The following is a 57671-nucleotide window of genomic DNA, read 5'->3' on the forward strand; positions in this document are numbered from 1 at the left end:
AGCTGTAGCTGCCATCCGGATTGACGGTAACCGTGCCATGCGACGGATCGCTGGCCTTGGTGTAGGTAACGGTGTCGCCATCCACATCACTCGCGGGTGGCAGATTGCCGGTCTTGACCGTGTCTTCTGCCGTGGTAATTGTGGTGCCGCTGCCGACTGGCGCATCGTTGACCGGATCGATCACGATATTGACCACATAGGTATTGCTGCCGCCCTTGCCGTCGCTCACCGTGTAGGTAAAGCTATCGGCGCCGTTATAGTCGGCAACCGGGGTGTAAGTGTAGCTGCCGTTGGCGTTGACCACGACTGTGCCATGCGCCGGATCGCTGGCTTTGGTGTACGTGACCGTATCGCCATCGACGTCAGTGGCCGCCGGCAAGGTACCTGTCTTGACCGTGTCTTCATCCAGGGTCACGCTGTCATTGCCAGCCACCGGCGCATCGTTGACCGGGCTGACCGTAATGGCTACCGTGTACGTGTTGCTGCCGCCGTTGCCATCGCTGACCGTATAGGTAAAGCTGTCGGCGCCGTTGTAGTTGGCCACCGGCGTATAGGTGTAAGTGCCGTTGGAATTGACCACCACCGTGCCGTGCGCAGGATCGCTGCCCTTGCTGTAGGTGACAGTGTCGCCATCGACGTCGCTGGCCACCGGCAGGTTGCCGGTCTTGGCCGTGTCTTCGGCGGTGGTAATGGCCGTGCCGGCAGCGGTTGGCGCATCGTTGACCGGGCTGACGGTGACGGCTACCGTATACGTATTGCTGCCGCCGTTGCCGTCGCTCACCGTATAGGTAAAGCTGTCGGCACCGTTGTAGTTGGCCACCGGCGTATAGGTGTAAGTGCCGTTGGAATTGACCACCACGGTGCCATGGGCCGGGTTGCTGCCCTTGCTGTAGGTAACGGTGTCGCCATCGACGTCGCTGGCCACCGGCAGATTGCCGGTCTTGGCCGTGTCTTCGGCGGTGCCAATGGCCGTACCGGAAGCGGTTGGCGCATCATTGACCGGGCTCACAGTTACCGCCACGGTGTAGGTATTGCTGCCGCCGTTGCCGTCGCTCACCGTGTAGGTAAAGCTGTCGGCGCCATTGTAGTTGGCTACCGGCGTATAGGTGTAAGTGCCGTTGGAATTGACCACCACCGTGCCATGGGCCGGATCGCTGCCCTTGCCGTAGGTGACAGTATCGCCATCGACGTCGCTGGCCACCGGCAGATTGCCGGTCTTGGCCGTGTCTTCGGCGGTGCCAATGGCCGTACCGGAAGCGGTTGGCGCATCGTTGACCGGGCTGACAGTGACCGCCACGGTGTAGGTATTGCTGCCGCCATTGCCATCGCTGACGGTATAGGTAAAGCTGTCGGCGCCATTGTAGTTGGCTACCGGCGTATAGGTGTAAGTGCCGTTGGAATTGACCACCACCGTGCCGTGCGCAGGATCGCTGCCCTTGCTGTAGGTGACAGTGTCGCCATCGACGTCGCTGGCCACCGGCAGGTTGCCGGTCTTGGCCGTGTCTTCGGCGGTGCCAATGGCCGTGCCGGAAGCGGTTGGCGCATCATTGACCGGGCTGACGGTGATGGCTACGGTATAGGTATTGCTGCCGCCATTGCCGTCGCTCACCGTATAGGTAAAGCTGTCGGCGCCGTTGTAGTTGGCCACGGGCGTATAGGTGTAAGTGCCGTTGGAATTGACCACCACCGTGCCATGGGCCGGGTCGCTGCCCTTGCTGTAGGTAACGGTATCGCCATCGACGTCGCTGGCCACCGGCAGGTTGCCCGACTTGGCCGTGTCTTCGGCGGTGCCAATGGCCGTGCCGGAAGCGGTTGGCGCGTCATTGACCGGGCTGACGGTGATGGCTACGGTATAGGTATTGCTGCCGCCATTGCCGTCGCTCACCGTATAGGTAAAGCTGTCGGCGCCGTTGTAATTGGCCACCGGCGTATAGGTATAAGTGCCGTTGGAATTGACCACCACGGTGCCATGGGCCGGGTTGCTGCCCTTGCTGTAGGTAACGGTGTCGCCATCGACGTCGGTGGCCGCTGGCAAGCTGCCCGACTTGGTCGTGTCTTCAGCGGTGCTAATGGCCGTGCCGGAGGCGGTTGGCGCATCGTTGACCGGGCTGACGGTGACGGCCACGGTATAGGTATTGCTGCCGCCATTGCCGTCGCTCACCGTATAGGTAAAGCTGTCGGCGCCGTTATAGTTGGCCACTGGCGTATAGGTGTAAGTGCCGTTGGAATTGACCACCACCGTGCCGTGCGCAGGATCACTGCCCTTGCTGTAGGTGACGGTATCGCCATCGACGTCGGTGGCCGCTGGCAGGCTGCCCGACTTCGTCGTGTCTTCAGCGGTGCTAATGGCCGTGCCGGAGGCGGTTGGCGCATCGTTGACCGGACTGACAGTGATGGCTACGGTGTAGGTATTGCTGGCACCCTTGGTATCGGTCACCTTGTAAGTAAAGCTGTCCGCGCCATTGTAGTTGGCCGTTGGGGTATAGAGGTAGGTGCCGTTGGCATTGACCACCACCGTGCCGTGCGCAGGGTCGCTGCCCTTGCTGTAGGTGATGCTGTCTCCATCGATATCGGTAGCGCTTGGCAGGCTGCCGGACTTGAGCGTGTCTTCAGCAATGGTAAAGGCGGTGCCGGACGCCGTCGGCGCATTATTGGCCGCCGGGTCGGCAAAGTCGACCACGATATCGGAGCGCGCGGCACCGGTAACGGCGCTGGCCAGCACGCCGCTGAAAGCGCCGTTGCCGAAGCTGACGCCAAAGTTGCTGATGTCATTGGCGTTGGCGTGCGCCGTGGCGTTGCCAGTGAATTTCAAGACGGCGGTGGTGGCGCTGGTGCGCGTCACTTCGGCCGTCAGGCCGGCTGGCGTATTGGAAAAAGTAACGCCGGACAACGCCGAACCATCGCTGCCGCTAAAAGTATTGCTGCCACCATTATTGAGTGTAATGGTCGATGTCATCGTAAAGGAGCCATCATTGGCGGTCGCCTCGACGAAGTTGGTAGTACTATAGCTGAGCTTGGCGGCTGGGGTATCAACGATATTGGTGGGACCAGCCCATTTGGGGCCGACGCTGAAATCAAGCGCGAAATACGCCGTGCCCGTGCCGCCATTCACACCCGATTTGACATTGATGGAACTAAGTGAATCGTAATAAACCTTGACCCGGAAACCATCGTCATAGATAAGGTCATTCGGCGCCGGGCTGTTGCTCGTGTAAAGAAAGATAACCGAGCCGTCTGCCTGCACAGTGGGCACTAGTTTGGTGGCGGTAGATAACTCATACCTGGCAAAGCCGCTGAACACCTGATACTGGCGATCCGTGCCACTGGTGCTCGATGTATCGATGTCATACGAGTTGATCGCCACATTTTGCAAGGTCACCGCCGTGCCGGTGCCCGCGCCAGTGTAGGTGCCTGCCTTGTAGAAAGCGATCGTGAAGGTGACGCCGCCGCCAGCCGTCGTCACGTTCATATTCGGCTGAAAAAACTTGGTTTCAGAAGACGGTTTTCCACTGGCGTCATCGTAGACGCTAAAGGTAGCCCGGTCCACCGTGGTAGTCACTATTGCGTCGATGGCCTGGCCGCTGAGGGTGATGACGTTGCTGAAGCGCATTACGTCGCCGGTCGATCTGCCACTGCCACTGCCGCTGACGCTGGTGGCACCATTGAAGTCCAGCGTCTGCCAGTTGGCGTTATACACCGTGTCCACCGCCAGCTCGCCCTGCCAGCCGGCGCGGTCCAGCGCCATGGCGGCCGTTTCGATGGCGCCGTGCTGCGTTTCCAGGGTCCAGTTGCCGTGGAAGGCAGCCGAACCGGTGACATCGGTCGAGGCAGCGACGTCGGCCTGGGTCAATGCCGCCAGACGATCGACAAAGGCCTGGCCGGCCGCGCCTTCGGCCACATCGCAGCCGTAGATCAGCAGGTCGCCATCGGCCGTCAACGACTGGCCCAATTGCGCGAACTGGTCGCGGTATTGCTCGATATTGGCGCCCGAAATGGTCGAACCCAGTTCGATCTGGCCGCTTGATCCATGCGTGACCAGATGGATTGCATCGACCGGTGCATGGCCCTGCAGGGCCGCCAGCATCTGCTGCAAACCGTCACGCGTATGGTCGAGCACCACGACTTCGACGCCTTCGCGCACGCCGGCTACCAGTTGCTGCAGGTTGACAACGTTATCTTCGATAAACACGATTTCCTGGCGCGCCGGCGCCACTGCCGGCGCCGCCACGGCAGCCGGGGTGGTGACCGCCTGCTTCTCGGCGGCGGCGCGTTCGGCTGTCGCGCCATCGGCGGCGGCGTGTTCGGCCGCTGCCCGGGCCGCGACTGCGGTATCGACTGCCGCACCGTCAAACATGATGCGCTGTTCTAGCACCAGCGGCGCCGGCGCGCGGCGCTTGAGAGCGCGGCGGGCAGGAGCGTTGGTCGTTGTGGAAGCTTGAATGACGGTGCGATCAGGATTTTTCATGGCGTATTTTTATCAGTGATTTTTGCAGGGGGTTATTTGCCAGCGGGCGGCGTCAGTGCGACCCGTCCGCTCATGCCAGCGATCAATTCAGGAAACTTTCCGTCGATGGCAGCCGACAACTTGACGGACTGGCTGACCGGGTCGACGCGTGCGCCGATGCGCTGCACCTTGGCCGGATAAGTCTTGCCGGTTTCATCAATGGCCACCTGGAACGAATGGCCGGGCTTGAGCCAGGCCAGCCAGCGCGACGGCACGATAAATTCCAGTTCCAGCGCGGAGTCGTCGATGATTTCCAGCAGCGCCTGGCCCGCCTGCACATATTGCTGCTCGCGCACCTTCTGCTCGGTGACGCGGCCCGAAAACGGCGCCGGTATGCTGCATTTGCCGATAACAGCAGCGCCGTAGGCCAGTTCGGCTTTCGCCTTGCCCACTTCAGCCTCCGACACCTCGAGTTCAACCTTGCCGATCGAACGCAGTTCTTCCAGGCGCTTGTTGGCGTTGTAGGTATGCTCGGCAGCAGAGAGCATGGCCTTGGCCTTTTCACGCTGCGCCTGCTGCAGCGAACAATCAAGCGAGATCAGTGTCTGGCCAGCGCGAAAACTGCCGCCTTCTGTGACGCTAATACGGCTGATGCGGGCGCCAACCTCGGCCGCGATGGTGGTAAAGCGGCGCGGCGACAACTGCGCGCGCACCTCCTGGCGCTCCATCGCCGCGCGCGGGGCGGCAGCGGCTGCAGGTGCGGCTGCACGCGGTGCCGGGGCTGCCGGCGCAGCAGCCGGTGCGGCAGCGGCCAGCACCGGTGCTGCCAGCGTGGCCAGCACGGCCCAGCGGCCAAGGCTGGCCTTCATCATTGGGCCACCACTGGCGCCTGCACGCCCTTGTTCCAGCCAGCCATGCCCTTGCCGACTTCACTGGTCAACTGCTCCAGCGACATCTCGGACACGCTGCCCAGCACCGGCTCCATGCCGATCGTGGCCTGTACCTTGCTGCCGGCCGCCTGCAGTTGCGCCAGCGACTGATAACGGCGCAGCAGACTGAGGATGGCGGTGGTGCTGTTGGCCACTTCTTCCAGCTTGCCCTGGGTTTCAGCCGTACCGCGGTTTTTCACATGCACGGCGATTTTTGCATCGGCCTGCCAGATTTCATCGGCGCGCAGATACTGCTTGTAAGCGATCTGGTATTGCAGGCGCGACAGATGCACCTGGGTCAGGATCGTCATTTGCGCCGTCATGCGACGCTGGTCGGCCAGCTTGACGCCGGCTTCGGCCATGCGCTTTTGCGCCGGACCGGACAGCAGATTGAACAGGTTGTACGACAGATGAACGCCGGCATCGTTCCAGCGGTTGTTGATCATGTAGCGATCACTGTCATAGCGCAGGTCGTAATTGAACGACAGATTCGGGAACATGCGCAGCATGACGCGGCGCGTTTCTTCGGTTGCAATGCGCGCGTTGTAGAACTGTTCGCGGATATCGGCGTTTTGCGTGACGGCCAGTTCTTCCATGCGTTCAACCGGCATGTCCAGCATCGAAGCATCGACTTCCGAGCCCGGATCGCGTACTTCGATCACCTGACCCAGCGGGGCATTGACCAGATTGGCCAGTTCGATACGGCCCGACGACAGTTCCTGCTCGATGCTTTCTAGCAAACGCAGGTTTTCCAGCAACTGGCGCTGATAACGCAGCGAATCGACTGGCGAACGCAGGCGCTCGGCTTCGGCCTTGCGCGCATCTTTCAGGGCGCTTTCGGCCAGGATGATCGTTTGCTCGACTTCGGCGCGCAGTTTTTGCGCGCTGGCGGTACGCCAGAATGCCGTGCGCACATCCTGGATCAGGGTGTGCATGGCCTTGCGGCGGCGCTCGCCGGCGATATTGACACGGTCAGCCGATTGCTTGGCGGTAATGTAGCTCATGCCGAAGTCCAGCGCATTCCAGGTCAGGCCCAGGTCGTACGCTGCATGGCTGCGCTCGGACGAAATATAGGGATTGGCCAGCGACGGCTTGCCGGTCACCGAATCGACACTGCGGGTAATCAACTCTTCGCTGCGGGTGGTATAGCCGGCATTGGCCATCAGGCGCGGCAGCATGTCCCAGTTGGCGCTGTCGAGCTGGTTCATGGCCAGCGCCTCTTCCATCACGCGCGTACGACGCTCGAGGTTGTATTTCAAGGCGCGCGCAATGGCTTCGTCCATGGTCAGCTGGCCCACTACCGGTGGCACGGCCTCCATCGCCGCCTGCCGGTCCAGCGTGGTCTGCGTGACCAGGTCATTGCTTGACAACGGTTGTACTTGAACGGTGCCACACGCCGTCAGCATGACGGTGACGCAAGCCGCTACGGCTCGGACGATAAGTTTTTTTTGCATGGAATGTAGGCGGAGATAGATTGGACAGCGAAAATTGTTGTTTTATTACACTCAATTTACTATTAAGCAATATTGATTTGCGCTGATTATATTTAACGCAGACCTTTCTGCCTAGATTCAAAGATGGCTTTACAACAAATTACGCTGCAAAAATGCAATTTATTTTTGTGGACATTTTTTAAAACACTGTTTTGATAATTACAATGAAATAGTTTCCACAAACAAAGTACATTTTCCCCGTCGAAGGCAAAAAAATACCCGGCCAACTGCACCGGGTATTGACAAATAGGAAAACCGCCAATTAACTTGATACGCTGTCGCTCTCTGCGGTTGTTTCGGCCAGCTGCGTTTCCGCCGCCGGATCGGCTGGCTCAACGGCCTCGCCGGGCGTTTCGCCACCCTGATCTTCCTCGTCCTGCTCACCGTCATGCTCACCGGCGGCGCCCTCGGGCGCGGCAGCGATCTCCAGCAGGCGCGCTTCGATGGTCAGGTCAACCTCATCCCAGCGCAGCAGGTCGAGCTTGACCTGGGCGCCGCGCGCCACCGACGGCATGCCCGGCAGCTTGATCACCAGCGGAATATCGACCAGGCGCAGGATTTCGTCCTTCAGCACCACTGCCTCGACCTGGCGTGCGTTTTCCTGGCTCAGCCAGCGCAGGCACCAGTAGCGTTCCATATTCGACTGGAAGTCGCCATAAGCGGCATACGCAGCATCGAAAGCCGAAACAATGGCAAACAGGTTGGCGTCGCGCGGCTTGAACGGCGCCACCAGCGGCGCCGTCACGCCATGCTCGGCGCAGGCAAGAATCTGCCACTGGTTGACCAGGTCGGTATAGCGGCGCAGCGGCGAGGTGCTCCATGCATACTGATCCACACCCAGTCCCTGGTGCGGCGCAGCGTGCGTGACCATGCGCACCGCCATCTTGGCGGCCCAGCCATTGCCATTGCCGCCGCCCTGGGCGCGATAGATGCCGGGCACGCCATGGTCGTGCAGCAGCTTGCCCCAGGTGCTGTTGGCAAAGATCATCAGCTCGGCCACGATCTTGTCGAGCGGCGCGCCACGCTTGCGGCGCAGCACCGTGACCACATCGTCTTCCACATAGAAGTTGAAATCGACGCGGTTGTTCTGCTCGGGCTTGAGGCCAAACGCCTCGCGCTTTTTCATGCGGCCCTGTTCCAGTTGCTGCGCCCATTGCCACAGCACGGCCAGGTCGGCCTTGTGCGGATACTCGCCTTCGCCGCTGGCCAGGGTTTCTTCGTTGACCAGGTCGTCGAGCTGGTTATGGCGCAAGTTGTTCGCAATTGGCACCAGTTCGGCGCGCGTTACGGTATCGACGACAGCCCAGTCGGCCTTCGGGTCAAGCGTGGCGTACAGCGACAGCGCCGGGCAGGTCGTGCCTTCGGCCAGCGTAAAGGCGTCAACGATTTCATCGGGCAGCATGGTGATCTTGTCGCCGGGCATATACACGGTCGACATGCGCTGGCGCGCCATCTTGTCGATCACGTCGTCGGGACGGATGCCCAGGCCGGGCGCGGCAATATGAATGCCGACCACCACCATGCCGTCTGGCAAAGTCTGTACCGAAAACGCATCATCGATTTCGGTGGTGGTCACGTCATCGATGGAAAACGCCGCTACCTCAGCCTGTGGCAGCTTGGCCGTCACGCCTGGCACCGGTACGGAAGGAAAGCCCGCGCCTTTGGGGAAGTTCTCGAACAGGAACTTCGACAAATGCAGGTCTTTCGGCGCGGCCACGCCGCCCACGGCCAGCATCAGGCGCTGCGGCGTGGTGTGCAGCTCATTGCAGGCCGCTTCGAGCGCCTTGTATTCGATAGTGTTCTTGTCGGGCTTGAACAGCAGTTGCAACACCAGTGGCTGCATTGATGCCGGCAAGATATTCTGCTTGAGTTCTTCCACATAGGCCGCCTGCACCAGCGCCTGCTGCTTTTTCTTTTCAATGCCGGTCAGCGCCGCCTTGAGCGACGCTTCCGGCGCTGCCTTGTAGCGGCCGCGGCCTTTCTTGTAGAAATACACGGGCGCCGAGTGCAGCGACAGGATCAGGCCGGCAGCCTCGGCGGCCAGCGGCGCATGGCCGAAATACTCAAGACCCAGCTCGGCAAAGCCGAACTCTTCTTCACCAGCGACTTCCCACAGGAAATCGAGGTCGACATCAGCGGCAACCGCCTTGGCCTGCTCGAGCAATTCGGCTGGCGACGGCTTTTCATATTGCAGCAGCACATCCTTGGTCTTGACCTTGGTGCGCTTGCCGCTGGCCATCTCGACCTGGTATGCCTCGCCTGCCTGCGACAGGACCGTGCCGACCTTGAAATCGCCGGATTCTTCAAAAAATAAATTCATCGTCATACTTTATTCAATAATGTATCGGTTGCTACGCTGCGCTTGCGTTCAAACTGAGTTCGAGCACCGCAGGCAGAAAAACTTCGGTTACCAGCAGCAAGCCCTGATGCCGCTGGTACAGGCAGCGCCTGGCGTAAAACAATGCCTGGTCGTCAATCACGCAGCCGTCTTGCGCCAGCGCCAGGCGCGCGCGCTGTACCAGCGGATGGCCGGCGCGCAGCCGCGCATAGCCCAGTTCGCCACGGCGCACCATGCGGTCGCCAAACAGGGTGGTGCCCAGCGAGCGCTCACCGAGTGCGGAAAACAGCGGCCAGTCGGTGGCGGTGGCCTGCATTGGCACCACCGTGTGGCCAAACACGGCCGGCCGGCCATCGCAGCGCAGCAGCACTTCGCGTTCCCAGACGCGCCCGGCGCGATGCAGGCCGATAATGGCGGCCTCGTCGCTCAGGCAGCGCGCCGTATGCTGGTGCAGGCACTGCACGCGAAAAGCCTGGCTATGGGCTTTCAGCTTGGCCGTCAGCGAACCGCCGCCGGTCAGCCAGTGGCGCAAGGCGGGCGGCGCATTGACGGCGTTGACATGCGCATGCCACTGCGCCTGGCGCAAGGAAGCCGGCCTCACTTGCCGGCTTTCAGGTCGATGCCGCAAAACGCCAGCACCTGCGGCAAATAATCGGCAAATTCGCTGATGCCATGGTCGCTGCCGTCGATCACGATCTGGCGCGCGCCCTGATAATGCGCCACCATGGTCCGATAGTCGAGCACTTCATCGCCGGTCGCAGCCAGCAACAGGTAACGCTGCGGCGCACTGATCTGCGGCACGGCAAACGCACGCAGCTCTTCTATATAGCTGCGCCTGAATTCAAACGGCTCATCGGAGTGAAACTGCGTGCTCACGCCCACATGCTGCTCCAGGTCGAGCAGCGGGACGATGGCCGGATTGAGCAGCACGGCGCGGCAGCCCAGCTGCTCGGCCAGCCAGGTAGCGTAATAGCCGCCCAGCGACGAGCCGATAATCACCAGTTCCTGCGCCGGCACGCCGGCCACCAGTGACTGCGCCAGTTCGATGGCCAATTTGGGCGACGCCGGCAACTGCGGACAGCGCCAGGCGTCCTGCAATCCCAGCGCCTGCATCTGCGCGGCCAGCAGGCGCGACTTCATCGACTGCGGCGAGGAGCGAAAGCCATGCAGATACAAGATCATCGGCCCAGCGCCTCCAGCAGCTTCTGGTGCACGCCGCCAAAGCCGCCATTGCTCATCACGATAATCTGATCACCGGGACGTGCCGCCTGCACGATGGCGGCAACCAGCGCATCGATCTGCTCGAAGGCGCTGGCGCGCTGTCCCAGCGGCGCCAGCGCCTGGCCCAGGCTCCAGCCCAGCGCCTGTTCGCTGCCAAAGCCGAATACCAGGTCGGCGTCCTGCAGGCTGCCCGGCAAGGCGTCTTTCATGGCGCCCAGCTTCATGGTGTTCGAGCGCGGTTCGAGCACGGCCAGGATGCGCCCGGAGTTGGCGGTGGCCGCGCCGATTTTCTGGCGCAGGCCGCCCACCGTGGTGGCAATCGCCGTCGGGTGGTGGGCAAAATCGTCATACACGGTAATACCGTTGACCTCGCCGCGCACTTCCATGCGCCGCTTGACACTCTCGAACGAGGCCAGCGAGGCGCAGGCCTGCGCAATCGGCACGCCCACATGGCGCGCAGCAGCGATCGCTGCCAGCGCGTTGCTGCGATTGTGCTTGCCGGTCAATTGCCACTCGACCCGGCCTTCGACCTGGCCCTTGAACATTACGTCAAAGCTGCCGTCAGGCAGCTCCTGCAATTGCCAGTCGGCGTCCTGGCCAAAACTTTCCTGCTCGCTCCAGCAACCGCGCGCCAGCACGCGTTGCAGCGACGCCTCGTCGCCATTGACAATCAGGCGGCCGATGCCCGGCACGGTGCGCACCAGGTGGTGGAACTGGGTCTCGATCGCATGCAGATCGGGGAAGATATCGGCATGATCATATTCGAGGTTGTTCATGACCGCCGTTTTGGCGTGGTAATGGACGAACTTGCTGCGCTTGTCGAAAAACGCCGTGTCGTATTCATCGGCTTCGATCACGAAGAAGTCCGATTCGGCGCTTTTACCGTCGATCTTGCCGCTCAGGCGCGCTGAAATGCCGAAATTGCGTGGCACGCCGCCGATCAGGAAGCCGGGCGCATAGCCGGCGTCTTCCAGTATCCACGCCAGCATGGCCGAGGTGGTGGTCTTGCCATGCGTGCCGGCCACGGCCAGCACCCAGCGGTCGCGCAGGATATGCTCGCCGATCCACTGCGGACCAGATACATAAGGCAGGCTGCGGTTGAGGATTTCTTCAACCAGCGGGTTGCCGCGCGAGACCACATTGCCGATCACATACAGATCCGGATTCAATTTTGTCTGCTCCGGATCAAAACCCTGGATCAGTTCTATCCCCTGCGCTTCGAGCTGGGTGCTCATCGGTGGATAAACGTTGGCATCGCAGCCGGTGACTTTATGGCCGGCCTCCTTGGCCAGGACGGCCAGGCCACCCATGAAGGTGCCGCAAATGCCGAGGATATGAATATGCATGTGATCTGGTTGAAAGGCGTGCAGTTGAGATAAAAGAAAAACACAAGTGTGAGATTTTACCCGACGCCATGAATTTCCCGCTTCTAGTATTATCTGGCTCATGATGAATGATGACCGCAGTGACAGCATTGATGACACTGGGCAATTGCGCCTGGAAATTGCGGCAGCCGCCGCCCGCCTCATTGCGCAGGACGGCGCCGACTACGCAAGCGCCAAGCGCAAGGCGGCGCGCCAGATTCTGGGCGATAATGTCGGTCGGACCAATGTCTTGCCCGATAACGAACTGATCGAAGATGAGGTCAAGCGCTACAACGCCCTGTTCCTGTCCGACACACAACCGGCCCGCCTGTTTCAGCTGCGCACGATTGCACTGCAACTGATGGAAGCGCTGCAACAGTTCCAGCCTTTGCTGAGCGGCCCTGTCCTGAACGGCACGGCTGGCGCGCATGACGAGATTTACCTGCAGCTGTTTGCTGAAAGCGCGAAAGATATCCATATTTTCCTGCTCAATAAAAATATGGTGCTCGACATGTCGGAAACGGCGCATTTCAAGGGCGCCCGCTACGATGCGGTAGAAACGGCCAGTTTTTTATGGAAGAACGAAGGCGTCCATGCGGCCATGTATGAACTCGATGACCGGCGCGGCGCATTGAAGGCGCGTGCCGACGGCAAGGCGCTGCGCACCGATATCGAAGGATTGCGCAAGTTGCTGTTTGACGATGCACTCACGGAAAAATAGTAAAGAAAGAATGACATGACAAGAAAAGGTTTTATCGGCTGCGCCATTGTTGCGCTGCTGTTTGGTGCCATGGGCGTGTATGTGGGCATGCATAAGAAGACCGAGCCGGCTGCGCCCGTCACCACTACCATCGCGCCGGGCGCAACCGGTCCCGTGACGGAACTGTACGCGCTGTCGCTGCCGGACGCGGCCGGCACTACGCAGGCTTTGTCGCAATGGAAAGGCAAGAATCTGCTGGTCAACTTCTGGGCGCCATGGTGTCCGCCCTGCGTGCAGGAAATGCCGGAGCTGTCGGAAGTGCAAGGCGAGTTCGCTGCCAAAAACCTGCAGATCATCGGCGTCGGCATCGATTCGGCCAGCAATATTGCCACCTTTGCCAACAAGGTCAAGATTGCCTACCCGGTCTATGTTTCCGGCATGAGCGGCACCGAACTATCGCGCCATTTCGGCAATGCCACTGGCGGCCTGCCCTTTACGGTGCTGATCGGCGCCGATGGCGAAGTCAAGAAGACCTATCTGGGACGCCTCAAATTTGATCAATTGCGCGCCGATCTGGCCAAATTGTAAATTACCAAAGCGTGCTTTTTTCTCTTGCCAATGCGTATCTTTGGCGGCAAAATGCGGAACTTTCGCTAAAACGGTCTTCCTTACATGGCAAAAAACCTGCTTCTCCTCAACGGCCCCAACCTGAATCTGCTGGGGACGCGGGAGCCTGAGGTCTACGGCGCCAGTACCCTGGCCGATATCGAACAGGCAGCAATGGCGCAAGCCATGGCGGCCGGCGCCGAACTGGTTTGCTTCCAAAGCAACCATGAGGGAGCGCTGATCGACCGCATCCATGCCGCACGCACGGAAGGCATCGACGCCATCGTGATCAATCCCGGTGGCCTGACGCATACCAGTGTTGCTTTGCGCGACGCGCTGGCTGGCGTAGCGATACCATTTGTGGAAGTACATATCTCGAATATTTATCAAAGAGAAACGTTTAGGCATCACTCATTTCTCAGCGCGATCGCGCAGGGGACGATCTGCGGGCTGGGTATCGACGGATATCGGTTTGCCATCGACTTTGCACTTAAAACACGTTAATCTACGCGATCTGCACGCATTTAGCGCGGCGACGGATTTTTCGACCTCACCGCATCACTCATAAAACAAACTACATTCCTAGGGGTTTTACATGGATCTACGAAAACTCAAGACCTTGATCGACCTGGTCGCCGAATCGGATATCGCAGAACTGGAAGTCACCGAAGGCGAAAGCAAGGTTCGCATCGTCAAATCGTCGGCCATGCCGCAAAACCAGATGGTCATGATGCAGCCGCAAGGCATGCAAGCCCAGTTCCAGCCAGCCGCCGCGCCAGCTGCTGCAGCCGCGCCTGCCGTGGTCGTGGCCGCCGAGCCAACCGGCTACGTGGTCAAGTCGCCGATGGTCGGCACCTTCTACCGCTCCTCCGCTCCGGGCAGCGCTGCCTTTGTTGAAGTGGGCTCGACAGTCAAGGAAGGCGACACCCTGTGCATTATCGAAGCGATGAAGCTGTTGAATGAAATCGACTCGGACAAAGCCGGTGTCGTGACCCAGATTCTGGTGGAAAACGGCCAACCGGTCGAATTCGGCCAACCGCTGTTCGTGATCGGTTAAGATCGCTCCAACACGGCCGGCAACGGCCGTGTCAGTTTTACGCCCCTCACACTTGTTGTTTCGCCGGCTAGCCGGCTCTCACAGACATACGAACCTACCATGTTTGAAAAAATCCTGATTGCCAACCGTGGTGAAATCGCCCTCCGTATTCAACGCGCCTGCCGCGAACTGGGCATCAAAACGGTTGTAGTCCATTCGGAAGCCGACAAGGACGCCAAATACGTCAAGCTGGCCGACGAATCCGTCTGCATCGGCCCTGCCCCATCGACCCTGAGCTATCTGAACATGCCGGCCATTATCAGCGCCGCTGAAGTGACCGATGCCCAGGCCATTCACCCTGGCTATGGTTTCCTGTCGGAAAACGCCGACTTCGCCGAGCGCGTGGAAAAATCGGGCTTTGTGTTTATCGGCCCGCGTTCCGAATCGATCCGCCTGATGGGCGACAAAGTATCGGCCAAGCAAACCATGATCAAGGCCGGCGTGCCTTGCGTGCCAGGCTCGGAAGGCGCATTGCCGGACGATCCGAAGATGATCGTGCAGATTGCCCGCAAAATTGGTTACCCGGTCATTATCAAGGCCGCTGGCGGCGGTGGCGGTCGCGGCATGCGCGTGGTGCATACTGAAGCGGCGCTGATCAATGCCGTGGCCATGACCAAGACCGAAGCCGGTACCGCTTTCGGCAATCCCGAAGTGTATATGGAGAAGTACCTGGAAAATCCGCGTCACGTGGAAATCCAGATTCTTGCCGACGAACACAAGAACGCCGTCTGGCTGGGCGAGCGCGACTGCTCGATGCAGCGCCGCCACCAGAAGGTAATCGAAGAGGCGCCAGCGCCAGGCATCCCGCGCAAGCTGATTGAAAAAATCGGCGACCGCTGCGCCGAAGCCTGCCGCAAGATCGGCTACCGCGGCGCCGGCACGTTCGAGTTCCTGTATGAAAACGGCGAGTTCTATTTCATTGAAATGAACACCCGCGTGCAGGTGGAGCATCCGGTCACCGAAATGATTACCGGCATCGACATCGTGCAGGAACAGATCCGCATCGCCGCCGGTGAAAAGCTGCGCTATCGCCAACGCGACGTGCTGCTGTCGGGCCATGCGGTCGAGTGCCGCATCAACGCCGAAGACCCGTTCAAATTCACGCCGTCGCCAGGCAAGATCGTTTCCTGGCACGTACCGGGCGGCCCAGGCATCCGCGTCGATTCGCACGCTTATGCCGGCTACTACGTCCCGCCGCACTACGACTCGATGATCGGCAAAGTGATCGCTTACGGCGCTACGCGCGAACAGGCGATCCGCCGCATGCAGATCGCCCTGTCGGAAATGGTGGTCGAGGGTATCAGCACCAATATCGCGCTGCACCGCGAACTGATGATCGATGCACGCTTTATCGAAGGCGGCACCAATATTCACTATCTGGAACAGAAGCTGGCCGATATGCCGGAGCTGGGCAAGAAATTGAATATTCCTAGCATCGGCGGCAAATCGGACGTCAAGGCTGACGCATGAGCTGGACCGAAATCGTTATTGAAATCGCGCGCGAGCATGCCGAAGCACTGTCCGACGCGCTGATGGAAGCTGGCGCGCTGTCGGTCTCGGTGGAAGACGCCGACGAAGGCACGGACGCCGAACAGCCGCTGTTCGGCGAGCCGGGCATGGAGCCGAAAGAAGCCGCATGGGAGCGCAGCCGCGTGGTCGCGCTGACCGACGTCGACGCCGACCAGGCCGCCATCGTGGCCGCTGCCGCGCAAGCGATCGGCCAGGCTGCTGCGCCAGCGTTTGTCACGCGCGATGTGGCAGAGCAGGACTGGGTGCGTCTGACCCAGTCGCAATTTGCACCCATTCATATCGGCAAGAATATCTGGGTGGTGCCAAGCTGGCACGAAGCACCAGACCCGGACGGTCTGATCCTGGAACTCGACCCGGGCCTGGCGTTCGGCACCGGCAGCCATCCGACCACGCGCCTGTGCATGGAATGGCTGGAAGCGCATCCGGCGCCCGGCAAGACCGTGCTCGACTACGGTTGCGGCTCCGGTATCCTGGCGATGGTGGCCAAGAAGCTGGGCGCGCAAACGGTGGCCGGTGTCGATATCGACCCGCAGGCCATCGAGTCGGCGCGCGACAATGCCGAGCGCAACCAGTGCGAGATCGAATATTTCCTGCCTGATACCTTTGCCACCTCGGCCCATGCGACCGAACGCTTCGATATCGTGGTAGCCAATATCCTGTCGAGCCCTTTGAAGCTGATGGCGCCGATGCTGTCGGGCCGCGTGGCCGAAGGCGGTGCGCTGATCCTGTCGGGCGTGCTGGCGCGCCAGGCTGAAGAAGTGGCAGCTGCCTACGCACCGTTTATTCAGCTGGGTGTCTGGGCCGAGCAAGATGGCTGGGTTGCCCTGCACGGCCGCCTGGGCGCAGCCAGCGCACCTGCGCCACGCGCTTAAGGTGCAATAGCACAGCAATGGCACTCGCCACCAAATGCCCCCATTGCAACACGATATTTCGGGTCGCTGCTGACCAGTTGAAGTTGCGTGGGGGCATAGTGCGCTGTGGCACTTGCAAAGAAGTATTCGACGGTAACGCTGCACTGCTCGATCCGGCCGCAGCCTTGCTGCCAGCGGCCGGACCAGTCGCCACGCCGCTGCAAACGGCGGCAAAACCTACCCCTGCACTGATCGATTTGCCGCCACCGCCACCGCCCAGCACCGAGGAGGCGGTCTATTCGCTTGATTTCGACACCTCATTCGATCCCTTCGGCATTCTGCCCGAAACCACGCAGGCACAGGCCGCACCGGCGGCAGTAGCGCCCGTGGCTGCTCCCGAGCCGGTACCGGTCCAGGCGGACGAACTGGCGCTCGATCTCGACCTTGATGCAGAAACCGCGCTGCCGCTGCTGCCAGCGCCGTTCAAACGCCGCCAGGTCGATGAGGTGCCCGCCTTTGCCACCTATCTGCGCGACAACCGGCACGAGCCTCGATTGAACGCTGCTGGCCCCGCACCTGCTATGACGCCTGAACCGGCGGCAGTGCCGAAAGTCAGCCTGGACAAGCGAGAACCGAGCTTTGATGCCGTCACGGTCACGCCGGAGCCGGTTCCGGCGGCGATTGCTGCGCGTCAGGAACCCAGCTGGGAGCCGCAGCAAGCCGTCGACAAGCCGACAACGGAAGCCACGCCTGAGCAAGACGCTCACGAGCCGGCGTTTGTCACCCAGGGCCGGCGCCGCGAACAAAGCGGCAAGGCGCTGCAGGTGGCGCTGGCCGCCGGTTCGGTTTTCCTGCTGCTGCTGGTGTTGCTTCAGATAATGACGACCTTTCGCAATCCGCTGGCGGCGCAGTTTCCTCAATTCAAACCGGCCTTGAGTGCGCTGTGCGGCCTGGCCGGCTGCAAGGTGGACTTGCCGGCGCAGATCGAAGCGCTGGCCATCGAGCAGGGAGAACTACAGACGCTGTCGCCACAGACCTTTTCGTATGTGTCGCTGCTGCGCAATCACAGCCGCAGCGTGCAGGCCTGGCCCAGCATCGAACTGACGCTCGACGACAGCGACGACAAGCCCGTGCTGCGTCGCGTGATCACGCCGCACGAATACCTGCCGGCAAAAATCGACGTGGCCAACGGCCTGGCGCCGCGCTCGGAACAGACCATCAAGGTCTATTTCAAAAGCGAACAAGCCAGGGCAGCGGGCTACCATATCGCCATCTTTTACCCTTGAAAACACATAAAATGAACAAAACATCGCTGATCTGCGGCTCACTGGCCACCGACTCCATCATGCATTTTCCTGGCCGCTTTGGCGATTTGCTGCTGGCCGACCAGCTGCACAAGGTGAACGTGTCGTTCCTGGTGCCCACCATGCGCACCGAATTTGGCGGCTGCTCGGGCAATATCGCCTACAGCCTGAAAATGCTGGGCGGCGACCCGCGCATCGTCGGCGTGATGGGCCAGGACAGCGCCGCCTACCTGGAGCGCCTGCAAAAGCTCGGCATCTCGACCGCCAATATCCTGATCAAGGCCGACAGCTACAACGCGCAGTGCTTTGTTACCGCCGACGCCGACAACAACCAGATCAACGCCTTCCATCCGGGCGCCATGTCGTTTGCCCATGAGAATCCGATTGCCAACGCCGGCCCGGCCCGCGTGGCCATCATTTCACCCGATGGCGACCAGGGCATGCTCAAGCACGCCGCCGACCTGGCCGAACTGGGCATTCCCTTCATGTTCGATCCTGGCCAGCAACTGCCGCGCTTTGACGGCGAGCAATTGATCGACTTCATCGACAAGGCAACGTATGTGTCGGCCAACGACTACGAAATGGAAATGCTGATGGAGCGCACCGGTTTGAGCCTGGAAGATATCGCCAGCCGCCTGGAAGCGCTGATCGTCACGCGCGGCGAAAAGGGTTCGGAAATCTACACCGGTGGCAAACGCATCGATATTCCGGTAGTCGAAGCGAAGGAAGTGCTGGACCCGACCGGCTGCGGCGACGCCTACCGTGCAGGCCTGCTGTTCGGCATCACCAACGACCTGGGCTGGGAAACCAGCGGCCGCCTGGCCAGCCTGCTGGGCGCCATCAAAATCGCCACCCAGGGTGCGCAAAACCACGTGTTTACGCCGGCAAGCATTGCCGACCAGTTCGAAGCGCAGTTCGGTTATCGTTATTGATCCCGATCTGCACCTGATCATATCCAGTTAAGGCAAGCCACGTAGGTCGGATTAGGCCGCAGGCCGTAATCCGACAACACCGGTAACGCCAACAATGTTGTCGGATTACGCGGGGCTTTGCCCCGCCTGCGCGGCCCGGCTAATCCGACCTACTATTCTGAAAGCTTAACCTGGCGGCATGACTCCGGATTTCTGCTGCACTATTACACTACAATCATCCTCACCAGCATCTGCGCGATCTGCAGCAGTATCAACGCCACCAGCAGCGACAAATCGAGGCTGCCGATCAACGGCACGACCTTGCGTATCGGACGCAGCAGCGGCTCGTTCAGGGCGCGCACAAATGGCGCCAGCGGCGCATGCGGGTTGACCCAGCTGAAAATGGCCTCAATGATCAGCAGCGCCATGAAACCATAGAGTATCCATTGCAGGAAGCGCTGCAGCGCTTTCAGCAGGACGACTTCGACCGACGCCCCGGCGATAAACCAGACACAGGTTGCCAGCAGCACGATCAGGAAAGCGCCAATCAGGCTGGCCCAGTCATAACCGCCCACGCCTGGCACCACGCGGCGCAGGGGACGTACCAGCCAGTCGGACAATTGAAAGGTGAATTGCGCCACTGACGAGGGCGGACGCACGCGAACAGCCTGCATCCAGAAACGCAGCAGCAGGACCGCGCCGAGCAGCGTGGCAACAGTATCAACAATCAATGTAAGAATAGGGATCAGCACAAAAAATCTCCGAAAAAAAACCGCTGTGTGATTGTGTCACACAGCGGCGTATTGCCTCAAGCAGACATTCGACCTGCAAATATTACGAAGGACGCGTGCTGGTCGGGAATGGCCAGGCTGCAGCTGGCGACAACACAGTTTTAGCTGCTGGTGCAACAGGTGCTGCCGGTTTGACGCCGTCAGCCTTCTTGACGACTGCCTTTTTCGGCGCTGCCTTCTTGGCTGCCGGCTTGGCAGCTGCTGGAGCGGCTGCCGCTGCTGCTACCGGTGCGGCTGCTGGCGCTTCAGCTGCGGCTGGCGTTGCGGCCGCTGGAGTGGCGGCCGGCTTGGCTGCTGCCGGCTTTGCTGCGGCTTTTGCTGCTGGTTTGGCGGCCGCTGGCTTGGCTGCAGCTTTTGCTGCTGGCTTGGCTGCGGCAGGCTTGGCGACAGCTTTTGCCGCCGGCTTGACGGCGGCAGGTTTGGCTGCTGCTTTCGCTGCCGGCTTGGCGGCTACTGGCTTGGCTGCAGCTTTCGCTGCTGGTTTGGCTGCTGCTGGTTTGACTGCCGCTTTAGCCGCTGGCTTGGCTGCTGCCGGTTTCGCGGCAGCTTTAGCCGCTGGCTTGGCGGCCGATTTCGCTGCAGGCTTGGCTGCTGCTTTTGCTGCCGGCTTTGCCGCTGCTGCCTTGGCTGCAGGCTTGGTGGTTGCCTTGGCTGCTTTGGCTGCTGGTTTCGCTGCTGCTTTAGCCGCTGGTTTCGCCGCCGCTTTGGCCGCTGGCTTGGCTGCCGCTTTGGCTGCAGGTTTCGCCGCTGCTTTGGCTGCAGGTTTCGCTGCCGCTTTGGCAGCTGGCTTCGCCGCTACTTTTGCTGCAGGCTTTGCTGCGGCTTTCGCTGCCGGTTTCGCCGCTGGCTTGGCTGCAGCTTTGGCTGCTGGCTTGGCCGCTGCCTTGGCAGGAGCTGCCTTGACTGCCGGTTTGGCCGCTGTCTTCGTCGCTGCTGCTTTTGCTGCCGGCTTGGCGGCGACCTTGACTGCTGGCTTTGCAGCCGATTTTGCAGCTGGCTTAGCGACAGCTTTGGCCGCTGGCTTGGCTGCTGCGGCTTTCGCTGCAGGTTTGGCGGCAGCCTTTGCTGCCGGTTTCGCTGCGGTCTTGGCTGCCGGTTTGGCCGCTACTGCTTTGGCTGCCGGCTTGGCGGCAGTTTTCGCTACAGCCGGCTTGGCAGCCGGCTTGGCAGCCGGTTTTGCAGCTGGCTTGGCGGCAGCTTTGGCAGCCGGTTTGGCCGCTACTGCTTTGGCGGCCGGCTTGACTGCAGCTTTAGCTGCTGCTGGTTTCGCGGCTGGTTTGGCTGCAGCTTTGACAGCCGGTTTGGCGGCAACCGTCTTGGCTGCAGCTGCTGGCGTCTTCGCAGCAGGAGCAGCTTTGGCGGCTGGTTTCTTTACTTCTGATTTTTTAGCGGCTGTTGCCATTTGTCTCTCCTTCATCTGAGATGAGAAATTTAAGCTACAAGATTTAAACCCGTCCGACCCACCACGGGGATAGGCCAGGCGAATTATTCATCGGCGCAAACGGTCGTTTGCGCTAATGAATTCGGCACCAGCTGAACTGCTGCAACTCCTCACGTTTGCAGCACTTCAGCCATCGTCGGTGCCACCGTGCTTGATCTCGCAGCTGGTGGCAAAGTCTGAATCCGGTTAGTTCGTTTTCGATGCCGTGCGTTTTAGGCGCCTCGCATCGCGCTCGCCATCACACGTCGCGTCAAATAAAAAACCGCCATGCCTGAAAAAATTCGAGCACGGCGGCAGACAGAAACGGTGTGGTTTTGTGCATATCCGTGTAAATCTGTATCCCTGTTTTGCGAGCCTTTGTGGCGTCGCGCTGGTTAAAAAAACCCCGCATACTACCACTCGCATTTTCAATCTCCTAAATTACACGAAAACCTTGATGCTACGCAACCGGCACGATAGCATTTCAAGCCCTTTTTTGCACGATAGGCGCGCCAGCGCACCATCAATGCGCAAAGCCTGTCGGCAAGCGCGCTGAAAGCCGCAAACGGCCTGCCGATATGCAGCCTGTTTTGCAGTATCGCACGCAGGCGAAAAAGACGAAAAAAAAGCGCCGTCAATGACGGCGCTTCCGATCAGGCTCGCGGAAAAAATCTGACGCGGCCTGGCTTATTCCCAGTTCAACGCACCACCGGTCTGGTACTCGGTCACGCGCGTTTCAAAGAAGTTGCGCTCCTTCTTCATGTCGATCATTTCGCTCATCCACGGGAATGGATTTTCCTCTTGCGCGAACAGTGGCTCGATGCCGATCTGCTGCGCGCGGCGATTGGCGATAAAGCGCAGGTAGCCCTTGAACATCGGTGCGTTCAGACCGAGCACGCCACGCGGCATGGTGTCTTCGGCGTACGCGTATTCCAGGTCTACCGCCTTCAGGAACAGGGCCTTGATTTCATCGCGGAAGGCAGGGGTCCACAGCTGCGGATTTTCCATCTTGATGGTGTTGATCAGATCGATGCCGAAGTTGCAGTGCATCGACTCGTCGCGCAGGATGTACTGATACTGTTCGGCCGCGCCCATCATCTTGTTCTGGCGGCCCAGCGCCAGGATCTGCGTAAAGCCGACGTAGAAGAACAGGCCTTCCATCAGGCAGGCAAACACGATCAGCGACTTGAGCAGCTTCTGGTCGTTTTCCACCGTGCCGGTGACGAAAGTCGGATCGGTCAGCATGTCGATGAACGGGATCAGGAATTCATCCTTGTCGCGGATCGATTTGACTTCGTTGTAGGCGTTGAAGATCTCGGCTTCGTCCAGGCCCAGGGATTCCACGATGTACTGATAGGCGTGCGTATGGATCGCTTCTTCGAACGCCTGGCGCAGCAGGTACTGGCGGCACTCGGGCGCGGTGATATGGCGGTAGGTGCCCAGCACGATATTGTTGGCAGCCAGCGAATCGGCCGTGACGAAAAAGCCCAGGTTACGCTTGACCAGACGGCGCTCGTCTTCGGTCAGGCCGTTCGGGTTTTTCCACAGCTCGATATCGCGCTGCATATTCACTTCCTGCGGCATCCAGTGGTTGGCGCAGCCGGCCAGGTATTTGTCCCACGCCCATTTGTACTTGAACGGCACCAGCTGGTTGACGTCGGTCTTGCCGTTGATAATGCGCTTGTCGTCAGCATTGACGCGCAAAGCCACCTGCTCGGCGTTCGCTTCGGACGGCTCGGCGCTGCCCGCAACGTTCAATTCGGTATTGCCCAGTGGCGCTTGCTGCGCCGGACGCGGTGCCGTTGCCGGCGTGGTTTCATCATCCCAGGATAAGGACATAATTATTCTCTCTCAAACAACCTTGACATTGAGGCCAGCCCGGCGTCTGGCCGGGCTGGCAACTGAATTACTGGCTTACTGACAGGCTTCGCACTCTTCGAAACCGTCGTCGCCGGGACGCAGGTAGCACGCTTCGCCATCGGCATCATCGGCTGCCGCAGCTACCACTGGCGCGACCGCCGGCGCCGCTGCCACCACGGCTGCTGCCGCCACTTGCGCGCTGGCCGACATGCCGCCGTCAACTGCCACGGCGTTCAGGGCGCCGGTACGCGAGGTCGATTTCTCCATGTGGGTGGCGGCGATGGTGCGCAGGTAATACGTGGTTTTCAGGCCGCGCAGCCATGCCAGCTTGTAGGTCTCGTCGAGCTTCTTGCCCGACGCGCCAGCCATGTAGATGTTCAGCGACTGTGCCTGGTCGATCCACTTCTGACGACGCGACGCTGCTTCCACCAGCCAGCTGGCCGGCACTTCAAAAGCGGTGGCGTAGATATCGCGCAGGTCTTGCGGAATGCGGTCGATCTTCACCAGCGAGCCGTCGAAGTATTTCAGGTCCGAGATCATCACTTCATCCCACAGGTCGCGCGCCTTCAGGTCACGCACCAGGTAGGCATTGATCTCGGTGAATTCGCCCGACAGGTTCGACTTCACGTACAGGTTCTGGAACGTCGGCTCGATACAGGCCGACACGCCGATAATGTTTGAAATCGTCGCCGTCGGTGCAATGGCCACGCAGTTCGAGTTACGCATGCCGAACTTGGCGATGCGCTCGCGCACTGGCGTCCAATCCATGGCCGACGAGGAATCGACTTCCAGGTAGCCGCCGCGTTCTTCGGCCAACAGCTTGACCGAGTCCTGCGGCAGGATGCCGCGGTCCCACAGCGAGCCGGCGTACGACTCATAGCGGCCGCGCTCTTCGGCCAGTTCGGTCGACGCCAGGTAGGCGTAGTAGCACACCGCTTCCATCGAGGTATCGGCAAACGACACCGCTTCGTTCGAAGCGAACGGCACGCGCATCATGTGCAGGCAGTCCTGGAAGCCCATGATGCCCATGCCGACCGGGCGGTGACGCATGTTCGAATTGCGCGCCTTTTGCACGGCGTAGTAGTTAATGTCGATCACGTTGTCGAGCATGCGCATGGCTGTGCGGACGGTTTTCGACAGCTTGGCGTGATCGAGCTTGCCTTCCTTCATGTGCGCCGGCAGGTTCACGGAACCGAGGTTGCAGACGGCGATTTCATCTGCGCTGGTGTTCAGGGTAATCTCGGTGCACAGGTTCGAGCTGTGAACCACGCCCACATGCGACTGTGGGCTGCGGATGTTGCACGGATCCTTGAAAGTGATCCATGGATGGCCGGTTTCAAACAGCATCGACAGCATCTTGCGCCACAGGTCCAGCGCCGCGATCTTCTTGAAGACGCGGATTTCGCCGGCGGCAGCCTTGGCTTCGTAGCCGACATAAGCCTGCTCGAAGGCCTTGCCGACCTTGTCGTGCAGGTCGGTCGTGTCCGATGGCGAGAACAGCGTCCAGTCGCCTTTTTCCATCACGCGCTTCATGAACAGGTCGGGAATCCAGTTGGCCGTGTTCATGTCGTGGGTGCGGCGGCGGTCGTCGCCGGTGTTCTTGCGCAGGTCGAGGAATTCCTCGATGTCCATGTGCCAGGTTTCCAGGTAGGCGCAGACGGCGCCCTTGCGCTTGCCGCCCTGATTCACGGCCACGGCCGTGTCGTTGACCACTTTCAGGAACGGTACCACGCCTTGCGACTTGCCGTTGGTGCCCTTGATATGGGCGCCCAGGGCGCGCACTGGCGTCCAGTCGTTACCGAGACCGCCGGCAAACTTGGCCAGCAGCGCATTGTCCTTGATGGCGTCGTAGATGCCTTCCAGATCGTCGGACACGGTGCTCAGGTAGCACGACGACAGTTGCGAGCGCAGCGTGCCCGAGTTGAACAGGGTCGGCGTCGAGCTCATGAAGTCGAACGAGGACAGCAAATTGTAGAACTCGATGGCGCGGCCTTCGCGGTCCGCCTCGTTCAGCGACAGGCCCATCGCCACGCGCATGTAGAAAGCCTGCGGCATTTCAATGCGCACATCGCGCACGTGCAGGAAGTAGCGGTCGTACAGGGTTTGCAGGCCGATATAGCCAAATTGCAGGTCGCGGTCGGCAACGATGGCCTTGGCCAGGCGCGCCAGGTCGAACTCGGCCAGTTTCGGATCCAGCAGTTCGGCAGTGATGCCCTTGGCGATATAGGCCGGGAAATAGGTCAGGTATTCGGTAGCGGCGGCCGCTTGCGGCACGTCCTTGCCGAACACTTCCTTGCGCACCGTGTGCAGCAGGATGCGGGCCGTCACTTGCGAGTAGGCCGGATCTTTTTCCATCAGCGCGCGCGCTGCCAGGATGGCCGACTTGTGCAGCTCTTCGACCGGCACGCCGTCGTACAGGTTCTTGACCGTTTCAGCCAGGATGGCGTCGGCATCGACGTGCTTTTCCAGGCCGGCGCAGGCGGCGTTGATCAGGTCGCGCACTTCCTGCATGTCGAGCAGGCGGCGTACGCCGTTGTCGAGCACGTGCAGTTGCGGTGCGGCCACCTGGGCCGAGGCGCCTTGCGCTTCCTTCTGCAGGCGGCGCTCTTCCATATGCTTGGCGCGGTACAGCACGTAGGCGCGCGCCACATCATGTTCACCCGAACGCATCAACGACAATTCCACCTGATCCTGCACATCTTCGATATGGAAGGTGCCGCCGCCCGGCTGGCGGCGCACCAGTGCGGCCACCACACCTTGCGTCAGCTGCTCGACCAGCTCGCGGATGCGCGCCGAAGCGGCGCCCTGGCCGCCGTTGACAGCCAGGAAAGCCTTGGTCATGGCGATGGCGATCTTCGACGGCTCAAATGCCACCACCGCGCCGTTGCGGCGGATGATGCGATAGTCGCCCATGGCAGCGCTGGTGCCGGCCACGCTATGCGCCGCGCCTGGCGCTGGCGGTACTGGCGTTGGATGGTTGGAAATATCTTGTGGTGATTGCATTAAAGCTCCCGTTCTCAGCTAAAGTCAGCCTGCAGTTTTGCTGCCGGTGTTGGTTGAAAGGAACGCCCGCTAGTGGGCTTCTTCAGATCAATGTTATAAAAAAGTCTTTTCGACATCACATGAAACAGAACGAAAGCAGCCCGCCCTGCCGTCTGGCTGGCGTGCAACGCTATCTAAAAAGGTAATAAACCGCCAGTTCCAAATTGCTGTTTCAGCAAGCAGGTTAGCTTTAGAGAATCATTCTGAATACTTCTGTGATGGTGCTGCTGATGCTACTAGATATAGTCCCTGTACCGAATTTCTGCACTAATTGTAGTACCCCTCGCAGACAGGCGCAATAGCATGCTGGCATTGGTTCAGCGAATATTTTTGCCTTTTCATATGTGAATTCGATTGACTTTTTACAGTGTCGATCACAGGCCCGGCATCCGCATAGTAAGCACTAACGCAGTAGCTTGAGCCAAATCAAAAGCAATATTGCTTGGGGTAAAATCTCTGTAAAATCGCCGCGCCATGGCGCTGGCAGCATTCCGGCCTGGCCATCAAATGGCCAACGGAGCGGCATTATAATCTACCTGGCGCATCGGCATCGGCCCGGCCAAGCCAGGCCTGACACTGCCGCAGGGCGTTGCCGGCGCTTCAGGAGGGCATGTCCTGTATCTGCAGCTTGTGCATTTTGTAGCGCAACTGGCGCACACTGATACCCAGCAACTGCGCTGCCCGGGCGCGCTGGTAGCGGCTATCGAGCAGCGCCTGCACGATCATGTCGCGCTCGGTCTGGCGCAGCACTTGCTCCAGAGGCAAGGCCGGTGCCGGGAGCTGCGCCATGCCGGGCAGGCTCAGTTGCCGCTCCTGCCCTGGCGCCGGTCGCAAGGGCACAATCGCGGCGCTGGCCGGACTGGCCGGCAGGCCCAGCCCGGCCACCGTCAGCAGGCCGTCTTCGGCAAACGCCAGCGCGCGTTCCAGCAGGTTTTCCAGCTCGCGCACATTGCCGGGAAAACCATGGCGTCCCAGCGCGGCCAGCACGGCGGCCGGCATGACCTGGCGCTGCGGCGACAAGCGCGCCAGTATGGCCTCGCACAGAGCGGGCAAGTCGCCTGGCCGCTCGCGCAGCGGCGGCACATGGAGTTCGATGACATTGAGGCGGTAATACAGATCCTGGCGAAACGTGCCGGCCGCCACGCCGCGTGCCAGCCCCTGCTGGCTGGCGCACAGAATACGCACCTCGACCGCCTCGTCAGCGGTGCCGCCAAGTTTGCGCACGCGCCGCTCCTGCAGCACGCGCAGCAGCTTGACCTGCATGGCCAGCGGCAATTCATCGACCTCATCGAGCAGCAGGCTGCCGCCATCGGCCGCCTGAAACAGGCCGGCGCGCTCCTGCTGTGCGCCGGTATAGGCGCCGGCGCGGCAGCCGAAAAATTCGGCTTCCACCAGCGCATCGGGAATCGCTCCGCAATTGACGGCAATAAACGGCGCGCTGCTGCGCTTGCCTTGTGCATGAATGGCCCGCGCAACCAGCTCCTTGCCGCTACCCGACTCGCCGCAGATGGCCACCGGCGCGCTGCTGTGCGCAAGGCGCGCCACTTGCGCGCGCAAGCCCTGCATGGCGGGCGAATGGCCGATCAATCGTGGCGGAGCCAAAGCGGTAGCTGATGAGGCAGCCAATGAGCGCGGACGGGACATGCTTGGCCTCCTGCAAAAAATGCAGTAACGAAAATCTCATGATCGAGACAATCGGACGACGCAAACATCCATGCTACGCCCAGCAGGCAGCACGCGATTTACAATACGGATGAGCAATGGCGGGCCGAGCCTGACGGGCCGGGCCGGCCGGGCTGGCGCGCGTTACAGCGTAGCGTGTGCGTGGCTGCAGTAATCGTGGCCCTTGGCCGCCACGTTTTCAGAGGCGGGGTAGTAGACGCCGCAATGGGCGCAGCACAGCATCAGCTCGGCGTCAGGCAATTCCTGCACGCGGCTGGCGCGCGCCTGAGGCTGTTGTGCCTGTTGCTGGGCGCGGGCGCGCTGCTGCATGCCGCGCAGCTTGCTGCGGATGGCAAACACCACCAGAAACACCAGCGCCAGCCAGAATAAAACACGTGTCATGCAAATCCTCGGTGTAATACAACCTCAAGTACAAAACGGCTGCCGACATAGCCCAGCAGCAAGGTGGCAAAGCCGGCCAGCGTAAAGGTCAGCGCCGTCTTGCCGCGCCAGCCGCGCCAATGACGTCCGGCCAGCAACACCGCAAACAGCAGCCAGGACAGCATGGTAAACACCGACTTGTGATCCCAGGTCAGTACCTTGCCCAACAATTTCTCAGAAAACACGATGCCGGACAGTACCGTCAGGCTCAGCAACACAAAGCCCAGGCCGATCATGCGAAACAGCAGCTTTTCCATCGTCAGCAGCGCCGGCAACTGGTCGAGCGCGCTGGCCAGGAAACCACGGCTTTCGCTGCGCGTATGCAGGCGCGACTCCTGCAGCGCCATCAGCACGGCGTGAAAGGCGGCGATCGTCAGCGTGCTGTAGGCCAGCACCGCTACCGTGATATGCCAGCCAAATACGGCAGACTTGCCTTCCAGTATCACCTGGTTGCCAGGAAACGCCCAGGCCAGGCCGATCGCCAGCACCGCGCACGGCATGACCATGCGGCGCAGGCCATCGAGGCTGAAATTGCGGTTTTCAATCCAGTAAGCGCCGACCGACACCCACAAGGCGGCCGACAGCATGGCGGAAAAGCCGAAGCGCAAGGTGCCGGGCGCCATCAGGTCCAGCCACAGCGTGGCGGCATGCGACAGCCACGCCACGCCGGTCAGGCCGGCAATCAGCTTGTCTTGTTTGGCAGGAAGAACGGCGCACACTGCATAGGACAGCGCAGCAACCAGGAAGAAATATGTCTGCATGTTTTAAGTTTACACCATAGCCGGCAAGCGCGATTCGCGCGGAGGCGGGACGACGCGATGAGGCCGGGCGTCAGCGCCAGCCCGCCATGATAACGCGCTTGCGTGCGTAGCGGTGGCGGCAGCGGAAGATTTCAGCAAACTTTACAGTGCGGCAGGCAAGATCATGGCGGGACAGGCAAGGGGCTGTCCCGCCAGCGCTTCAGCCTGTTATTTGACGTTCAGGCTTTTCTTGGCCTGTTCCAGCAGATCGGTCTTGACCCAGTCCTTCGCTACCGGCGGCTTGCTCATGCGCCCGACGCCGGTTTTCACCATCACATCGGTGGTGATCTGGATATGTTCGGGCGTAATGTCGTAGGAATATGGCGAATTGCTGATGGCATCGTCAAAGTCATCCTTGGTGATCTGGTTGCGAAACACCACCTCGCGCACATATTTTTCCGCCGTTGGCTTGCTGTCGATAAAGGTCTTGGTGGCCTCGACAAAGCAGCGCATGAATTTCTCGGCCACCGGACGGCGCTCCTTGTAGAATTTTTCCGTCATCACCATGGTGCGCACCGGCTCGCCGATCGGCGTGTCGTAGGGTTTGATCACTTCGGTGCCAAAGCCCTTGTTGATGGCCTGCGACGATTGCGGCTCGGATTGCATCATGGCGTCGATATTCTTGCCCATCAGCGCCTGGTTCAGGTCGGCATACGCCAGAAACACCAGCTGCACATCCTTGCCCTTGGTTTCCGAATACGTCAGGCCCGCCTGCGACAATTCAGCCAGCAGCAATACTTCCTGGATGCCGCCGCGCGTGACGCCGACGCGCTTGCCCTTGAGATCTTTTACGCTGGCAACGTTCTGCCCTGCCCCCGCCACCAGCCGCGCGCCGCCCCTGGCAAAGCCGGCCACCACATAAATCGGCGCACCGCCGGCCCGCCCGGAAATGGCCGCCTCGGAGGCCGTGGCCCCGACGTCAAGTTCGCCGGCAATAATCGCCTGCATCACGTCCAGGCCCTTGGCAAACACATGCTCTTCGACCTTGATGCCGCACTTGGGTGCAATCTCCTTGATATACGAGACTGCGCCGTAGTGGGCAAACTTCAGATTGCCGAGCCGGACCACTTCCTGGGCCTGGGCAGCGCCCAGGCCGGTACTGCTGATCACGGCGGCGGCAATCAAAGACTTCAACGAAAGGACCTGGTGCATCTGCGTCTCCTGATTCACGTTGGCGGGGCCTGGCCTGCAGGCAGGAAATATTGTATTTATCAGGCAATATTACCGCGAGTGTATTCAGAAGCAACAACTATTTTCAGGCCCGAAGCGCGTCGCGCCAAATCGGCGCTGCCGCGCAGCGCCATCACTGCCCCGCCAGCGCCACCACCGGATCGAGTCCTGACGCCTTGCGCGCCGGCATAAAGCCGAAAACCAGCCCCGTGATGACGGCGCAGGCAAAGGCGCCGCCGATGGCGCTCAGTGAAAAAATCACCGGCACATCCCACACCAGCAGCAAACCGGCAAAGCTGACGCCAACCACGATGCCGGCCACGCCGCCCACGACTGACACCAGCACCGCCTCGGTCAGGAACTGGCGCAGGATATCGCGCCGGCGCGCGCCGGTGGCCATGCGGATGCCGATCTCGCGCGTGCGCTCGCGCACCGTCATCAGCATCACGTTCATTACGCCGATGCCGCCAACGACCAGCGAGACGGCGGCGATCAGGCTCAGCATCATGGTCATGTTGTCCTGCGTTTTCGCTTCGGCTGCAATCGAGGCGGCCGCATTGCTGATGCCGTAGTCGCGGATGCGGTGTCGCTCGAACAGCACGGCGTCCACCGCCGCCTCGACCTCGGTCACGCGCTTGACGTCGCTGGCCGCCAGCACCGTGTAGGTCGGCTCGCGCTGGCCGAACACGCGGATGCCGGCGGTGGAAAACGGCAGCAGCAGCACGTCGTCCTCGTCCTTCTCGCCCGTCAGCGCGCCCTTGGCGCTCATCACGCCGATCACCTGGAACGGCACATTGCCGATCAAAATGGTCTGGCCAACCGGATTGGCCACGTCGGGCATCAGCTTGTCGGCCAGGCGCGCGCCCAGCACGGCCACGGTGGCCATCTCGCGGTCATCCTGCTCGGTAAAAAAGCCACCCTTGCCCACCGGCCAGGTCTGGATCTGCGGCAGCGCCGCGCCGGTGCCGCGCACATAGGTCTGCACATCGAGGTTGCCATGGCGGATCACCTTGTTGCCGGTCACATTGGGCAACACATGCGACACGCCCGGCACGTCCTTGAGCGCCTCCAGGTCGCCCAAGGTAATGCTGCGTCCCGGTATGCGCGAGCTCTCGCCGCGCGACGACATATATAAGAGGTTCGAGCCGAACGCCCCCAGCTGCGCCATCACCTGCTGGCGCGTACCGAGGCCGATGGCCAGCATCACGATCACCGAGGCGACACCGATCACAATGCCCAGCAGCGTCAGGCCGGTGCGAAAGCGGTTGATCCACATTACGCGCCAGGCCGCGCGCGCCGCATCGAGCAGTTCGGTGCCCAAGGAAGCGCCGGTGTCATGCGCAGCGCCGGCCATGTCGAGCGGCGGCAAGGCAGCCGCGGGCGGCCCACTGGCCGCGCCCGAGTCCTCGATAATCTGGCCGTCGCGGATCTCGATCACGCGCCGCGCCTGCGCCGCCACCTTGCGGTCGTGGGTAATGAGGATAATGGTGTGGCCGGCGTCGGCCAGCTCGCCGAGCAGCGCCATCACCTCGGCGCCGCTGCTGCTGTCGAGCGCACCGGTCGGCTCGTCGGCCAGGATAATGCGCCCGCCATTCATCAGCGCGCGTGCAATCGACACGCGCTGCTGCTGCCCACCCGACAACTGGCCGGGCCGGTAATCAAGCCGCTCGCCCAGCCCCAGGCGCGCCAGCAGCGCCGACGAGCGCGCGTGGCGCTCGGCCGCCGGCATGCCGGCATACAGCGCCGGCACTTCCACGTTCTCGCGCGCCGATTCGGTGGCGATCAGATGGTAGCCCTGGAATACGAAGCCGAACGCCTCGCGGCGCAGCCAGGCCAGTTCATCGGCGCTCAAGCCTGATACGTCATGGCCGGCAAAACGGTAGCTGCCCTCGCTGGGACGATCCAGGCAGCCCAGCAAGTGCATCAGGGTCGACTTGCCGGAACCGGACGCGCCAACGATGGCGACAAACTCGCCGGCGCCGATGGCCAGACTCACGCCGCGCAGCACTTCGACCGCCGGCGCGCCATCGTGGCCGCCATAGCGCTTGCGCAATCCCGCAAGTTCGATCAATGGCGCAGCCGTGTCAGCCGCGCTCATAGCTGGAACCTGCTCGGGCCACTGCCGGCCGGCTGCTCGCCGGTCACCAGCAGTTCGCCTTCGCGCAAGCCCTGCAGCACCTCGGCACTCAGGCGGTTGCGTACGCCCACCATCACCTCGCGCGTATCGACCTTGCCGTCGGCGCCCAGTACGCGCGCGGTAAACTGGCCGGCTTTTGCGCCTTCGGCCTGCGACGGCGCCAGTGCCGGCAGTGGCACGGCCAGCACATTGCTGGCCGCTGCAGTGACGAACACCACCTGCGCCGTCATCTGCGGCATCAGTTCGCCATCGGCGTTGTCGACGTCGAACAGCACCGTATACAGAATCACCTTGCTGGTCGACGGCGCCAGCGCCGTACCTGCACTGGTGCCGCCCGGTACCGGTGGCGCCGGCAGCACCTGGCGCACCTTGCCGCTCCAGCGGCGCTGGTCGCCACCGAGGGTGGTGAAATAGACGGCCATGTCCGGGCGCACGCGGCGCACATCGGCTTCCGACACTTCGGTCCATACCGTCATGGCAGACAGGTCGGCTATGCGCAAAATGTTCGGCGTCTGGTAGGTGGCGTTGAGCGTCTGACCTTCCTTCGCTTCCACGCCCACCACGCTGCCGGCCATCGGCGCATAAATGCGGGTATAGCCCAGACGCGCCTCGTCGGCCTTCAGGGTGGCCTGGGTCTGGTCGATCTGCGCTTTCAGGTGATTGATCCTGGCGGCGGCCGAGGCCAGCGTGGCTTCGGCCGTTTCCAGTTCGGCCAGCGGGGTCGAATCGAACTTGGCCATCTGTTGCTGGCGCACATGCTGCTGGCCGGCCAGCTTGTGCTGCGCCTGCTGGTCGGCCAGTTGCGCGCGCAGGCCCGCCAGTGCGGCGCGGCCGGCGTCCACGGTGGCCTGCTGCACGCTGGGGTCGATCTCGGCCAGCAACTGGCCTTTTTCCACCGCGCTGCCGGGCTGCACATGCAAACGCGTGATCTGGCCCGATACCTGCGCGCCCACGTCAACATAGGTATGCGGCTGCAGCGTGCCGATGGCCGTTACGCTGGCCTCGATATTGCCGCGCTTGACTGCGGCGGTCTCAAAGACGGTTTTCGGGCCGCGCGTGACCCAGACGGCGCTGGCGCCCAGCAGCGCCAGCAGCACCGCGCCGCCGATAATGCGCGCGCGGCGGGAAGGAGAAGGCAGGCGGGCCGCCATCAGAAAGCCGCCTTTGAAGCTGTCGCCAAACGTGATAAGTGCATCAGTCTATCCTGGTAAAGTGCGGTGGACTCACCGCAGCAAGGTCACAAGCCCTGCCAGCGCGGCGACGGCTGCCAGCAGGGAACTACGAAACATCAAACGGGGCGCATACGGCAGCAGCAGAGCCACCAGCAGCGCACCACATGACACGAAACCGATCCAGGCCACCACGCCCACGCTGGCGCTCCAGCCGGCCACGCAGGGCCAGACGGCCAGAGCCAGCAGGACGCTGCCTGCCAGCTGCAGCGCCCGGCGCATACGGGGCGCGGCGTCGCGCCCCCACACCTGGCCGTGATGGCGGTCCATCGCCAGCGACAGGCTGGCCATGCCCGCATACGACAGGCCCAGCGCGCATAAAATGGTCGGGATCATGATTGTCCTTTGGCGGTGGCGTGCAGGGTCGCTGCGGCTGCCGTGGTATTTTCAGGGGTGGCTTTTCTGGCCGGTTTGTCCTGGCGTGTGGGTGTGCGCCAAGTGCGCCAGGCGCCCCAGGCGCCCAGCAGGCCAAACACGATGGCGGTCAGTTCGACGCCGGCGCTTTCCCAGTCGCCGCGCGCGATCTGCGCGACCATGCTGTCGCCGGTGCTAAGCACGTTCAATACCGGCAGCAGCAGGCACAGGGCGGCAAACAGCGCCAGTTGCTCGACCCAGGCGCGTTTTTCCGCGCGCAGGCAGGCATGGGCCAGCATCAGGAACCAGACGCCGAAAAAGGCCCGCACTTCCCAGTCCGGCCGATGCCCGATGCCGACCGGGATCAGGCGGTTGGCCCACAAAAAGCCGATACAGGCCACGGCCAGGCCGGCAATGGCGGCCACGTTCAGGCAGGCGATCAGGCGGTACACCTGCGGCGTGATGCGACCGAACTCACCGCCGGCGCGCTGGCGACGCTTGACCATGAACAGGATGGCGCCGGTGCCCATCATGGCCGTGCCGGCCAGGCCGCACAGGAAATACAGCCAGCGCATCGGCATGCCGCCGAAGCCGGCCATATGCAGGTTCGACATCACCATGCGCGTCAGCGCCGCACCGCCGGCGTCGGCCTGGCCCGGCAGGCGCACGTTGATCTGCTCGCCGCTGGCCAGCGCATAGCAGGCCATGCCGGTGGTGGCGCTGATGCGCTGTTTGAGTTCGGCGTCCTCGTTCCAGCCATACATGCACACGCGCATGGCTTCGTCGCCCGGATGGTCGAGCACCACCGCACGGATTTCCTGGCCGATGGCCTGCTCGGCGCGCAGCGCGTACGGCTCCAGCGCTGGCACGGCCATGGCGCGCCCGCTGGCAGCCGGTTTACCCAGGTCGTTCCACTCGTCGAGGAAGGCTTTCTTGATATTGGGCGCACCGGCGTACTGCACCGCCACCGGCGCAGGCACGTAGTCGTCGCTGAAAAACACCAGGCCGGTGTAAGCGATCATGAACTGGAATGGCAGGCTCAGTACCGCCACCGCATTGTGCGCATCGAGCCAGGAGCGCTGGCCCTTGGCCGGCCGGAAGGTAAAAAAGTCCTTGAAAATGCGCTTGTGGGTAATCACGCCGCTGACCAGCGCCACCAGCATGATCATGGTGGTAATGCCGACGATCCATTCGCCGATGCGCGCCGCATGCAGCTGGTAGTGGAAATCGACAAAATGGTGACCGCCCACGGTCTGGCGCTGGGTAGCCTTGGGCACGTGTTTGATCTCGGCGCCGGTGTCCGGATCAAGATCGGCCGAACCGTAGCCGCCGCCGGGCTGGAACCAGTAGGCCGACAAGCCCTGCTCGGGTCGCTGCACGGGCCAGATTTCCCACATGTCGGCTTTGGGATGCTCTTTTGCCATATAAGCCAGCGCCAGCTCGATGCGCCGGCCGCGGTCCTCGACCTTGGGCAACGGCGCCTCGCTGGCGTGCGCTGCTTCTTCGAGCGCATGCTCGGGCTGCATCCAGTGACCGATCGGATCGTCGAAAACGGCCAGCGTGCCGGTCAGGAAAATGGCAAACAGCAGCCATGATATCCACAGGCCGCTCCAGGTATGCAGCCACGCCATGGCCTGGCGCAAGCCGCCGGCCTGCGGCGACTTGACGGCTTTTTCAACGCCGGTGCTCATGCGCCACCCCGCGCCAGCAGCATTCCCAAACCGCCGCACAAGATGGCGGGCAGCAGCATGCCGAGCCAGGCGCGGCGCACATCGTGCACCGAAAACACCCAGATCGCGGCGCAGGTATAGGTAACAAACGCAGTCATGACGGCCGTTTGCACCGCCTCGCCGCGCGACAGCGGCAGCACCGACGACAGCAGCACGGCCACGCCGGAGGTCAGCGCGTAGCCGCCGAAAATGGCCGCCAGCACGCGCGACAATAACATCATCTTTGCCGATTTCATGGGCGCCCTGCTCCCTGCTGCGCCGTCATGCGCCATGCGTTATTCAAGCACTGCATTGTGTATCCCTCGCCTTTTATTGTGGTTAACACGACCCTCTCCCTACAGGTGCCGCGAGAACGCAAAACGGGCAGGCCAACTGCAAAAATATTTTCAGCCCGGCTCGGCGGCCGGTTCCACCGTGACCCACCAGCGCGTGCGGCTGCGCACCTGCACTGGCAGCGAATTGGGCAGCATGTGCAAGATACGGTCGGTATCGGCCAGCGGAAACACGCCCGACAGGCGCAAGTGCGCCACCGCCGGCATGCAGTCGATCACGCCGGGGCGGTAGCGCGCCAGTTCGGCCAGGAATTGGCCCAGCGTCACATCGTCGACAATCAGCTGGCCGCGCGCCCAGGCGTCGGCATGGCCGCCAAGCCGCTGCGGTGCGCCGTGGCTGCGACGCGAAAACGTCGCACTGTGGCCGGCCGCCAGGTACAGCACGCCCCCTTCGCCCTGCTGCGGACGGATCTCGACCGCGCTTTCAAAGACCGACACCACGCTGCTGCCGTCCTGCTGGCGCACGGCAAAGCGCGTGCCCAGCGCCCGCACCACACCTTGATGCGTGGCCACCAGCAAGGGCGCGCTGCTGCCGGCGCCATGGCCGCTGCTGACCATGATTTCACCGGCCAGCAGTTCGAGCAGGCGCTGGCCGCCGTCAAAGCGCACATTGACGGCCGACGCGGTATTGAGACTGACCCGGCTGCCGTCCGACAAGGCCAGCTCGCGCCGTTCGCCGGTAGCGGTGCGGTAGTCAGCCAGCACGGCGCGCGCGCCGTCCCACGGCGTGAGACCGGCATGCGCGGCAAGCAGGCCGGCGCCGCCGGTCACGCCAAGCCACAGCAGCAACTGGCGCCGGCGGCCGCCGGCCGGCTTGTCAGATCGATCAAGCTGCTTGAGCGCCTGCGTGGCGGCGCCGCCATGCAGGCCGCCAAAGCGGCGCGACATCGCCTCGATATGCTGCCAGGCGCGCTCGTGTTCGGCGTCGGCGGCGCGCCAGCGCAGCCAGTCAGCGCGCTGCGCCTCGCTGGCCTCGTCCGACATCAGCACCGTCAGCCAGTCGGCCGCCTGCTGCGCTACCGCTACACTGACCGCCACCGGCGGCGCTCGCATGGTGCTCATGGCGCTAGGCCGGCAACGCAAAAAAGACGTGGCGGTTGGCGCGCGTCAGGTACTGCTTGACCGAACTGCTGGAAACCTGCAGCCGTTCGGCAATCTCGGCATAGCTGAGGCCCTCGAGCTGCGCCAGCAGGAAAGCCGTGCGTACCGGCGCCGGCAGGCCTGCCAGCGCCGCATCGATTTCCTGCAGCGCCTCGATTGCCAGCAGGCGCTCCTCCGGCGCGGGCGCAAGCTCTGCCGGCAGGCAGGCCAGCGCCGCCAGATAAGCGTCTTCCAGCTGCTGGCGGCGGTAGCGGTGCGCCACCAGGCGACGCGCAATGGTGGCGAGAAAAGGGCGCGCTTCGCGGATTTGCGGCGCATGGCCGCCCGTCAGCACACTGATAAAGGTATCTTGCGCCAGATCGGCCGCCTCACTGGCATTGCCCAGCTTATGGCGCAACCAGCCCGCCAGCCAGCCGTGATGACTGGCGTACAGGGACTGCAACTGCTGGTGTTGGGCAAGGTCGGCAGCCGGCATGGCGTCTTTTGGTATCGTAAATAAGAATTATTCTCATTTTACTCTTGAAATGCACCACGATGCAATCATGGCATTGCCATCCGATGCGGTAAAATGACGGCCATCGTCCGGCTTTGCGCCGCCCCTTCCAAGCTTTTCATTGCAGGTTCATCATGTTAGATAATCTCACCCAACGGCTAGCCAAAGTCGTCAAGACCATGCGCGGCGAGGCGCGCCTGACCGAGTCCAATACCGCCGAAATGCTGCGCGAAGTGCGCCTGGCGCTGCTCGAGGCCGACGTGGCCCTGCCCGCCGTGCGCGAATTCATCTCCCGCGTCAAGGAAAAAGCCATGGGCGAGGAAGTCATTTCCTCGCTCTCGCCAGGCCAGGCGCTGGTCGGCGTGGTGCAGCGCGAGCTGGCCGCCATCATGGGCGGCGACCTGGGGCCGGAAGCGTCGCAGCTGAGCTTTGCGCAGCAGCCGCCGGCCATTATCCTGATGGCCGGCCTGCAGGGTGTCGGTAAAACCACCACCGTCGGCAAGCTGGCCAAGTACCTGAAGGAAGAAAAGAAGAAAAAAGTGCTGACCGTCTCGGCCGACGTGTATCGTCCGGCCGCGATCGCCCAGCTGCAATCGGTCACCGGCCAGGTTGGCGCCGACTTCTTCCCCTCGTCCTCCACCGACAAGCCGGTCGATATCGCCCTGGCTGCACTGGACTGGGCCAAGAAGCACTACCACGATGTGCTGATTATCGATACGGCCGGCCGTCTTGGTATCGACGAAGAGATGATGCGCGAGATCTCCGCCGTGCACGGCGCGGTGAAACCGATTGAAACCCTGTTCGTGGTCGACGCGATGCTGGGCCAGGACGCCATCAATACCGCCAAGGCCTTCAACGACGCGCTGCCGCTGACCGGCATCGTGCTGACCAAGCTCGATGGCGATGCACGCGGCGGTGCGGCCCTGTCGGTGCGCCATATCACGGGCAAGCCGATCAAGTTTGCCGGCGTATCGGAAAAACTGGACGGCCTCGAAGCGTTCGATCCGACCCGCATGGCCAACCGCATCCTGGGCATGGGCGACATCCTGGCGCTGGTGGAAGAAGCACGCAAGGGCGTCGACAGCAAGGCGGCGGCCGATCTGGCGCAGAAAATCAAGGTTGGCGGCAAGTTCGACATGAACGACTTCAAGGCGCAGCTGGGCCAGATGAAGAAAATGGGCGGCATGGCCAACCTGATGGACAAGCTGCCGGCCCAGTTCCAGCAGGCTGCCGGCGGCAAGAACATGGACCAGGCCGACAAGCAGGTGCGCCGCATGTGCGGCATTATCGACTCGATGACGCCGCAGGAACGCGCCAAGCCCGAACTGATCAAGGCCACCCGCAAGCGCCGCATCGCCGCCGGCGCCGGCGTGCAGGTACAGGAAGTGAACCGCATGCTCAATCAGTTCGAACAGATGCAGACCATGATGAAAAAGCTGTCGGGCGGCGGCATGATGAAAATGATGCGGTCCATGAAAGGCATGATGCCTGGCCTGAAATAAGGCCTTCCGTCTTTCATCGTGGCCGCCACGGTGCTGCGCAGACCTTGCTGCAGTACCTGGCGGCCACAGTCATTATTGGCCTTCCAGCTGCCTGAAACGATGATGCAAGGCATTTCCATGCCTGCGGCACGCTGCCTCCCCGCATACCCTGCAACCATGCCGTTTTCAGGCAAAAACACCCTTCTTTGCCCTCTGGCGCCGTGCCCGGGCGACCGCAGCGCGATTTCCCTGCTTTTTCCTCGTGAAAAACGTGAAAATCGCTTGCATACTGTTTAAATCCCCACCAATATTAGCCGTGCGATTCAATGCGCAATTTCCCATGTGTTTGTTAAGGAGGCTCGAAGATGGCAACAGCCAAAAAAACCCCAGTAGCAGCGCCAGCCAAAGCAACAGCAGCCAAGCCTGCCGCAGCAAAGAAAGCAGCACCAGCAGCCAAGGCAGCACCGGCTGCCAAGCCAGCCGCCAAACCTGCAGCAGCGAAGAAAGCAGCAGCACCGGCAACACCACGCAAGCCAAACGCAGCCTTCATGAAAGAGATGACGCCGTCGAAAGACCTGGCGGCCGTCGTGGGCGCAGCACCGCTGCCGCGTACGGAAGTGACCAAGAAGGTGTGGGATTACATCAAAAAACTCGATCTGCAAGATCCGGCCAACCGCCGCATGATCAATGCGGACGACAAGCTGAAAGCTGTTTTCGGCGGCAAAGCCCAGGTGTCCATGTTTGAAATGACCAAGCTGATTTCTGACCACCTGAAATAAGCTGACCATGCTGGCGCCCTGCCATGCATTGGCCGGGGTCAGACGGGGTCGCCAAGACCCGCCGTTCTGACCCCAGCCTTACCCTGCTGCGTTCGTGGCAGAAAATCCCGGAATTACGCAGTCCCCGTCAAGTTAGCGCGCAGGCTCCGCAAGAACGCCAGCAAACCACCAAAGTACATTAAAACTTAAGACATCCACACAGGCATGCCGGGCCAAGCCGGCCTGAAAAATACGGAGGGCAAGGAGCTGCAACGCCACCATCGGCATTTTCTCGGGCCCGCGTCTCGGGCCCGGTTAGCGCCCAGGCTCCGCAAGGACGCCAGCAAACCACAAAAGTACATTAAAACTCAAGACGTCCGCACAGGCATACCGGGCCAAGCGGGCCCGAAAAATGTCGAGGGCAAGGCGCAGCGACGCAGACAGTACGCAAGTACGGCAAGGAGCTGCAACGCCGCCATCGGCATTTTCTCGGGCCCGCGTCTCCGGCCCGCCGTTCTCACTGGGCCAAGCAAACCCGAAAAATGTCGAGGGCAAGGCGCAGCGACGGTATTCTGATCACTGCTTGAACTCCCACTGCTTCCAGGCGGCCCGCACCGCATTCGGATAATCGGCTCGTCCCCGGCTGCCGTTATAGCGCCCCAGCGCCAAGAACAGATCGCCTTTTTCCATATCGAGATACATGCGCAGGATCGCGCAGCCGTAGCGCAAATTGGTCTGCATATGAAACAGCTTGCTGCGGTCATGGTCGCCAATGACGCCTGTCCAGAACGGCATCACCTGCATATAGCCGCGCGCGCCGGCCAGCGACACGGCGTACTTGCGGTAGGCTGACTCAACCTGTATCAGGCCCAGCACCAGCGCTGGCTCCAGGCCGGCGCGGCGTGACTCATACCAGATCGTTTCCAGCAATTCCGTGCGCGACTGCGCATCGGGCACCTTGCGCTGCAGTCGCTGCGACATCTGCGCCAGCCACTGCTGGTATTGCTGCTGCTGTGGCTGGGAGCTGAAACGGGGCTGGGGCGGACGTTCGTCGCGGATTGCACGCGACAGCGCCAGCCGCACCGAGTCGGCCAGCGCTTCTTCCTTCTGGTTGCCGGCCTGCGCGGGAGCGCAAGCCAGTGCAGCCAGGCAGGCGGCCAGCGCGAGCGCGCCAGCCGCACGGCTTGCGTGCTGCAATATCACTGCGCCATCTGGCCCTGGATAAAGGCCACAATATCGGCTGGCGCCACGCCGGTCGCTTCGGTATCGCGGCGGCCCTGGTATTCCAGCTTGCCTTCTTTCAGGCCACGCTCACCGATCACCACACGGTGCGGCACGCCGATCAGCTCCCAGTCGGCAAACATGGCGCCGGGACGCTGGCCACGGTCGTCGAGGATCACGTCCACGCCAGCCGCTTGCAGGGCTGCATACAGCTTCTCGGTCTCTTCCTTGACCAGTTCGCTGCGATCCATGCCCATCGGGCACAGCACCACCTCGAACGGCGCAATCGCCGCTGGCCAGATAATGCCCTTGTCATCGAAGTTCTGCTCGATGGCTGCGCCCAGGATGCGCGTCACGCCGATGCCGTAGCAGCCCATCTGCAGCGGCGCCGGCTTGCCATTTTCGTCGAGGAAGGTCGCCTTCATGCTTTCCGAGTAGGCCGTGCCCAACTGGAACACATGGCCCACTTCGATACCGCGCTCGATCGCCAGCACGCCCTGGCCGTCCGGCGAGGCATCGCCTGCCACCACGTTGCGCAGGTCGGCCACGATGTGCGGCTCGGGCAGGTCGCGGCCCCAGTTGGCGCCTGTGTAGTGGAAATCGGCAGCATTGGCGCCGCAGACAAAGTCGCTCATGTTGGCCACCGTGCGGTCAGCCACCACGGTGACCGGCTGCAAGGTGCCGATCGGGCCCAGGAAGCCCGGGATCGAACCGTACACTTCGAGCAGCTCGGCTTCGGTGGTGAAACGGTGATTGGCCAGGCCTGGCACCTTGCCGACCTTGATCTCGTTGAGTTCATGGTCGCCGCGCAGCAGCAGCATGAAATACGCTTTGCTGACCTTGCCATCTTTTTCAGTTTCCACCGTCAGGGCGATGGTTTTCACGGTTTGCGACAGCTCCAGGCCCAGCAGCGCGGCCACGGTTTCGCACTTGACGGTGCCAGGGGTCGGGGTTTTCACCAGTTCCTGGGCTGGCGCTGCGCGCTCGCCGGTCTGCAGTGCTTCGGCCGCTTCCATATTGGCTGCGTAGTCGGAGGTCGGGCAGTACACCAGCGCGTCTTCGCCGGTATGGGCGATCACGTGGAACTCGTGCGAACCGGAGCCGCCGATGGCGCCGTTGTCGGCCGCTACCGCACGGAATTTCAGGCCGAAGCGCGTGAAGATGCGCGTGTAGGCGTCAAACATGATTTTATAGGAAGCCTGCATGCCGGCCAGGTCGCGGTCGAACGAGTAGGCGTCCTTCATGGTGAATTCACGGCCGCGCATCAGGCCGAAGCGCGGACGGCGCTCGTCGCGGAACTTGGTCTGGATATGGTAGAAGTTCAGCGGCAGCTGGCGGTACGACTTGATTTCGGAGCGTACCACGTCGGTAATGACTTCTTCCGAGGTCGGCTGGATCGCGTATTCGCGGCCATGGCGGTCTTTCACGCGCATCAGTTCGTCGCCCATCTTGGTCCAGCGGCCCGTTTCCTGCCACAGTTCGGCCGGCTGCACCAGAGGCATCAGCAGCTCGATGGCGCTCGATTTGTTCATCTCGTCACGGATGATTGCTTCCACCTTGCGGATCACGCGCAGGCCCATCGGCATATAGGTATAAATGCCGGAACCGAGGCGTTTGATCATGCCTGCACGCATCATCAATTGGTGGCTGACGATTTCCGCGTCAGAAGGAGCATCTTTGAGTGTAGAGATAAAAAAACGGGAGGCGCGCATAACGGTGAATTCTTTTTAAAAAGAGAGGGTTATAATCAACCTAATTTTAAAGGATTAGCTGGCTGATGCGTCCATACTTTATACAAATGCGCTCAATTGAGGCGATTCCGGCCCTCTTCGTACCCCGAAAAGGCTGTCGGCATGCGCAGTTGTGGGTAAATATGTAAGGAAAAGACGCGCTGCCGCAGAAAGTTTGAGGTGTTTTATGCTCGACCGTGAAGGGTTTCGGCCCAACGTCGGCATCATCCTGCTAAACGCCCAGAACGAGGTGTGGTGGGGCAAGCGGGTGCGCGAGCACTCATGGCAATTTCCGCAAGGCGGCATCAAATATGGCGAAACACCGGAACAAGCCATGTTTCGCGAACTGGAAGAGGAGATCGGACTTAGACAGGAACACGTCAAAATTGTCGGCCGTACCCGCGACTGGCTGCGCTATGAAGTGCCGGATCACTTCATTAAACGCGAGATTCGCGGCCATTATCGTGGCCAGAAGCAAATTTGGTTTCTGCTGAGAATGTGCGCGCGCGATAACGACGTCAACCTGCGCCTGACCGACCACCCCGAGTTCGACGCCTGGCGCTGGCATGAGTACTGGGTTCCGCTCGATGTCGTGATTGAATTCAAGCGCGATGTGTACCAGCGCGCCTTGCAGGAGCTGTCGCGCTTCCTGACCTGGCCCGCGCATGGCAATACGCAGCAGCGCCATACGTCGCGCTACCTGCGCCAGCCGCACGCACCGCGTGTACAGGATGGCAATGCCGGCAAAACCGTCGTCAGCGCCAGCGCAGACGCCGACAAGCCTGCCGAAGGCTGTATCCCGGAACTGATCTTGCCGGGCAAGCCGTAGCAGCAAGCCATCAAAACAGGGCAGCCCCGGGAAACCGGGCGCTGCCCTGCGCCAGCATCGGCCATGGCTTGGGAGTACAATATGCGCCTCCCCTGCTTTTACCGCCCGACATGTTCAATCCCTCCTCCAACGATGTGCGCCGCTTCTTTTGCGACACGCTGCGCAAGCACCGCGCACATGAAATCCTCACGCCCATGGAAGCCATTGCGCTCGACTGGATACTGGAGCATCCCGAGTATGAAGAGGCATTAAACGATGTCGAGCAGGCACTGGCGCGCGATTATTCGGTCGAAGGCGGCCAGGCCAACCCGTTTCTGCATCTGTCGATGCACCTGTCGATTACCGAACAGGTGCAGGTCGACCAGCCGCGCGGCATCCGCCCGGCCGTGCAGCAGCTCACGCAGCGGCTCGACTCGGCCCACGCCGCCCACCATGAAGTGATGGAATGCCTGGGCCAGATGATCTGGGCGTCGCAGCGCTCGGGCCTGCCGCCCGACACGGAGGCGTATATCGACGCCGTACGCCGCCGCTAGAGCATCGTCAGGCCGGCTGCAGTTGCGCGCCAGCCTTGCGCTGCGCTGGCGCACGCAGTCCCAGCACCACCTGCCAGGCCATGGCCAATGCGCCGACAATGAATACCAGGTCGCCAAAGGTGCGCACCCAGCGCAGCGTCTGCAGCACCGGCTGCTGCATGAACTCCTCGCTGCGCGCATACCACAGCCCTTCGGTCACGCTGGCGTGGAACTGGATAATGCCGATTGGCAACAGGCTGGTAAAGATCATCAGCGCCAGCCCGAAGTTCAGGCCCCAGAACGCGGTTTTCATCAGCGCAGGGCTGAACTGGTAGTGCGGGCGCAGATAGCGCAGCACCAATAGCGTGAAGCCCAGCGCCAGGAAGCCATATACGCCAAACAGCGCGGCATGGGCATGCACCGGCGTGGTGTTGAGACCCTGGATGTAATACAGCGAGATCGGAGGATTGATCATGAAGCCCAGCACGCCGGCGCCCAGCATGTTCCAGAAGGCCACGGCCACAAAGCACATCAACGGCCAGCGCAGGTTTTCCATCCATGGCGCGCGGTCCTTCAGGCGCCAGTTTTCCCAGGCTTCATGCCCCAGCACGATCAGCGGCATGACTTCCAGTGCGCTGAAGCTGGCGCCAATGGCCATTACCGGCGTGGTGGTGCCTGCAAAGTACAGATGGTGGAAGGTGCCCGGTATGCCGCCCAGCATGAACAGCGACGCCGACGCCAGGCTGGCGGTGGTGGCCATGCGCGCCGACACCAGCCCCAGGGTGGAGAAGATAAAGGCCAGCGCGGTGGTGGCAAACACTTCAAAGAAGCCCTCGACCCACAGATGCACGACCCACCAGCGCCAGTACTCCATCACCGACAGATGCGTGCGTTCGCCGTAGAACAGGCCGGCGCCATAGAACAGGCCGATTGCGCCCACCGAGGCGGTCAGCAGCGCCAGCAGGTTCTTGTCACCGCCTTTTTGCCGCAGCGCCGGCACAACGCCACGCAGCATCAGTGCCAGCCACAGCAAAATGCCCACGTATTTGCCGATCTGCCAGAGGCGGCCCAGATCGACATATTCATAGCCCTGATGACCGAGCCAGAAGTTCCACTCGGGCGGCATCACCTGCGCAATGGCCAGATAATTGCCGACAAACGAGCCGACCACCACAACCACCAGCGCCCAGAACAGCACATCGACGCCCAAGCGCTGCCATGCCGGGTCCTTGCCGCCATTGATCAAGGGCGCCAGGAACAGGCCGGCGGCCAGGAAACCGGTGGCAATCCAGAACAGCGCGGCCTGGATATGCCAGGTGCGCGTGAGCGCATACGGGAACCAGCGCGACACGTCGATGCCGTAGAACTGCTGGCCTTCGACCGTGTAATGGGCGGTAAAGCCGCCGATAAATACCTGGAAGATAAACAGCGCCACCACCAGGAACAGGTATTTTCCCAGGCCGCGCTGCGATGGCGTCAACGCAAAGGTGGTCAAAGGATCGCGTGGGCCAGCGGCTGGCAGCGCCTCGTCGTGGTCGCGCAGGAAGGCCCAGCCCCAGACCAGAAAGCCCACGCCGGCCAGCAGTACCACCACGCTGGCCACCGACCAGACCAGGTTTTCGCCGCTGGGCTGGTTGCCGATCAGCGGTTCATGCGGCCAGTTGTTGGTGTACGTGACCTTGGAGTCAGGGCGCTCGGTGGCGGCAGCCCACGCCGTCCAGAAGAAAAACTGCGTCATCTGCTGGCGCCGCTCGGCGCTGGGCAGCGTGTTTTCCTTCATGGCGAAATGCTCGCGGCTCTTCTGCAGTTGCGGCGCATCCGAGAACAGCAGCTTGTAATAGGCGGCGGTGTTGTTGATGGCCTGCGCGCGGCGCGCCGACAGGTGCAGCACCTGTTCGGCATCGACGCGGTTGGCGCGGTATTCAAGGCGCAGCTGCTCGCGCAGCGCCGCCTGCTGCGGACCGTCAAGCGCTGCGTAGGCCTTGCCATGCTCCTGCTGCGCGGCCAGTTCCAGCCAGGCCGTCAGTTCGCGGTGCAGCCAGTCGGCCGTCCAGTCGGGCGCCTGGTAGGCGCCGTGGCCCCAGATCGAGCCCAGCTGCATGCCGCCCACCGACTGCCAGGCCGTCTGGCCGTCGAGGATGCCCTCCTTGTCGAACAGCAGGCGGCCGTCAACCACCACCTTGGCCGGTATCGGCGGCGCCTGGCGGTAGACTTCGGCGCCGTAGTAGCCGAGCAGCGAAAAGGTGACGATCAGTACGCCGATCAGCGTAAACCACAGTTTTTTATAGGGACCCATGGCTGTCCTTAATGTACTGCTGCCGGCGCAAAGCGCTCGAACAGGATATTGTTTTCAGTATGAATATGCGCCATCAGGTCTTCACGGAAGGTGCGCAGGCCCGTGTACAGCGCGCGCCAGGTGGTGCAGGCGCCGGCCGGCGTGGTGATACCGCCGGTCAATTGCTCGACCGCCCGCAGCGCCACGCCATGGTCGTCATGCTCCATGCGCATCACGCTGATCGGCGCGCGCGCCATCGCGCCATGGCCGCGCACGATCATCGGGAAAAGTATGTCTTCCTCCTTGCGCATATGGCTTTCCAGTTCCTGCGCCATCACCGACAGCTGCTCGGCCAGGCCGTGCGGGCAGTCGGCGCGTTCGCCATGCACCTGCTCGACCTTGCGCGCCAGGCGTATCAGTTCAGGCAGCTGTTCGCGGTGCACCGCGTGGTAGCGTGTGAGCACATGGTCGACTAGTTCGGCCGCCTCGGCATCCTGCCAGTCACGCTCGCTGGTGGTGCCGCTGCGTCCGGCCAGTTGCCTGAGTTCTTCGACGATAGGGGCGGCATCGACGCCGGCGGCAGCGGCAGCCGTGCGCAGGGTCTTGTTGCCGCCGCAGCAAAAATCAAGGTGGTGCGCATCGAACAGGCGCGTGGCGCCAGGAATGCGGCGGGCCAGCTGGCCCAGGGATTGATCGATCAGTTCCATGATAGCTTCCTTGTTTGAATTAGTGGCTTTGGCCAGCAGGGTGGGCGCCGGCGTGGTACACGCCAGGCACCGCGTCGCCGGTCACTTCGAGCACGCCGACGGCGCCCTTGCCGGCGCGCGACAGCGCATGGTCAACCAGCAGGTAGCTGCCCGGATGCTCCATCTTGAGTTCGACGATGGTGGCGCCGCCGGGGGCAACCAGCGTAGTCTGCACGTCATGCTTGATGCTGCTGAGCGAGCCTTCGCTGTAGACCTTGTCGAACACTTCGCCGATGATGTGGAACGAAGAGATCTTGTTCGGGCCGCCGACGCCGAAATAAATGCGCACGGTCTCGCCCACCTTCGCCTGCAGCTTGTGGGTCTTGCTCAGCGCCCCCACTTCGCCGTTGAACACGTAGTAGTCGGGCAGTTCGTTGGACATTTTTTCCAGGCTCGGCTCCTGGTGCACCGGTGCGCCGTGCGGGCGGCCGGTATACATCTCGCCCTGCATCACGTAGTACTCGCGGTCCACCTTCGACAGGCCGCCTTCCGGCTCGACCAGGATCATGCCGTACATGCCTGCAGCAATATGCTGCGGCACCAGCGGCGTGGCGCAGTGGTACACATACAGGCCAGGGTGCAGCGCCTTGAAGGTGATGGTTTTTTCCTGGCCCGGTGCGACCTGCGTATGCTCGCCGCCACCATGGCCGCCGGTCACCGCATGCAGGTCGATCGAATGGATCATCTTGCTGTCGCGCGCATTGAACAGCGTCAGCTCGACCGTGTCGCCCACGCGGGCGCGCAGCATCGGACCGGGCACCTGGCGATTGAAGGTCCAGTAGGTAAAGCTGGTGCCGTCATCGAGCTTGCCGGGCAATTCGACCGTCTCCATGCGGTATTTGAGCAGCTGTGGCGCACGCTGGCCGATGGCGGCCGGCACGCTGGCCGGATTGGCCGCCACGCTTACCGCGCTCGGGTCGGGTCCGCGCATCGGCGACGGCGCCGGCGTGTACAGCGCCAGCGCGGCGTCGCTCTTGTCGGTGGCTGGCGCTGGCGCCGGCGCTTCAGCCAGCGCCGGCCCGGTCACTTCAAGCTTGCCTTCCATGCCGATCTGGCGGTGGCCGGGAATCGAGCAGTAATAAACGAAGCTGCCGGCGCGCGTGACCTTGAAGCGCACGGTGACCTTGCCGCTGCTGTTGCTGAATTTGGACGAAGCGACGTTCAACTGCGGAATCACCATATCGTGCTCGGCGCCCTCGCCGCTCGACAGCACGATTTCCACCGTGTCGCCGGTTTTGGCGACAAGGGTCGGATTGACCTGGCCTTTCGCGTCGACATACACCATCTTGCCATCGACGATATTGGTGTTGAGTTCATAGCGCCTGACGGCAGCTGCAGCAGCGGGCTGGGCCTTGGCGGCCGGCGCACTGGCGGCGGCAGGCAAAGAGACAGGCAGGGCCAGGATACAGACGGCAGCGGCAATGGCGCGCAGCGGGAGAGGCGTTTTCATGGTACGTTCCTTGGTCTTGAAAGCCGGTTTGGCCCCTTTACCTACGCAAACGACATACCAGAAAAAACTTGTTGCAAATCAATGATTTGAAAATTGCATGGTCGTTTTGACCCACGACCGCTACGGTTATCTGTACCCTCTCGGGTCATGATGACCCTCTCGCATACCCATCTTTTACTGCTGACCGACCTGGGCGCCGACCTGCCGGTAGCGGTGCGCCTGCAGCGTCTGGTCAGCAGCCTGCGCGCCCACTTCGGCTGCGAGGCGGTGGCCCTGCTCAAGCTCGACGGCGAGCACCTGCGCCCAGTGGCCATGGACGGCCTGGTCAGCGACGCGCTGGGACGGCGCTTTGCCGTGGCCGACCATCCGCGCCTGGCCGGCATCGTGCAGCGGCGCGGCGTGCTGTGCTTTCACCACGACAGCGCCCTGCCCGACCCGTACGACGGCCTGGTGGCCGGGCATGCGGGCGAGCCATTGCCGGTGCACGACTGCATGGGCATGGCGCTGGACCTGGAAGGCGAGCGCTGGGGCGTGATCACGCTCGATGCGCTGGAGGTTGGCGCGTTTGACCTGCGCGCCCAGCGCGAACTGGCCGAACTGGCCTGCGCCATCGAGGCGGCCGTGCGCGTGACGCGGCTGGAATCGGACATACGCAGCCTGCGCGCCGCCGGCACGCCCGGCCAGGCGGCCAGCCCGACGCCACGCGACGAGAGCGACTTTGTCGGCCAGAGCACCGCCATCACGCAACTGTTGCATGAACTCGAGGTGGTGGCCGACGCCGACCTGCCGGTGCTGCTGCTGGGCGAAACGGGCGTAGGCAAGGAGCTTTGCGCGCACCGGCTGCACCGGTTGTCGCGCCGCGCCGGCAAGCCGCTGGTGCATGTCAACTGCGCGGCGCTGCCCGAGTCGCTGGCCGAAAGCGAACTGTTCGGCCATGTCCGCGGGGCATTTTCAGGCGCCGTCAGCGACCGCCCGGGGCGCTTCGAGGCGGCCGAAGGCGGCACCCTGTTTCTCGATGAAGTGGGCGAACTACCGCTGTCGATCCAGGCCAAGCTGCTGCGCACCTTGCAGAACGGTGAAATCCAGCGCCTGGGCGCCGACCGGCCGCGCCGCGTCAACGTGCGCGTGATAGCCGCCACCAACCGCAGCCTGCGCGACCATGTGCGCGACGGCTCGTTCCGGGCCGACCTGTATCACCGGCTGTCGGTCTACCCGGTGCCGATACCGCCACTGCGCGAACGCGGCAATGACGTGCTGCTGCTGGCCGGGCGCTTCCTGGAACAGAACCGGGCGCGCCTGGGCCTGCGCAGCCTGCGCTTGTGCGCTGCCGCAGAAGAGGCGCTGCGCCTGTACCGCTGGCCCGGCAATGTGCGTGAACTGGAACACGTGATCAGCCGCGCCGCGCTGAAGGCGGTAATACGCGGTGCCGACCGCCGCGCTATCGTCACGCTGGAAAAGGACATGCTGGACCTGGACGCCATCGACACGCCTGCCGCCACGCCAACAGCTTGCGAGATCGAACCGCCACTGGCAGCGATGAGCATGCAGCAGATCGTGGCAGCAAGCCAGCGCCAGGCCATCCGCCAGGCGCTCGCTGGCAATCAGGACAATTGGGCAGCGGCGGCGCGCCAGCTGGGGCTGGACGCCAGCAACCTGCACAAGCTGGCGCGCCGGGTCGGCATGAAAGGCTAGCGGGTCAGCTCGGGTCAGCTTTTTTTAGCGACGCAATACCAGCGACGGCGGCAGGCTGTGGAAGTAGGCAGCCAGATCCTTGATGTCCTGGTTGCTCAGCGGCTTGACCTGGCCGGTCATGATGGCGTTGTTGCGGCCATTGGGCGCGTCGCCGCGCTTGTAGGCGGTCAGCGCGTGTTCGAGATAGTCGCGGTGCTGGCCGGCCAGCTTGGGGTAGGACGGATCGATCGGCGTGGCGTAATCCTTGCCGTGGCAGGTGGCGCACGCATATTTCTCGGCCAGCGCCTTGCCAGTATTGATATTGCCGGCCGCGATGGCGCTGCCGGCGGCAAAGACACAAAAGAGAGCACAGGACAGGGCGGCGTAGGGACTTTTCATCTGGCTGGACCTCAGTTCGGCTTGGCTTGTTGGGAATAATAGGCCGCCACATCGGCGATATCCTGGTCCGACAGGCTGGCCGCGATGCCTTTCATGGTCGGATGCTTGCGGTCGCCCTTCTGGTAGGCCTTGAGCGCATTTTCAATATATTTGGCGCTCTGGCCGCCGATCATCGGCACCTGGAATACTTCGGGAAAAGTGGCCTTGTAGCCGGGGATGCCGTGGCAACCGATACACATTTCCACCTTGGCCTTGGCCGCCGTGGCGTTTCCTGCGATGTCAGCCGCTGCGGCGGCATTTGCTATGCCGGCAAGCACGAGAAGTGCAAAGATTTTTTTCATAGTGGCAAAGTGAGCAAAGGTAATCGGAGTAACGCCAGGCTGGTATTTTTTGATCTTTAATATTGACAAATAAGCTGTTGATTGCCGATTCTAACCACAATATTCTTGCAAGTCCATACACATGAAAGGGCTTTGTGCACGCGGCCAGACTGGCCACCGGCGTGGCAGTTGACCACGCTTGTGTTTATACTCGGACTCTTACTGACTTTGGCAGAACGCTCATGCACGCTACGCAAGCACCGTCGCCCCAGCGCTTTGAAGGCTCCGACAATTACGTCGCCACCGGCGACCTGAAACTGGCCGTCAATGCGGCACTGACCCTGCAGCGCCCGCTGCTGATCAAGGGCGAGCCAGGTACCGGCAAGACCATGCTGGCCGAAGAAGTGGCGGCCGCACTGAACATGCCGCTGATGCAGTGGCACGTCAAATCGACCACCAAGGCGCAGCAGGGCCTGTACGAATACGATGCCGTGTCGCGCCTGCGCGACTCGCAGCTGGGCGACGAGCGCGTGCGCGATATCCAGAACTACATCGTCAAGGGCGTGCTGTGGCAGGCCTTCACCGCACCCGAACCGGTGGTGCTGCTGATCGACGAGATCGACAAGGCCGATATCGAATTCCCCAACGACCTGCTGCGCGAACTCGACCGCATGGAATTCTATGTCTACGAGACGCGTGAAATGGTGCGCGCCGTGCACCGCCCGCTGGTCATCATCACCTCCAACAATGAAAAGGAACTGCCGGACGCCTTTTTGCGCCGCTGCTTCTTCCATTACATCCAGTTCCCCGACCGCGACACCATGGCGCAGATCGTCGCCGTGCACTACCCGCAGCTGAAGCAGGAACTGCTGGCGCAGGCGCTGCAGACCTTTTACGCCGTGCGCGAGGTGCCGGGCCTGAAGAAAAAGCCGTCGACCTCGGAATTTCTCGACTGGCTCAAGCTGCTGCTGGCCGAAGACATTCCGCCGGAAGCGCTGCGCAGCCAGGATAACAAGACCGTGGTGCCGCCGCTGCATGGTGCGCTATTGAAAAACGAGCAGGACGTGCATCTGTTCGAGCGCCTGATGTTCATGTCGCGCACCAACCGCTAGGAGGCGCCGTTGAAAGCGATCGCCCCGATTACGCTTGAACTGCACGGCATCCGCCTGGAACCGTTGGCGCCGCATCACGCCGAAGGCCTGCGCGCCGCCGCCACCGACGGCGAACTGTGGAATTTACGCGTGACCTCGGTGCCCGAGCCGGACAAGGTCGAGCAGTACATCTTCAAGGCCATCGAGATGCGCCCGTCGCGTTTTGCCTTTGCCGTGATCGACGCGGCCAGCGGCACGGTGCTGGGCACCACCAGCTACCACGATGTGCTGCCAGAGGTGAGCCGGGTGGAAATAGGCTACACCTGGTATGCCAAACGCTGCCAGCGCAGCCACGTCAACACCACCTGCAAATTGCTGCTGCTGGCGCATGCGTTCGATACGCTCGGCTGCGCGCTGGTGGGCCTGCGCACCGATAACTTCAACCATGCCTCGCAAAACGCCATCGAGCGCCTGGGCGCGAAAAAGGACGGCGTGCTGCGCCACCACGCGCTGCGCCGCGACGGCACCGTGCGCGATACCGTCATGTACAGCATCACGCGCGGCGAATGGCCGGAGATCGCAGCCCATTTGCGCTACAAGCTGGCGCAGCGGCCCATCGAGCGGGTGCCGGCAGAAGGCACGCCATGCTGATCGACTTTTTTTTCACGCTCAAGGACGCAAAAATTCCGGTCTCGATCAAGGAATTTCTGACGCTGCTTGAAGCGCTGCAAAAAAATGTCATTACGGCCTCGATGGATGATTTCTATTATCTGGCGCGCCTGACGCTGGTCAAGGACGAAGCCCATTTCGACAAGTTCGACCGCGCCTTTGCCCAGTACTTCAAGGGCGTCAACGTCGCCTTCGAGGGCAATGCCGCCATTCCGCTCGACTGGCTGCTCAAACGCATGCAGCGCGAACTGACCGACGAGCAGAAGGCGCAGCTGGAGAAATTCGGCTACGATAAGCTGATGGACCGCCTGAACGAACTGCTGAAAGAGCAGAAAGAGCGCCACGAGGGCGGCAGCAAATGGATCGGCACGGGCGGCACCTCGCCGTTCGGCAACGGCGGTACCAACCCGGAAGGCATCCGCATCGGCGGCAAGGGCGGCAACCGCACGGCTGTCAAGGTATGGGAGGCGCGCAGCTACCACGATTATGACGGCGAACGCGAGCTGGGCACGCGCAACATGAAAGTGGCCTTGCGGCGCCTGCGCAAATTTGCGCGCGTCGGCGCGCAGGAGGAACTGGCGCTCGACGCCACCATTGCCGCCACCGCCAACAACGCCGGCTACCTCGATATCAAAATGCGGCCCGAGCGCAAGAACCGCATCAAGGTGCTGATGCTGTTCGACGTGGGCGGCAGCATGGATGACCATATTGAACGCACCGAAGAGCTGTTCTCGGCGGCCAAGAGCGAATTCAAGAACATGGAGTTCTTTTACTTCCATAACTGCGTTTATGATTTCCTGTGGAAGAACAACCGGCGCCGCAACGCCGAGCGTTTCGCCACCTGGGACGTGCTACGCAAATACCCGCCCGATACCAAGCTGATCTTCGTGGGCGACGCCACCATGAGTCCCTATGAAATACTGTATCCGGGCGGCTCGGTCGAGTACAACAACGAGGAATCGGGCCAGGTCTGGCTAAGCCGTTTTACGGCCGCCTTTCCAAAATTTATCTGGCTCAATCCCGAGCAGGAGCATCTGTGGCAGTACCGCCAGTCGATCGGCGTGATGCGCCAGTTGATGAACGAACGCATGTTTCCCTTGTCGCTGGAAGGCCTGGAACGGGGCATGCGCTTGCTCAGTAAATAAAAGCGCGCAACAAAAAGTCCATGGCGGTGTTGCGCCGCCATGCCGTACACTGCTGCACAACATCACCGGGCGGGTCGTTCCCCGCCCTCATGCAAGCTCTCGTGCCCGCACCGCCATGGCTGCGGCACCGTTCGATTGCGTACATCGTGCGCGCCGTCTGCTCCGGTAGAATCGGCGCAGCGCGAAACACGCGAGTGCATTACCGCTGCAACGCAGGACGCCCTGCCGGACTCGCTCTGCCGGCTCCTGCCAGCGATATTTCAAAGGAATCAGCATGCAAAGTTTACTCTCGATCGCCGCCGACCTGTCCTGGCCGTTCGCCATCACCCTGGCCTGGGTGATCGGCGAATTCGGCCACCGCTGGACCGGCCTGCCGCGCATCAGTTTTTATGGCGTGATCGGCTTCGTGCTGTCGCAAGTCCAGGTCGGCATCCTGCCGCAGGCCGACGCCGGCCCGATGCTGGTGCTGGCCGACGTGGCCTTCGGCCTGATCCTGTTCGAGGTCGGCTACCGCATCAACCTGCGCTGGCTCACCAACAATCCCTGGATCGCCGTGGCCGGCCTGGTCGAAGCGCTGGGCACGTTTGCCATCGTCTATTTTATTGCCATCGAATTTGCCGCCGCACCGATGACGGCGCTGCTGCTCGCTTCGCTGTCGATGTCGACCTCGCCTGCCACCATCATGCGCGTCATTAACGAGGAGCGCAGCTCGGGCCAGGTCACGGAACGGCTCGTGCACCTGACGGCACTCAACTGCGTGCTGGCCGTATTTACCTTCAATATCATCGTCGGCTTCTGGATGTTCCAGAGCTCGACCGACCTGATCCAGGCGACCAGCAGCAGCGCCGCCGTGCTGGGCGCCTCGGTGGCGGCCGGCACGGTGTTCGGCATCGTGGTGCCGGCCATGCTGCGCCGCCTGGGCAATATGTCGCAGGATGCCACCGTGGCCTTTGCGCTGTCGGTCATGCTGCTCGTTGCACTGACTTACACCACCAGCCTGTCGCCGCTGTTGGCCACGCTGACCTTCGGCCTGGTGGCGCGCCACCGCCGCGTCGCTTTCAGCCAGGCGCAACGCAATTTCGGCGCGCTGGGCGAACTGCTGACGGTACTGCTGTTCGTGTACGCCGCCTCGACCCTGGAATGGGCCAGCGTGACAGCCGGTGCAGGCCTGGCGCTGGCGGTGATTGCCGGACGCCTGCTGGTCAAGGTGGTGGGCGTGGCCGCGTTCTCGCACGTCAGCGGCATCTCGTGGCGCAAGGGTATCCTGACCGGTACGGCCCTGACACCCGTGTCGGTATTCGTGATCCTGGTGCTCGAACATGCGCGCCAGCAGGGCATGAACTTCGGCGACGAACTCAATGCACTGGCGGCCATGACGCTGATGCTCGAACTGATCGGTCCTATCCTGGTGCAGCGCGTGCTGATGCTGGCCAAAGAAACCCATGAAATCAAGGAGCGCTAAATGCCACTGGAACCATTCGGCCAATCGGCCGCGCTGACATTCGGCGTCGAACTCGAACTGCAACTGGTCAACCTGTCGGACTATGACCTGACTGCGGCCAGCCCCGACCTGCTGCACCTGCTGGGCAAAAAACCGTTTCCCGGCAACGTCACGCCAGAAATCACCGAGAGCATGATCGAGATTAACTCCAGCGTGCACACTCACCATGCACCGCTGCTGGCGCAATTGCAGGAAATCCGCGACACCCTGGTCGAAGCGGGCGACAAACTCAATATCGGCATTGCCGGCGGCGGCACGCACCCGTTCCAGCAATGGTCGGCGCAGAAAATCTATTCCAAGGCGCGCTTCCAGGAGATCTCGGAACTGTACGGCTACCTGGCCAAGCAGTTCACGATTTTCGGCCAGCACGTGCATATCGGCTGCGCCTCGGGCGATGACGCCATGTTCCTGCTCCATTCGCTGAACCGCTACATCCCGCACTTTATCGCCCTGTCGGCCTCCTCGCCATATGTGCAGGGGCGCGACACGCTGTTCGACTCGGCTCGCCTGAACTCCGTATTTGCCTTCCCGATGAGCGGACGCGCGCCCTTCACCATGAGCTGGGAACAGTTCTCCAGCGAGTATTTTGCCAAGATGGAGAACACCGGCATTATCAAGAGCATGAAGGACTTCTACTGGGATATCCGGCCCAAGCCGGAATTTGGCACCATCGAGCTGCGCGTATGCGACACGCCGCTGACGGTGGAGCGCGCCGCAGCGCTGGCCGCCTACCTGCAGGCGCTGTGCCGCTACCTGCTCGAGCGGCGCGAAACGCCGCCGGCCGAAGACGACTACCTGGTCTACAACTACAACCGCTTCCAGGCCTGCCGCTTTGGCCTGGACGGTGCCATCACGCATCCGAAAACCTACGAAACCATGTCGCTGCGCGAAGACATCATGACCACCCTGCGCAAGATGGAACCGCACTGCGAAGCGATGGACAGCATGCCGGCTTTGAAGCATCTGTCGGACGTGGTCAAGCAGTGGAGCGACGCGCAGTACCTGCGCAAGCAGCGCAATGTACAGGGCAGCGCCGAAGGCATGGTCGACGCGGCCATTCGCTGCTTCCGCGGCGAGCCGATGGTGTATTGAGTTTTTCCAGAGACATGGCCCGTATGTCGGATTGGGCCGTGGGGGGATTAGCGCGTAGGTCGGATTAGCGGGGCAAAGCCCCGCGTAATCCGACAACATGGTTGGCGTCAAAGCGGTGTTGTAGGAACAGCCCGCAGGGCGTCTTCCGACACAACCTGCTCAACCAAACAGCGCTACCGCCCATGCCGCCGGCTGCAGCTCGCGCGCCAGCGGCGCATACGTGCTATCGAAGCGCGAGGCCAGCAGATACACATTGGCCGCACCCGTGCGGTCCCAGTTGCCGGTAAAGCCCTTCTGCCTGGCCGCCACGCGCTTGCGATCAAACGACACGGCGCTTTTTGCAAACTCCTCGTGCGTCTTCTTGCCTTGCGCATAAGGGGCCAGCCAGGCCAGCGCCTGTTGCAAACGCTGCGCGCCTGCCGCGCCGAACCAGTCGTCGCCATGATTTTTCGCCATCAATGCCGCCGTCAGCAGCGGCTCCAGGCTGTAGGTGGTGTAATGCAGCGCATCGCGCTGTTCAAAGTCGAACGGCACGCCGCCGTCGCCGATATTGCGTGGCACATGGGCCAGGAAGCGCTCTTTTGCGCGCGCCACCAGGGCCGCATCACCGGTCAGGTAGGCGCCTGCCGTACCGATCTTGATACGGTGGCTATGCCAGTTATTGCGCGCTGTCGATGGCCCACCGACCTTGATCGGGTCGCTCAGATAACCGTTGGCCAGCGTGCGGCAAAATTCCTGCAACTGCGCGCGCTCGCCCACGCTCAGGCGCTCCTCGATCAGATCCACGCCCATCAGCAGGCTGGCCAGCTCGGTCTCATCGACGGGGCTGAACGAAGGCTGGTAGCCGTCGCTCCAGGCCAGCACCAGCTTGCGCGCATTGTCCAGGTACGCCGCTTCGCCGGACAGGCGCCACGCCAGCGCCTGCAATCGCGCCTGACGCCAGTCTTCCTGCGCCTGCTGGCTTTCGGCGCGGCCGTCCTCGCCATCGAGCAGGCCGCCAGTACGTACTGCTTTCATCAGGTGTACGGGTCGGTCCACGGCCTTTTGCGCTGCGCGCAGCACTTGCGCCGCCACCTTTTTCGGTACCTGCGACGGCAGCGCATCGGCTCGCGACGGCGGCGTCAGCGCAAAAGGCAGCGCGGCCGAAGCGGAGGACGATGCTGCCCGCACGCCGGCCAGCGGCAAAGCCAGCAAGCCACCCAGCACGGTGCGCCGGGTAATCAAAAGCGTGTCTCCCGCGCAGCGCGCAGGAAGTTGTCGAGGATCGGCGTGCAGTCGAGCAGCTCGACCCCGCCGGCCGAATGGAACTCGGGATGCCACTGCAGGCCCATGACGAAGCGCGCGCGCTGGTAGCGTATCGCCTCGACGATATTGTCGCCATGCGAATAGGCTTCCACCGTAATGTCGCGCCCCAGGTCCTTGACCGACTGAT

Annotated in this window: 49 protein-coding genes (1 of these 49 running past the window's edge); 19 read left to right on the forward strand and 30 right to left on the reverse strand. The window is 62.1% G+C overall.

Annotated elements, in window-relative coordinates:
* The 7 genes from GCM43_RS05540 to mpl all read right to left on the reverse strand — a co-directional run.
* Positions 1–4465: tandem-95 repeat protein (locus tag GCM43_RS05540; RefSeq protein WP_152242546.1), on the reverse strand; the 4465-nt coding region annotated here is incomplete at its 3' end.
* A gap of 32 nt (positions 4466–4497) precedes the next feature.
* Entirely contained in the window at positions 4498–5316 is an 819-nt protein-coding gene (locus GCM43_RS05545) for an efflux RND transporter periplasmic adaptor subunit (protein ID WP_152242547.1), read from the reverse strand.
* Positions 5313–6743: a TolC family protein gene (locus GCM43_RS05550; RefSeq protein WP_226929333.1), complete on the reverse strand. Its 1431-nt coding sequence runs from the start codon at positions 6741–6743 to the stop codon at positions 5313–5315. The genes GCM43_RS05545 and GCM43_RS05550 overlap by 4 nt, the downstream gene beginning before the upstream one ends.
* A gap of 385 nt (positions 6744–7128) precedes the next feature.
* Positions 7129–9186: a ribonuclease catalytic domain-containing protein gene (locus GCM43_RS05555; RefSeq protein ID WP_152242549.1), complete on the reverse strand. Its 2058-nt coding sequence runs from the start codon at positions 9184–9186 to the stop codon at positions 7129–7131.
* Positions 9187–9217: 31 nt separating this feature from the next.
* Positions 9218–9805, reverse strand: a complete 588-nt coding sequence (locus tag GCM43_RS05560; protein ID WP_226929334.1) for a chorismate--pyruvate lyase family protein — start codon at positions 9803–9805, stop codon at positions 9218–9220.
* Positions 9802–10386 carry a YqiA/YcfP family alpha/beta fold hydrolase gene (locus GCM43_RS05565; protein ID WP_152242550.1) on the reverse strand — a complete coding sequence of 195 codons (585 nt, stop codon included), beginning with the start codon at positions 10384–10386 and terminating at the stop codon, positions 9802–9804. The genes GCM43_RS05560 and GCM43_RS05565 overlap by 4 nt, the downstream gene beginning before the upstream one ends.
* Positions 10383–11771, reverse strand: coding sequence for a UDP-N-acetylmuramate:L-alanyl-gamma-D-glutamyl-meso-diaminopimelate ligase (mpl, locus tag GCM43_RS05570; protein ID WP_152242551.1), 1389 nt, complete (start codon positions 11769–11771; stop codon positions 10383–10385). The genes GCM43_RS05565 and mpl overlap by 4 nt, the downstream gene beginning before the upstream one ends.
* A gap of 100 nt (positions 11772–11871) precedes the next feature.
* Between mpl and GCM43_RS05575 the strand changes: the two genes are divergently transcribed.
* The 8 genes from GCM43_RS05575 to GCM43_RS05610 all read left to right on the forward strand — a co-directional run bounded on the left by GCM43_RS05575 (position 11872) and on the right by GCM43_RS05610 (position 18808).
* Positions 11872–12510: a hypothetical protein gene (locus GCM43_RS05575; RefSeq protein ID WP_152242552.1), complete on the forward strand. Its 639-nt coding sequence runs from the start codon at positions 11872–11874 to the stop codon at positions 12508–12510.
* Between the two features lie 15 nt (positions 12511–12525).
* Entirely contained in the window at positions 12526–13077 is a 552-nt protein-coding gene (locus GCM43_RS05580) for a TlpA family protein disulfide reductase (RefSeq protein WP_152242553.1), read from the forward strand.
* An 84-nt stretch (positions 13078–13161) separates the two neighbouring features.
* Positions 13162–13599 carry a type II 3-dehydroquinate dehydratase gene (aroQ, locus tag GCM43_RS05585; RefSeq protein ID WP_152242554.1) on the forward strand — a complete coding sequence of 146 codons (438 nt, stop codon included), beginning with the start codon at positions 13162–13164 and terminating at the stop codon, positions 13597–13599.
* Between the two features lie 91 nt (positions 13600–13690).
* Positions 13691–14152, forward strand: a complete 462-nt coding sequence (accB, locus tag GCM43_RS05590; RefSeq protein WP_152242555.1) for an acetyl-CoA carboxylase biotin carboxyl carrier protein — start codon at positions 13691–13693, stop codon at positions 14150–14152.
* Between the two features lie 99 nt (positions 14153–14251).
* Positions 14252–15661: an acetyl-CoA carboxylase biotin carboxylase subunit gene (gene accC, locus GCM43_RS05595; RefSeq protein ID WP_152242556.1), complete on the forward strand. Its 1410-nt coding sequence runs from the start codon at positions 14252–14254 to the stop codon at positions 15659–15661.
* Positions 15658–16593, forward strand: a complete 936-nt coding sequence (gene prmA, locus GCM43_RS05600; protein WP_152242557.1) for a 50S ribosomal protein L11 methyltransferase — start codon at positions 15658–15660, stop codon at positions 16591–16593. Before accC ends, prmA begins: the two co-directional genes overlap by 4 nt.
* A 17-nt stretch (positions 16594–16610) precedes the next feature.
* On the forward strand, positions 16611–17858 hold the full coding sequence (locus tag GCM43_RS05605; protein ID WP_152242931.1) for a DUF3426 domain-containing protein: 1248 nt from the start codon (positions 16611–16613) through the stop codon (positions 17856–17858).
* A gap of 11 nt (positions 17859–17869) precedes the next feature.
* Positions 17870–18808 carry a carbohydrate kinase family protein gene (locus GCM43_RS05610; protein WP_152242558.1) on the forward strand — a complete coding sequence of 313 codons (939 nt, stop codon included), beginning with the start codon at positions 17870–17872 and terminating at the stop codon, positions 18806–18808.
* A gap of 203 nt (positions 18809–19011) precedes the next feature.
* On the opposite strand, the gene GCM43_RS05615 is transcribed toward GCM43_RS05610, so the two are convergent.
* On the reverse strand, positions 19012–19539 hold the full coding sequence (locus GCM43_RS05615) for a YggT family protein (RefSeq protein WP_226929335.1): 528 nt from the start codon (positions 19537–19539) through the stop codon (positions 19012–19014).
* Positions 19540–19865: 326 nt separating this feature from the next.
* Between GCM43_RS05615 and GCM43_RS26480 the strand changes: the two genes are divergently transcribed.
* Positions 19866–20999: a hypothetical protein gene (locus GCM43_RS26480; RefSeq protein ID WP_193315554.1), complete on the forward strand. Its 1134-nt coding sequence runs from the start codon at positions 19866–19868 to the stop codon at positions 20997–20999.
* Positions 21000–21685: 686 nt separating this feature from the next.
* On the opposite strand, the gene GCM43_RS05625 is transcribed toward GCM43_RS26480, so the two are convergent.
* The 13 genes from GCM43_RS05625 to GCM43_RS05685 all read right to left on the reverse strand — a co-directional run bounded on the left by GCM43_RS05625 (position 21686) and on the right by GCM43_RS05685 (position 37331).
* Positions 21686–22837 (reverse strand): ribonucleotide-diphosphate reductase subunit beta, encoded by a 1152-nt coding sequence (locus GCM43_RS05625; protein WP_152242560.1) that lies wholly within the window; start codon positions 22835–22837, stop codon positions 21686–21688.
* A 75-nt stretch (positions 22838–22912) separates the two neighbouring features.
* Positions 22913–25861 (reverse strand): ribonucleoside-diphosphate reductase subunit alpha, encoded by a 2949-nt coding sequence (locus GCM43_RS05630; RefSeq protein WP_152242561.1) that lies wholly within the window; start codon positions 25859–25861, stop codon positions 22913–22915.
* 639 nt (positions 25862–26500) lie between these two features.
* Positions 26501–27544, reverse strand: a complete 1044-nt coding sequence (locus GCM43_RS05635; protein WP_152242562.1) for a sigma-54 interaction domain-containing protein — start codon at positions 27542–27544, stop codon at positions 26501–26503.
* A 162-nt stretch (positions 27545–27706) separates the two neighbouring features.
* Complete coding sequence (locus tag GCM43_RS05640; protein WP_152242563.1) at positions 27707–27964, reverse strand: PP0621 family protein; 258 nt, start codon at positions 27962–27964, stop codon at positions 27707–27709.
* Entirely contained in the window at positions 27961–28764 is an 804-nt protein-coding gene (locus GCM43_RS05645) for a cytochrome C assembly family protein (RefSeq protein WP_152242564.1), read from the reverse strand. The genes GCM43_RS05640 and GCM43_RS05645 overlap by 4 nt, the downstream gene beginning before the upstream one ends.
* A gap of 207 nt (positions 28765–28971) precedes the next feature.
* The gene (locus tag GCM43_RS05650; protein ID WP_152242565.1) at positions 28972–29955 is read right to left on the reverse strand and encodes an ABC transporter substrate-binding protein; all 984 of its coding nucleotides are present in this window, start codon (positions 29953–29955) and stop codon (positions 28972–28974) included.
* A 151-nt stretch (positions 29956–30106) separates the two neighbouring features.
* A complete protein-coding gene (locus GCM43_RS05655; RefSeq protein WP_152242566.1) occupies positions 30107–32071 on the reverse strand; it encodes a MacB family efflux pump subunit in 1965 nt (654 codons plus the stop codon).
* Positions 32068–33261, reverse strand: coding sequence for an efflux RND transporter periplasmic adaptor subunit (locus GCM43_RS05660; protein ID WP_152242567.1), 1194 nt, complete (start codon positions 33259–33261; stop codon positions 32068–32070). Before GCM43_RS05660 ends, GCM43_RS05655 begins: the two co-directional genes overlap by 4 nt.
* Before the next feature lie 72 nt (positions 33262–33333).
* Positions 33334–33675 carry a DUF3325 domain-containing protein gene (locus GCM43_RS05665; RefSeq protein WP_152242568.1) on the reverse strand — a complete coding sequence of 114 codons (342 nt, stop codon included), beginning with the start codon at positions 33673–33675 and terminating at the stop codon, positions 33334–33336.
* Entirely contained in the window at positions 33672–35384 is a 1713-nt protein-coding gene (locus GCM43_RS05670) for a PepSY-associated TM helix domain-containing protein (RefSeq protein WP_226929336.1), read from the reverse strand. The genes GCM43_RS05665 and GCM43_RS05670 overlap by 4 nt, the downstream gene beginning before the upstream one ends.
* Positions 35381–35659: a DUF3649 domain-containing protein gene (locus GCM43_RS05675; protein WP_152242569.1), complete on the reverse strand. Its 279-nt coding sequence runs from the start codon at positions 35657–35659 to the stop codon at positions 35381–35383. Before GCM43_RS05675 ends, GCM43_RS05670 begins: the two co-directional genes overlap by 4 nt.
* A 150-nt stretch (positions 35660–35809) precedes the next feature.
* Complete coding sequence (locus GCM43_RS05680; RefSeq protein WP_226929337.1) at positions 35810–36817, reverse strand: FecR domain-containing protein; 1008 nt, start codon at positions 36815–36817, stop codon at positions 35810–35812.
* A 4-nt stretch (positions 36818–36821) separates the two neighbouring features.
* Positions 36822–37331 (reverse strand): sigma-70 family RNA polymerase sigma factor, encoded by a 510-nt coding sequence (locus tag GCM43_RS05685; RefSeq protein WP_152242570.1) that lies wholly within the window; start codon positions 37329–37331, stop codon positions 36822–36824.
* A 152-nt stretch (positions 37332–37483) separates the two neighbouring features.
* Between GCM43_RS05685 and ffh the strand changes: the two genes are divergently transcribed.
* Entirely contained in the window at positions 37484–38851 is a 1368-nt protein-coding gene (gene ffh, locus GCM43_RS05690; protein ID WP_152242571.1) for a signal recognition particle protein, read from the forward strand.
* A gap of 344 nt (positions 38852–39195) precedes the next feature.
* Positions 39196–39609, forward strand: a complete 414-nt coding sequence (locus GCM43_RS05695) for an SWIB/MDM2 domain-containing protein (RefSeq protein WP_152242572.1) — start codon at positions 39196–39198, stop codon at positions 39607–39609.
* Positions 39610–40164: 555 nt separating this feature from the next.
* Here the strand turns inward: GCM43_RS05695 and GCM43_RS05700 are convergent.
* Together GCM43_RS05700 and GCM43_RS05705 are read right to left on the reverse strand one after the other, a co-directional pair.
* Positions 40165–40785 (reverse strand): lytic transglycosylase domain-containing protein, encoded by a 621-nt coding sequence (locus GCM43_RS05700; RefSeq protein ID WP_193315555.1) that lies wholly within the window; start codon positions 40783–40785, stop codon positions 40165–40167.
* Positions 40786–40787: 2 nt separating this feature from the next.
* On the reverse strand, positions 40788–42521 hold the full coding sequence (locus tag GCM43_RS05705) for a proline--tRNA ligase (protein ID WP_152242574.1): 1734 nt from the start codon (positions 42519–42521) through the stop codon (positions 40788–40790).
* A gap of 205 nt (positions 42522–42726) precedes the next feature.
* On the opposite strand from GCM43_RS05705, the gene GCM43_RS05710 reads away from it, so the two are divergent.
* Together GCM43_RS05710 and GCM43_RS05715 are read left to right on the forward strand one after the other, a co-directional pair.
* A complete protein-coding gene (locus GCM43_RS05710; RefSeq protein ID WP_152242575.1) occupies positions 42727–43368 on the forward strand; it encodes an RNA pyrophosphohydrolase in 642 nt (213 codons plus the stop codon).
* A gap of 110 nt (positions 43369–43478) precedes the next feature.
* On the forward strand, positions 43479–43901 hold the full coding sequence (locus tag GCM43_RS05715) for a DUF1841 family protein (protein ID WP_152242576.1): 423 nt from the start codon (positions 43479–43481) through the stop codon (positions 43899–43901).
* 7 nt (positions 43902–43908) lie between these two features.
* Here GCM43_RS05715 and GCM43_RS05720 read toward each other — a convergent pair whose 3' ends face one another.
* The 3 genes from GCM43_RS05720 to nirK are packed head-to-tail and all read right to left on the reverse strand — an operon-like array spanning position 43909 to position 48351.
* Positions 43909–46176, reverse strand: coding sequence for a nitric-oxide reductase large subunit (locus GCM43_RS05720; RefSeq protein ID WP_152242577.1), 2268 nt, complete (start codon positions 46174–46176; stop codon positions 43909–43911).
* An 8-nt stretch (positions 46177–46184) separates the two neighbouring features.
* Positions 46185–46862 carry an iron-sulfur cluster repair protein YtfE gene (gene ytfE, locus GCM43_RS05725; protein ID WP_152242578.1) on the reverse strand — a complete coding sequence of 226 codons (678 nt, stop codon included), beginning with the start codon at positions 46860–46862 and terminating at the stop codon, positions 46185–46187.
* Positions 46863–46881: 19 nt separating this feature from the next.
* Complete coding sequence (gene nirK, locus GCM43_RS05730; protein ID WP_152242579.1) at positions 46882–48351, reverse strand: copper-containing nitrite reductase; 1470 nt, start codon at positions 48349–48351, stop codon at positions 46882–46884.
* A 150-nt stretch (positions 48352–48501) separates the two neighbouring features.
* Between nirK and norR the strand changes: the two genes are divergently transcribed.
* Positions 48502–50043 (forward strand): nitric oxide reductase transcriptional regulator NorR, encoded by a 1542-nt coding sequence (gene norR / locus GCM43_RS05735; protein ID WP_152242935.1) that lies wholly within the window; start codon positions 48502–48504, stop codon positions 50041–50043.
* A gap of 24 nt (positions 50044–50067) precedes the next feature.
* Here norR and GCM43_RS05740 read toward each other — a convergent pair whose 3' ends face one another.
* Both GCM43_RS05740 and GCM43_RS05745 read right to left on the reverse strand, forming a co-directional pair.
* Entirely contained in the window at positions 50068–50421 is a 354-nt protein-coding gene (locus tag GCM43_RS05740; RefSeq protein WP_152242580.1) for a c-type cytochrome, read from the reverse strand.
* Between the two features lie 11 nt (positions 50422–50432).
* Positions 50433–50762, reverse strand: coding sequence for a c-type cytochrome (locus GCM43_RS05745; protein WP_152242581.1), 330 nt, complete (start codon positions 50760–50762; stop codon positions 50433–50435).
* A 221-nt stretch (positions 50763–50983) separates the two neighbouring features.
* On the opposite strand from GCM43_RS05745, the gene GCM43_RS05750 reads away from it, so the two are divergent.
* The 5 genes from GCM43_RS05750 (at position 50984) to GCM43_RS05770 (ending at position 56239) form a co-directional block, all read left to right on the forward strand.
* Positions 50984–51853, forward strand: coding sequence for an AAA family ATPase (locus tag GCM43_RS05750; RefSeq protein ID WP_152242582.1), 870 nt, complete (start codon positions 50984–50986; stop codon positions 51851–51853).
* Between the two features lie 9 nt (positions 51854–51862).
* Entirely contained in the window at positions 51863–52483 is a 621-nt protein-coding gene (locus tag GCM43_RS05755) for a GNAT family N-acetyltransferase (RefSeq protein WP_152242583.1), read from the forward strand.
* Positions 52477–53646 (forward strand): vWA domain-containing protein, encoded by a 1170-nt coding sequence (locus tag GCM43_RS05760; RefSeq protein ID WP_152242584.1) that lies wholly within the window; start codon positions 52477–52479, stop codon positions 53644–53646. Before GCM43_RS05755 ends, GCM43_RS05760 begins: the two co-directional genes overlap by 7 nt.
* A gap of 274 nt (positions 53647–53920) precedes the next feature.
* A complete protein-coding gene (locus GCM43_RS05765) occupies positions 53921–55108 on the forward strand; it encodes a cation:proton antiporter (protein WP_152242585.1) in 1188 nt (395 codons plus the stop codon).
* Complete coding sequence (locus GCM43_RS05770) at positions 55109–56239, forward strand: YbdK family carboxylate-amine ligase (protein ID WP_152242586.1); 1131 nt, start codon at positions 55109–55111, stop codon at positions 56237–56239.
* Between the two features lie 159 nt (positions 56240–56398).
* On the opposite strand, the gene GCM43_RS05775 is transcribed toward GCM43_RS05770, so the two are convergent.
* A complete protein-coding gene (locus tag GCM43_RS05775) occupies positions 56399–57463 on the reverse strand; it encodes an alginate lyase family protein (protein ID WP_152242587.1) in 1065 nt (354 codons plus the stop codon).
* A protein-coding gene (locus GCM43_RS05780; protein ID WP_226929338.1) for a gamma-glutamyl-gamma-aminobutyrate hydrolase family protein crosses the window boundary here: on the reverse strand, positions 57460–57671 show its 3' end. 817 nt of this gene lie beyond the right edge of the window; 212 of the gene's 1029 nt are visible here — the last part of the coding sequence; the start codon falls outside the window, past its right edge — the gene reads right to left on this strand; its stop codon occupies positions 57460–57462. The genes GCM43_RS05775 and GCM43_RS05780 overlap by 4 nt, the downstream gene beginning before the upstream one ends.

The sequence above is a fragment of the Janthinobacterium aquaticum genome, from assembly GCF_009208565.1.
GTDB lineage: Bacteria > Pseudomonadota > Gammaproteobacteria > Burkholderiales > Burkholderiaceae_D > Janthinobacterium.

Coding starts and splice junctions, on each gene's coding strand:
- GCM43_RS05545 (WP_152242547.1), bottom strand. CDS start 5,316: ATGATGAAGGCCAGCCTTGGCCGCTGGGCCGTGCTGGCCACGCTGGCA.
- GCM43_RS05555 (WP_152242549.1), bottom strand. CDS start 9,186: ATGAATTTATTTTTTGAAGAATCCGGCGATTTCAAGGTCGGCACGGTC.
- GCM43_RS05565 (WP_152242550.1), bottom strand. CDS start 10,386: ATGATCTTGTATCTGCATGGCTTTCGCTCCTCGCCGCAGTCGATGAAG.
- mpl (WP_152242551.1), bottom strand. CDS start 11,771: ATGCATATTCATATCCTCGGCATTTGCGGCACCTTCATGGGTGGCCTG.
- GCM43_RS05575 (WP_152242552.1), top strand. CDS start 11,872: ATGATGAATGATGACCGCAGTGACAGCATTGATGACACTGGGCAATTG.
- GCM43_RS05580 (WP_152242553.1), top strand. CDS start 12,526: ATGACAAGAAAAGGTTTTATCGGCTGCGCCATTGTTGCGCTGCTGTTT.
- aroQ (WP_152242554.1), top strand. CDS start 13,162: ATGGCAAAAAACCTGCTTCTCCTCAACGGCCCCAACCTGAATCTGCTG.
- accB (WP_152242555.1), top strand. CDS start 13,691: ATGGATCTACGAAAACTCAAGACCTTGATCGACCTGGTCGCCGAATCG.
- accC (WP_152242556.1), top strand. CDS start 14,252: ATGTTTGAAAAAATCCTGATTGCCAACCGTGGTGAAATCGCCCTCCGT.
- prmA (WP_152242557.1), top strand. CDS start 15,658: ATGAGCTGGACCGAAATCGTTATTGAAATCGCGCGCGAGCATGCCGAA.
- GCM43_RS05605 (WP_152242931.1), top strand. CDS start 16,611: ATGGCACTCGCCACCAAATGCCCCCATTGCAACACGATATTTCGGGTC.
- GCM43_RS05610 (WP_152242558.1), top strand. CDS start 17,870: ATGAACAAAACATCGCTGATCTGCGGCTCACTGGCCACCGACTCCATC.
- GCM43_RS05625 (WP_152242560.1), bottom strand. CDS start 22,837: ATGTCCTTATCCTGGGATGATGAAACCACGCCGGCAACGGCACCGCGT.
- GCM43_RS05630 (WP_152242561.1), bottom strand. CDS start 25,861: ATGCAATCACCACAAGATATTTCCAACCATCCAACGCCAGTACCGCCA.
- GCM43_RS05635 (WP_152242562.1), bottom strand. CDS start 27,544: ATGTCCCGTCCGCGCTCATTGGCTGCCTCATCAGCTACCGCTTTGGCT.
- GCM43_RS05640 (WP_152242563.1), bottom strand. CDS start 27,964: ATGACACGTGTTTTATTCTGGCTGGCGCTGGTGTTTCTGGTGGTGTTT.
- GCM43_RS05645 (WP_152242564.1), bottom strand. CDS start 28,764: ATGCAGACATATTTCTTCCTGGTTGCTGCGCTGTCCTATGCAGTGTGC.
- GCM43_RS05650 (WP_152242565.1), bottom strand. CDS start 29,955: ATGCACCAGGTCCTTTCGTTGAAGTCTTTGATTGCCGCCGCCGTGATC.
- GCM43_RS05655 (WP_152242566.1), bottom strand. CDS start 32,071: ATGAGCGCGGCTGACACGGCTGCGCCATTGATCGAACTTGCGGGATTG.
- GCM43_RS05660 (WP_152242567.1), bottom strand. CDS start 33,261: ATGGCGGCCCGCCTGCCTTCTCCTTCCCGCCGCGCGCGCATTATCGGC.
- GCM43_RS05665 (WP_152242568.1), bottom strand. CDS start 33,675: ATGATCCCGACCATTTTATGCGCGCTGGGCCTGTCGTATGCGGGCATG.
- GCM43_RS05670 (WP_226929336.1), bottom strand. CDS start 35,384: ATGAGCACCGGCGTTGAAAAAGCCGTCAAGTCGCCGCAGGCCGGCGGC.
- GCM43_RS05675 (WP_152242569.1), bottom strand. CDS start 35,659: ATGAAATCGGCAAAGATGATGTTATTGTCGCGCGTGCTGGCGGCCATT.
- GCM43_RS05680 (WP_226929337.1), bottom strand. CDS start 36,817: ATGAGCACCATGCGAGCGCCGCCGGTGGCGGTCAGTGTAGCGGTAGCG.
- GCM43_RS05685 (WP_152242570.1), bottom strand. CDS start 37,331: ATGCCGGCTGCCGACCTTGCCCAACACCAGCAGTTGCAGTCCCTGTAC.
- ffh (WP_152242571.1), top strand. CDS start 37,484: ATGTTAGATAATCTCACCCAACGGCTAGCCAAAGTCGTCAAGACCATG.
- GCM43_RS05695 (WP_152242572.1), top strand. CDS start 39,196: ATGGCAACAGCCAAAAAAACCCCAGTAGCAGCGCCAGCCAAAGCAACA.
- GCM43_RS05705 (WP_152242574.1), bottom strand. CDS start 42,521: ATGCGCGCCTCCCGTTTTTTTATCTCTACACTCAAAGATGCTCCTTCT.
- GCM43_RS05710 (WP_152242575.1), top strand. CDS start 42,727: ATGCTCGACCGTGAAGGGTTTCGGCCCAACGTCGGCATCATCCTGCTA.
- GCM43_RS05715 (WP_152242576.1), top strand. CDS start 43,479: ATGTTCAATCCCTCCTCCAACGATGTGCGCCGCTTCTTTTGCGACACG.
- GCM43_RS05720 (WP_152242577.1), bottom strand. CDS start 46,176: ATGGGTCCCTATAAAAAACTGTGGTTTACGCTGATCGGCGTACTGATC.
- ytfE (WP_152242578.1), bottom strand. CDS start 46,862: ATGGAACTGATCGATCAATCCCTGGGCCAGCTGGCCCGCCGCATTCCT.
- nirK (WP_152242579.1), bottom strand. CDS start 48,351: ATGAAAACGCCTCTCCCGCTGCGCGCCATTGCCGCTGCCGTCTGTATC.
- norR (WP_152242935.1), top strand. CDS start 48,502: ATGACCCTCTCGCATACCCATCTTTTACTGCTGACCGACCTGGGCGCC.
- GCM43_RS05740 (WP_152242580.1), bottom strand. CDS start 50,421: ATGAAAAGTCCCTACGCCGCCCTGTCCTGTGCTCTCTTTTGTGTCTTT.
- GCM43_RS05745 (WP_152242581.1), bottom strand. CDS start 50,762: ATGAAAAAAATCTTTGCACTTCTCGTGCTTGCCGGCATAGCAAATGCC.
- GCM43_RS05750 (WP_152242582.1), top strand. CDS start 50,984: ATGCACGCTACGCAAGCACCGTCGCCCCAGCGCTTTGAAGGCTCCGAC.
- GCM43_RS05760 (WP_152242584.1), top strand. CDS start 52,477: ATGCTGATCGACTTTTTTTTCACGCTCAAGGACGCAAAAATTCCGGTC.
- GCM43_RS05765 (WP_152242585.1), top strand. CDS start 53,921: ATGCAAAGTTTACTCTCGATCGCCGCCGACCTGTCCTGGCCGTTCGCC.
- GCM43_RS05770 (WP_152242586.1), top strand. CDS start 55,109: ATGCCACTGGAACCATTCGGCCAATCGGCCGCGCTGACATTCGGCGTC.